General features: G+C 30.0%; 52 protein-coding genes and 2 tRNA genes (1 of these 54 running past the window's edge). 27 read left to right on the top strand and 27 right to left on the bottom strand.

Features of this window, described 5'->3' with window-relative positions; translation table 11 throughout:
- Window positions 1-33 precede the first annotated feature (33 nt).
- Complete coding sequence (locus DS884_RS01560) at window positions 34-1,044, bottom strand: glutamine synthetase beta-grasp domain-containing protein (protein WP_093870408.1); 1,011 nt, start codon at window positions 1,042-1,044, stop codon at window positions 34-36.
- A gap of 189 nt (window positions 1,045-1,233) precedes the next feature.
- Between DS884_RS01560 and DS884_RS01565 the strand changes: the two genes are divergently transcribed.
- The 5 genes from DS884_RS01565 to DS884_RS18375 all read left to right on the top strand — a co-directional run bounded on the left by DS884_RS01565 (window position 1,234) and on the right by DS884_RS18375 (window position 6,430).
- Window positions 1,234-3,417, top strand: a complete 2,184-nt coding sequence (locus DS884_RS01565) for a glutamine synthetase III (protein ID WP_113785521.1) — start codon at window positions 1,234-1,236, stop codon at window positions 3,415-3,417.
- Window positions 3,417-3,878, top strand: coding sequence for a GNAT family N-acetyltransferase (locus DS884_RS01570; protein WP_113785522.1), 462 nt, complete (start codon window positions 3,417-3,419; stop codon window positions 3,876-3,878). The genes DS884_RS01565 and DS884_RS01570 overlap by 1 nt, the downstream gene beginning before the upstream one ends.
- Before the next feature lie 13 nt (window positions 3,879-3,891).
- Window positions 3,892-4,392, top strand: a complete 501-nt coding sequence (locus tag DS884_RS01575) for a GNAT family N-acetyltransferase (protein WP_113785523.1) — start codon at window positions 3,892-3,894, stop codon at window positions 4,390-4,392.
- A gap of 529 nt (window positions 4,393-4,921) precedes the next feature.
- Entirely contained in the window at window positions 4,922-6,100 is a 1,179-nt protein-coding gene (locus DS884_RS18785; protein WP_093870412.1) for an AIR synthase related protein, read from the top strand.
- 171 nt (window positions 6,101-6,271) lie between these two features.
- Window positions 6,272-6,430: a hypothetical protein gene (locus DS884_RS18375; protein ID WP_158530810.1), complete on the top strand. Its 159-nt coding sequence runs from the start codon at window positions 6,272-6,274 to the stop codon at window positions 6,428-6,430.
- Between the two features lie 91 nt (window positions 6,431-6,521).
- On the opposite strand, the gene DS884_RS01585 is transcribed toward DS884_RS18375, so the two are convergent.
- The 12 genes from DS884_RS01585 to DS884_RS01640 all read right to left on the bottom strand — a co-directional run bounded on the left by DS884_RS01585 (window position 6,522) and on the right by DS884_RS01640 (window position 17,926).
- Window positions 6,522-6,848, bottom strand: coding sequence for a hypothetical protein (locus DS884_RS01585; RefSeq protein WP_113785524.1), 327 nt, complete (start codon window positions 6,846-6,848; stop codon window positions 6,522-6,524).
- Window positions 6,849-6,861: 13 nt separating this feature from the next.
- Window positions 6,862-7,104, bottom strand: a complete 243-nt coding sequence (locus tag DS884_RS01590) for a hypothetical protein (protein WP_093870417.1) — start codon at window positions 7,102-7,104, stop codon at window positions 6,862-6,864.
- Between the two features lie 100 nt (window positions 7,105-7,204).
- Window positions 7,205-7,708 (bottom strand): signal peptidase II, encoded by a 504-nt coding sequence (gene lspA, locus DS884_RS01595; RefSeq protein WP_113785525.1) that lies wholly within the window; start codon window positions 7,706-7,708, stop codon window positions 7,205-7,207.
- Between the two features lie 134 nt (window positions 7,709-7,842).
- Window positions 7,843-8,589 carry an SDR family NAD(P)-dependent oxidoreductase gene (locus DS884_RS01600; protein WP_113785526.1) on the bottom strand — a complete coding sequence of 249 codons (747 nt, stop codon included), beginning with the start codon at window positions 8,587-8,589 and terminating at the stop codon, window positions 7,843-7,845.
- A gap of 65 nt (window positions 8,590-8,654) precedes the next feature.
- The gene (locus DS884_RS01605) at window positions 8,655-9,218 is read right to left on the bottom strand and encodes a TetR/AcrR family transcriptional regulator (RefSeq protein ID WP_113785527.1); all 564 of its coding nucleotides are present in this window, start codon (window positions 9,216-9,218) and stop codon (window positions 8,655-8,657) included.
- A gap of 49 nt (window positions 9,219-9,267) precedes the next feature.
- Window positions 9,268-9,705 carry a GNAT family N-acetyltransferase gene (locus DS884_RS01610; protein WP_113785528.1) on the bottom strand — a complete coding sequence of 146 codons (438 nt, stop codon included), beginning with the start codon at window positions 9,703-9,705 and terminating at the stop codon, window positions 9,268-9,270.
- Entirely contained in the window at window positions 9,706-10,254 is a 549-nt protein-coding gene (locus DS884_RS01615; RefSeq protein WP_113785529.1) for a TetR/AcrR family transcriptional regulator, read from the bottom strand. It lies immediately after the preceding gene.
- Between the two features lie 139 nt (window positions 10,255-10,393).
- Window positions 10,394-11,065 (bottom strand): AIM24 family protein, encoded by a 672-nt coding sequence (locus tag DS884_RS01620; protein ID WP_113785530.1) that lies wholly within the window; start codon window positions 11,063-11,065, stop codon window positions 10,394-10,396.
- Between the two features lie 145 nt (window positions 11,066-11,210).
- A complete protein-coding gene (gene thrC, locus DS884_RS01625) occupies window positions 11,211-12,497 on the bottom strand; it encodes a threonine synthase (protein WP_113785671.1) in 1,287 nt (428 codons plus the stop codon).
- A gap of 106 nt (window positions 12,498-12,603) precedes the next feature.
- Window positions 12,604-13,536 (bottom strand): homoserine kinase, encoded by a 933-nt coding sequence (locus tag DS884_RS01630; protein ID WP_093870424.1) that lies wholly within the window; start codon window positions 13,534-13,536, stop codon window positions 12,604-12,606.
- A gap of 136 nt (window positions 13,537-13,672) precedes the next feature.
- The gene (gene thrA, locus DS884_RS01635; RefSeq protein WP_113785531.1) at window positions 13,673-16,114 is read right to left on the bottom strand and encodes a bifunctional aspartate kinase/homoserine dehydrogenase I; all 2,442 of its coding nucleotides are present in this window, start codon (window positions 16,112-16,114) and stop codon (window positions 13,673-13,675) included.
- Between the two features lie 249 nt (window positions 16,115-16,363).
- A complete protein-coding gene (locus DS884_RS01640; RefSeq protein WP_113785532.1) occupies window positions 16,364-17,926 on the bottom strand; it encodes a hypothetical protein in 1,563 nt (520 codons plus the stop codon).
- Window positions 17,927-18,058: 132 nt separating this feature from the next.
- Between DS884_RS01640 and DS884_RS01645 the strand changes: the two genes are divergently transcribed.
- The 7 genes from DS884_RS01645 to DS884_RS01675 all read left to right on the top strand — a co-directional run bounded on the left by DS884_RS01645 (window position 18,059) and on the right by DS884_RS01675 (window position 25,188).
- On the top strand, window positions 18,059-19,234 hold the full coding sequence (locus tag DS884_RS01645) for a 2-isopropylmalate synthase (RefSeq protein ID WP_093870427.1): 1,176 nt from the start codon (window positions 18,059-18,061) through the stop codon (window positions 19,232-19,234).
- Window positions 19,234-20,616 carry a 3-isopropylmalate dehydratase large subunit gene (leuC, locus tag DS884_RS01650; RefSeq protein ID WP_113785533.1) on the top strand — a complete coding sequence of 461 codons (1,383 nt, stop codon included), beginning with the start codon at window positions 19,234-19,236 and terminating at the stop codon, window positions 20,614-20,616. Before DS884_RS01645 ends, leuC begins: the two co-directional genes overlap by 1 nt.
- A complete protein-coding gene (leuD, locus tag DS884_RS01655) occupies window positions 20,616-21,197 on the top strand; it encodes a 3-isopropylmalate dehydratase small subunit (protein WP_113785534.1) in 582 nt (193 codons plus the stop codon). Before leuC ends, leuD begins: the two co-directional genes overlap by 1 nt.
- 64 nt (window positions 21,198-21,261) lie before the next feature.
- Entirely contained in the window at window positions 21,262-22,377 is a 1,116-nt protein-coding gene (leuB, locus tag DS884_RS01660; RefSeq protein WP_113785535.1) for a 3-isopropylmalate dehydrogenase, read from the top strand.
- Window positions 22,378-22,544: 167 nt separating this feature from the next.
- Window positions 22,545-23,285, top strand: a complete 741-nt coding sequence (locus DS884_RS01665) for a hypothetical protein (RefSeq protein ID WP_113785536.1) — start codon at window positions 22,545-22,547, stop codon at window positions 23,283-23,285.
- Between the two features lie 72 nt (window positions 23,286-23,357).
- Window positions 23,358-24,413 (top strand): sensor histidine kinase, encoded by a 1,056-nt coding sequence (locus tag DS884_RS01670; RefSeq protein ID WP_113785537.1) that lies wholly within the window; start codon window positions 23,358-23,360, stop codon window positions 24,411-24,413.
- Complete coding sequence (locus DS884_RS01675) at window positions 24,406-25,188, top strand: LytR/AlgR family response regulator transcription factor (protein WP_113785538.1); 783 nt, start codon at window positions 24,406-24,408, stop codon at window positions 25,186-25,188. The genes DS884_RS01670 and DS884_RS01675 overlap by 8 nt, the downstream gene beginning before the upstream one ends.
- Before the next feature lie 144 nt (window positions 25,189-25,332).
- Here the strand turns inward: DS884_RS01675 and DS884_RS01680 are convergent, their stop codons facing one another.
- Window positions 25,333-26,658, bottom strand: a complete 1,326-nt coding sequence (locus tag DS884_RS01680; RefSeq protein WP_113785539.1) for a hypothetical protein — start codon at window positions 26,656-26,658, stop codon at window positions 25,333-25,335.
- A gap of 542 nt (window positions 26,659-27,200) precedes the next feature.
- Here DS884_RS01680 and DS884_RS01685 point away from each other — a divergent pair.
- Window positions 27,201-28,136 (top strand): peroxiredoxin family protein, encoded by a 936-nt coding sequence (locus DS884_RS01685; RefSeq protein WP_113785540.1) that lies wholly within the window; start codon window positions 27,201-27,203, stop codon window positions 28,134-28,136.
- A gap of 97 nt (window positions 28,137-28,233) precedes the next feature.
- Here the strand turns inward: DS884_RS01685 and argH are convergent, their stop codons facing one another.
- The 9 genes from argH to DS884_RS01730 are packed head-to-tail and all read right to left on the bottom strand — an operon-like array spanning window position 28,234 to window position 36,996.
- A complete protein-coding gene (gene argH, locus DS884_RS01690) occupies window positions 28,234-29,511 on the bottom strand; it encodes an argininosuccinate lyase (protein WP_113785541.1) in 1,278 nt (425 codons plus the stop codon).
- Window positions 29,512-29,514: 3 nt separating this feature from the next.
- Window positions 29,515-30,576 (bottom strand): M20 family metallo-hydrolase, encoded by a 1,062-nt coding sequence (locus DS884_RS01695; RefSeq protein WP_113785542.1) that lies wholly within the window; start codon window positions 30,574-30,576, stop codon window positions 29,515-29,517.
- Complete coding sequence (gene argB, locus DS884_RS01700; protein ID WP_113785543.1) at window positions 30,576-31,352, bottom strand: acetylglutamate kinase; 777 nt, start codon at window positions 31,350-31,352, stop codon at window positions 30,576-30,578. The genes DS884_RS01695 and argB overlap by 1 nt, the downstream gene beginning before the upstream one ends.
- Entirely contained in the window at window positions 31,349-32,284 is a 936-nt protein-coding gene (locus DS884_RS01705) for an acetylornithine carbamoyltransferase (protein ID WP_093870438.1), read from the bottom strand. Before DS884_RS01705 ends, argB begins: the two co-directional genes overlap by 4 nt.
- Window positions 32,281-33,420 carry an aspartate aminotransferase family protein gene (locus DS884_RS01710; protein ID WP_093870439.1) on the bottom strand — a complete coding sequence of 380 codons (1,140 nt, stop codon included), beginning with the start codon at window positions 33,418-33,420 and terminating at the stop codon, window positions 32,281-32,283. Before DS884_RS01710 ends, DS884_RS01705 begins: the two co-directional genes overlap by 4 nt.
- The gene (gene proC / locus DS884_RS01715; RefSeq protein WP_093870440.1) at window positions 33,417-34,217 is read right to left on the bottom strand and encodes a pyrroline-5-carboxylate reductase; all 801 of its coding nucleotides are present in this window, start codon (window positions 34,215-34,217) and stop codon (window positions 33,417-33,419) included. The genes DS884_RS01710 and proC overlap by 4 nt, the downstream gene beginning before the upstream one ends.
- 11 nt (window positions 34,218-34,228) lie before the next feature.
- A complete protein-coding gene (argC, locus tag DS884_RS01720; protein ID WP_113785544.1) occupies window positions 34,229-35,206 on the bottom strand; it encodes an N-acetyl-gamma-glutamyl-phosphate reductase in 978 nt (325 codons plus the stop codon).
- Between the two features lie 3 nt (window positions 35,207-35,209).
- Entirely contained in the window at window positions 35,210-36,388 is a 1,179-nt protein-coding gene (locus DS884_RS01725; protein ID WP_113785545.1) for an argininosuccinate synthase, read from the bottom strand.
- Window positions 36,385-36,996, bottom strand: a complete 612-nt coding sequence (locus DS884_RS01730; RefSeq protein WP_093870443.1) for a GNAT family N-acetyltransferase — start codon at window positions 36,994-36,996, stop codon at window positions 36,385-36,387. The genes DS884_RS01725 and DS884_RS01730 overlap by 4 nt, the downstream gene beginning before the upstream one ends.
- Window positions 36,997-37,893: 897 nt before the next feature.
- Between DS884_RS01730 and DS884_RS01735 the strand changes: the two genes are divergently transcribed.
- The 6 genes from DS884_RS01735 (at window position 37,894) to ilvA (ending at window position 45,560) form a co-directional block, all read left to right on the top strand.
- A complete protein-coding gene (locus DS884_RS01735) occupies window positions 37,894-38,781 on the top strand; it encodes a branched-chain amino acid transaminase (protein WP_113785546.1) in 888 nt (295 codons plus the stop codon).
- 3 nt (window positions 38,782-38,784) lie between these two features.
- Window positions 38,785-40,461 carry a dihydroxy-acid dehydratase gene (gene ilvD / locus DS884_RS01740; protein ID WP_093870445.1) on the top strand — a complete coding sequence of 559 codons (1,677 nt, stop codon included), beginning with the start codon at window positions 38,785-38,787 and terminating at the stop codon, window positions 40,459-40,461.
- 69 nt (window positions 40,462-40,530) lie between these two features.
- Window positions 40,531-42,264, top strand: coding sequence for a biosynthetic-type acetolactate synthase large subunit (gene ilvB / locus DS884_RS01745; protein ID WP_113785547.1), 1,734 nt, complete (start codon window positions 40,531-40,533; stop codon window positions 42,262-42,264).
- Between the two features lie 2 nt (window positions 42,265-42,266).
- The gene (gene ilvN / locus DS884_RS01750; protein WP_093870447.1) at window positions 42,267-42,794 is read left to right on the top strand and encodes an acetolactate synthase small subunit; all 528 of its coding nucleotides are present in this window, start codon (window positions 42,267-42,269) and stop codon (window positions 42,792-42,794) included.
- Between the two features lie 35 nt (window positions 42,795-42,829).
- Entirely contained in the window at window positions 42,830-44,296 is a 1,467-nt protein-coding gene (gene ilvC, locus DS884_RS01755; RefSeq protein ID WP_113785548.1) for a ketol-acid reductoisomerase, read from the top strand.
- Window position 44,297: 1 nt separating this feature from the next.
- Window positions 44,298-45,560: a threonine ammonia-lyase IlvA gene (ilvA, locus tag DS884_RS01760; RefSeq protein WP_113785549.1), complete on the top strand. Its 1,263-nt coding sequence runs from the start codon at window positions 44,298-44,300 to the stop codon at window positions 45,558-45,560.
- 70 nt (window positions 45,561-45,630) lie between these two features.
- Here ilvA and DS884_RS01765 read toward each other — a convergent pair.
- Window positions 45,631-45,706: transfer RNA gene (locus DS884_RS01765), tRNA-Phe, on the bottom strand.
- A gap of 62 nt (window positions 45,707-45,768) precedes the next feature.
- A tRNA-Phe gene (locus tag DS884_RS01770) sits at window positions 45,769-45,841 on the bottom strand.
- A 108-nt stretch (window positions 45,842-45,949) separates the two neighbouring features.
- Here DS884_RS01770 and DS884_RS01775 point away from each other — a divergent pair.
- From DS884_RS01775 to DS884_RS01810, 8 genes are all read left to right on the top strand, one after another.
- On the top strand, window positions 45,950-46,681 hold the full coding sequence (locus tag DS884_RS01775) for a type III pantothenate kinase (protein ID WP_113785550.1): 732 nt from the start codon (window positions 45,950-45,952) through the stop codon (window positions 46,679-46,681).
- Window positions 46,674-47,969, top strand: a complete 1,296-nt coding sequence (locus DS884_RS01780; protein ID WP_113785551.1) for a hypothetical protein — start codon at window positions 46,674-46,676, stop codon at window positions 47,967-47,969. The genes DS884_RS01775 and DS884_RS01780 overlap by 8 nt, the downstream gene beginning before the upstream one ends.
- 15 nt (window positions 47,970-47,984) lie before the next feature.
- Window positions 47,985-49,298: a tetratricopeptide repeat protein gene (locus DS884_RS01785; protein WP_233487091.1), complete on the top strand. Its 1,314-nt coding sequence runs from the start codon at window positions 47,985-47,987 to the stop codon at window positions 49,296-49,298.
- Between the two features lie 8 nt (window positions 49,299-49,306).
- The gene (gene lptC / locus DS884_RS01790) at window positions 49,307-49,876 is read left to right on the top strand and encodes an LPS export ABC transporter periplasmic protein LptC (protein ID WP_093870453.1); all 570 of its coding nucleotides are present in this window, start codon (window positions 49,307-49,309) and stop codon (window positions 49,874-49,876) included.
- Window positions 49,876-50,073, top strand: a complete 198-nt coding sequence (locus DS884_RS01795) for a hypothetical protein (protein ID WP_093870454.1) — start codon at window positions 49,876-49,878, stop codon at window positions 50,071-50,073. The genes lptC and DS884_RS01795 overlap by 1 nt, the downstream gene beginning before the upstream one ends.
- Window positions 50,074-50,104: 31 nt before the next feature.
- Window positions 50,105-51,397: a hemolysin family protein gene (locus DS884_RS01800; RefSeq protein ID WP_113785553.1), complete on the top strand. Its 1,293-nt coding sequence runs from the start codon at window positions 50,105-50,107 to the stop codon at window positions 51,395-51,397.
- Between the two features lie 102 nt (window positions 51,398-51,499).
- Window positions 51,500-53,626: a peptidylprolyl isomerase gene (locus DS884_RS01805; protein ID WP_113785554.1), complete on the top strand. Its 2,127-nt coding sequence runs from the start codon at window positions 51,500-51,502 to the stop codon at window positions 53,624-53,626.
- 158 nt (window positions 53,627-53,784) lie between these two features.
- On the top strand, window positions 53,785-55,254 hold the full coding sequence (locus DS884_RS01810; protein WP_113785555.1) for a catalase: 1,470 nt from the start codon (window positions 53,785-53,787) through the stop codon (window positions 55,252-55,254).
- A 56-nt stretch (window positions 55,255-55,310) separates the two neighbouring features.
- Here DS884_RS01810 and DS884_RS01815 read toward each other — a convergent pair whose 3' ends face one another.
- Both DS884_RS01815 and lpdA read right to left on the bottom strand, forming a co-directional pair.
- Window positions 55,311-57,107, bottom strand: coding sequence for a T9SS type A sorting domain-containing protein (locus DS884_RS01815; protein ID WP_113785556.1), 1,797 nt, complete (start codon window positions 57,105-57,107; stop codon window positions 55,311-55,313).
- A gap of 105 nt (window positions 57,108-57,212) precedes the next feature.
- Window positions 57,213-57,671, bottom strand: the end of a protein-coding gene (gene lpdA / locus DS884_RS01820) for a dihydrolipoyl dehydrogenase (protein ID WP_113785557.1). 942 nt of this gene lie beyond the right edge of the window; the window shows 459 of its 1,401 coding nt (coding positions 943-1,401); the start codon falls outside the window, past its right edge; it ends in the stop codon at window positions 57,213-57,215.

A 57,671-nucleotide genomic window follows, 5' to 3' on the forward strand; every position in this document is an offset into this window, starting at 1 on the left:
CGAGGTGTTTTATTTTTATAGATAAAATCTAAATTAGATTTTTGCACTTTTAACAGTTTTAATAATTCTTCCAGCAATTTTATAAGGATCACCATTAGAAGCAGGTCTTCTGTCTTCTAACCATCCTTTCCATCCTTTTTCAACAGTAATAATAGGAATACGGATAGAAGCTCCACGATCAGATACACCGTAGCTAAAGTCAGATACGTGAGCAGTTTCATGTAAACCAGTTAAACGCTCATCATTATTAGCACCATATACATCAATGTGCTCTTCAGTAACAGGCCTGAATGCTTCACAAATAGCTTCGTAAGTTTCTTTAGAACCACAAGTTCTTAATGTAGTGTTTGAAAAGTTAGCATGCATACCAGAACCATTCCAATCACCTTTTACTGGTTTAGGGTGGTATTCAATGTAATAACCATATTTTTCAGTTAATCTATCTAATAAATATCTAGCTACCCAAATTTCATCACCAGCTTTTTTTGCACCTTTAGCAAATAATTGAAATTCCCATTGTCCAGGAGCTACCTCTTGATTAATTCCTTCAAAGTTTAATCCAGCGTCAATACATAAATCAGCATGTTCTTCAACAACATCTCTACCCCAAGTGTATCTTCCTCCTACAGAACAATAGTATTTTCCTTGAGGACCAGGGAAACCACCACGTGGGAAACCTAAAGGTAAATCTGTTTTAGAATCCATTAAAAAATACTCTTGTTCAAATCCAAACCAAAAATCAGAATCGTCATCATCAATAGTAGCACGTGCATTAGATTCGTGTGGAGTACCATCAGCATTTAAAACTTCAGCCATAACTAAGAAACCGTTTCTTCTAACAGGATCTGGGTAAATTGCTACAGGTTTTAATAAGCAGTCAGAAGCTCCACCAGACGCTTGTTCTGTTGAACTTCCATCAAAAGACCATACTGGACAGTCTTCTAATTTACCACTAAAATTATCTTCAACCTTAGTTTTGCTTCGCATATTTTGGGTTGGCTTATGACCATCTAACCATATATACTCTAATTTAGATTTACTCATGATTTTTAATTTTGATATTACTGTTGTATTGTTTTACGATGCAAAAATGAATATTTTTTTAATTACCCCCAAATTTTATAGGGGTAAATTTTAAAAATTAGCTATAATTTAATTTTACCCCTATTTTTTTAGGGGTTTATTTATTTTTAAATTAGTATTTTTGAAAAGTATTAAAAAAGGATAATATATATGTCGGCTATTCGGTTTAATGCGTTAAAGGAAACGCTTAATAGAGGTTCAGTTATTGTTGAGGAAAAAAGTAAACGTTCAGAACTATTTGGTAAGAATGTGTTTAATGAGCAAGCAATGCGTCAATATATGACGAAAGAAGCTTATCAAAGTGTAATGGATGCAATTGAGTACGGAACTAAAATAGATAGAAAAAAGGCAGATCAAATTGCAGTTAGCATGAAAGATTGGGCGCTTTCTAAAGGTGCTACTCATTATACACATTGGTTTCAACCTTTAACAGGAGCAACAGCTGAAAAACATGATGCTTTTTTTGAAACAATAGAAGGAGGAGGAGCTATGGAACGTTTTGATGGAGGTCAACTAGTACAACAAGAGCCAGATGCATCATCGTTTCCTAATGGAGGAATTAGAAATACTTTTGAAGCTAGAGGGTATACAGCTTGGGATCCAACATCTCCAGCTTTTATTTACGGAACAACATTATGTATTCCAACAGTATTTGTAGCTTATACAGGTGAGGCTTTAGATAATAAAGCTCCTTTATTAAGAGCGTTACAAGCTGTTGACGAATCTGCAACTGCAGTTTGTAAATTTTTTGATAAAAATGTAACTAAGGTAAACGCAACATTAGGTTGGGAACAAGAATATTTTTTAATAGATAAAGCTTTAGCAGCGTCTAGGCCTGATATAATGATGACTGGGAGAACTTTGTTAGGGCACTCTTCAGCAAAAGGGCAACAATTAGATGATCATTATTTTGGATCGATCCCTAGTAGAGTAATGAATTTTATGCGTGACTTGGAACAAGAATCTATGTTACTTGGTGTTCCTGTTAAAACAAGACATAATGAAGTGGCTCCTAATCAGTTTGAGTTAGCACCTATTTTTGAAGAAGCAAATTTAGCGGTAGATCATAATTCATTATTAATGGATGTGATGGAAAAAGTATCTCACCGACATCATTTTAAAGTGTTGTTTCATGAAAAGCCATTTGCAGGTATTAATGGATCTGGAAAACATAATAACTGGAGCTTGTCTACCAATACAGGCGTAAATCTTTTAAGTCCTGGGAAAACCCCCATGAAAAATCTACAATTCTTAACTTTCTTTGTAAATACGATAAAAGCAGTTCATGATTATGAAGATTTAATAAGAGCTTCTATTGCAAGTGCAAGTAACGATCACCGTTTAGGTGCAAATGAAGCACCGCCAGCTATTATCTCTGTATTTATTGGTTCTCAGTTGTCAGAAGTCTTAGATGAGTTAGAGAATGTAACGAAAGGGAAATTATCGCCTCAAGAAAAAACAGATTTAAAATTGAATATAGTAGGTAAAATACCTGAAATATTATTAGATAATACTGATAGAAATAGAACATCACCATTTGCTTTTACTGGAAATAAATTTGAGTTAAGAGCTGTAGGGTCGTGGTCAAATTGTGCAGGACCAATGACAGTTTTGAATACGATTATAGCAAAGCAGCTTAAAGATTTTAAAACTGAAGTAGATAGTTTGGTAGATGCTAAAAAATTAAAGAAAGATGAAGCTGTGTTTAATGTGTTACGAGAATATATAAAGGCATCAAAAAAAATACGTTTTGAAGGTGATGGGTATGGTGACGCTTGGGAAAAAGAAGCAAAGAAACGAGGATTGAGTAACAACAAAACAACACCAGAAGCTTTAAAAGCAAAGATTTCAAAAAAAGCAATTGCTCTTTTTGAAGAAATGAGAGTGATGAATAAAGTAGAGGTTGAAGCACGACATGAAATTGAACTTGAAGAATATGTAAAGCGAATACAAATAGAAAGTAGAGTTTTAGCTGACGTAGCAAGAAACCATGTAATACCTACGGCAATTCAATATCAAAATACATTGATAGAGAATGTAAAAGGGTTGAAAGAAATATTTGGAGAAAGTTTCGAGAAATATGCAAAAGAACAAATAGAATTAATAAAAAAAATATCAAACCATATTGCTGAAATTAATTCTAAAATAGAAAAAATGACAGATGAAAGAAAAGAAGTAAATAAATTAAAGGGACAAAAGAATGCTGATGCTTACTGTAATAAAATTAAACCATATTTCGAAGAAATCAGGTATCATGCAGATAAATTAGAATTATTAGTAGATGATAATTTATGGCCACTAACTAAATACAGAGAATTATTGTTTACAAGATAATGAACAGCCTAATAGTATATAAAAGAACCAATTCTGATAACAACCATTTTCTTTATTTAGTAAAGGAATTGGATGATTATTTAACTGGAATTAATGGAGAAGATGATTCTTTTTTTAGGCAATTTAATAGTATGAATAAATTACAAAATGTAATTGTTGCTTATTTTAATGAAATTCCTATTGCTTGTGGAGCATTTAAAATGCATAATAAAACTACAATTGAGGTTAAACGAATGTATGTTAAAAATGAATATAGAGGTAAGGGGATTGCAACTGGCATTTTAAATGAATTAGAAACTTGGGGAAAAGAGTGGGGATATAAAGCTGCAATTCTAGAAACTAGTAACGTTATGAATGATGCATTAACTCTATATAAAAAAAATGGATATATAGTAGTGCCTAATTATGGTCAATATAAAGATGTTGAAAGTAGTGTATGTTTTGAAAAAGAGCTGAGCTAAAAACTATAGACTAATGAGTAATTCTGTTTATGTTACAATTTTTTTTAAAGAGCATTGGAAGAAAGTATCAGATATTTATAAAGAAGGAATTGAAACTAAAAATGCTACTTTTAGAACTAAAGTTCCTGATTGGGAAGAGTGGAATGATCTGCATTATGAGCATTCCCGATTTGTAGCTGTAGAAAATAAAAGAATTATTGGTTGGTGTGCTATAGCTCCAGTTTCTAATAGGTATGAATATAGAGGTGTTGCTGAGGTTAGTGTTTATGTTAAATTAGATGCAGTTGGTAAAAAAGTTGGAAGTTTATTAATGAATACTTTGATAAAATCAGCAAATAAAGAAGGTATTTGGACTTTGTATTCTAGTTTATTTCCTGAAAATATAGCTAGTATAAAACTACATGAGAAAAATGATTTTAGATTAATTGGTTTTCGTGAGAAAATTGCTCAATTAGATGGTGTCTGGAGAGATACTGTTTTGTATGAACGAAGAAAAAAAAGTAAGGAAAACTAAAAAAGGTCCCCTACTACAAGAACCTTTTAGTAATTTATATCATAATAAAACCTACTACACTTTTTATTATAACAATAATTAAAGCTAAGTTAGTAAATATCAGTGTTATAAAAAATAGGGAAAAGCCCTGAATATAATTTAGGGATAACCATTAGGTGAATACTCAATTACCCTGAGTTGATATATCTAAAATGTTTTTTTAGTCCTTTAAGTATGGGCTGGGTAAAAAAAGAAAAGAAGTAGTCCCCCAGGAATTCTTCTTTTCTTAAATGCTAAATATCTATTTATAATTTAAATTACATTATAAATATAGTTTAATAAGCAAGTTTAATTTTAAGAATTAGTTGAAATGTAAGTTTTTGTAGGTGAGTGGCGATTTTAACTTTTATAATTTGTTATTAAATGAAAAACTTATTTCTTTTTTAAACTATGCATGTTGTTTTTTACGATAAATATTAAAATAGTATTTACTTTGATATTTACCTGTTTTTAAAGTAATTTCGCACCCACAACACAACAATATATTACCATGAGTCAAGAAGTTTCTAAAAGATACGCACAGCGAGGAGTTTCAGCGTCTAAAGAAGATGTTCATAATGCTATTAAAAATATAGACAAAGGATTATTTCCAAAGGCGTTTTGTAAAATAGTGCCAGATTATTTAACGAATGATGATGACTATTGTTTAATAATGCATGCTGATGGCGCAGGAACTAAAAGTTCATTAGCCTATATGTATTGGAAAGAAACTGGTGATATTTCCGTATGGAAAGGAATTGCTCAAGATGCACTTATTATGAATATTGATGATTTGTTATGCATTGGTGCTACTGATAATATAATGTTGTCTTCAACCATCGGACGTAATAAAAACTTAATTCCAGGCGAGGTAATTTCTGCAATTATAAATGGTACAGAAGAATTAATTTCTGAATTAAAAAAGTTTGGTGTAACAATACATTCTACTGGAGGGGAAACTGCTGATGTAGGTGATTTAGTACGTACTATTATTGTTGATTCTACTGTAACAGCTCGTATGAAAAGAGAAGATGTTATTGATAATGCTAATATTAAAGCTGGAGATGTAATAGTTGGTTTAGAGTCTTTTGGACAAGCAACTTATGAAAAAGAGTATAATGGAGGAATGGGAAGTAATGGTTTAACTTCTGCTCGTCATGATGTTTTTCATAAATATTTAGCAGAAAAATTCCCTGAAAGTTTTGATGCTTCAGTTCCTGCTGATTTAGTGTATTCTGGAAATACTAAACTAACTGATAAAGTTGAGAATTCTCCAATTGATGCAGGTAAATTAGTACTATCTCCAACTAGAACTTATGCTCCAATCATTAAAGAAATAGTTTCAAAATACAAATCAGATACTGTTCATGGAATGGTTCATTGTTCAGGAGGAGCACAGACAAAAATTTTACATTTTGTAGATAAAAATCATATTGTAAAAGACAATATGTTTCCAATACCACCATTATTTAAACTAATACAAGAACAATCTAAAACTGATTGGAAAGAAATGTATCAAGTATTTAATTGTGGACACAGAATGGAGTTATATGTATCTCCTGAAATAGCAGAAGATATTATAGCTATTTCTAAATCGTTTAATGTAAATGCGCAAATTATAGGTAGAGTAGAGGCCTCTGAAACCAAAAAATTAACTATTAAAAGTGAGTATGGTACTTTTGAGTACTAGAAAGATTATATAAGTGATTAAAAAAACAGCCTCAAAAAGTTAACTTTTTGAGGCTGTTTTTTATTATTCAGTCCTTTTGTATAAGAAAAACTGCTTAATTTTATTTTAACAAGTAATATTATGTTGATTTTTCTCAATTTGTAATAATAATATAAATTTTTAAGTTAAAAAATGCCATACGGTTCATTATCTATATTGTTGGGAATAGTAATTATTCTTTTAGCTTATAAATTATCTAAAAGAGACAAAAAATTGTGGGATAAGTCTACTACTTTTAAAGGAGTTGTAGCTGGTTTTTTGTTAATAATTTTTGGTCTTAGAGATATTTAGAGTTTAAAAGTATTCTGATTCTCCGTTCTTGCATTCTATAGTTAAATGAAAATACTTAGAGTTATTCCAACTAAAAAATAAGTAATACTACCTATAAAAGAGCAAAGGTAATATTGCTTAATTTTTTTATAAATCTAAATTCTTCAAATCGTTTAATATCTTCATCATGGTCAGAAAGAAAAGCGTTTACTATTCCAAAAGGAAAAAAAAGGTAGAATATTTTTAACTCCAATTCTAATGGTTTGTTAAGTCTTTCATAGCTTATATTTACATTATAAATTAGTTTTTTTAAATCTATATCAGTCAAATAATTTTCTTTTATTAATTCTGTAATTGTTTGCTTATCAATTTTGTTATAATCGATATAGTCTATAAACTCTTCAACTGAAAACTCTTTAATTTTACTGATATCAAACATAGCTTTAAAGCATTTATGAGTATACCTTTTTAGTTTTGGTATCCCTGATAAGTGTATGAATTAGTATAAATAATATAATTTGTTTCTCGCTATCTAGGTTTTTAGTATTTTGTAATCTTTGTAAAGTTTTCTTGTTGAAAGAAGTATTAATATCTTCCTCTGTTAAGTAATAAAGTGAAAGACCAAAATAGCCTACTATTTTTTTAGTAGTTTCCATAGATAGTAAAGTATCTTCTATTTCATATTTACCAATCATAGCTTAAGTGATATTAGTTGTTATTAATAACACCAGATTGAGACTTTTTTTTTATTTTCTCAATCAGTAATTAATTTATGTTCATAGCTAACATACATTTTTAATAACTAAACCTCTTTTTATCCATTTCTAATTTAGCATAATTTAGGAATAGTAAAAGAGCTCCTACAACTACAGACACATCTGCCATATTGAAAATACCAGTATGAAATGTACCTAATTTTATATACATAAAATCTGTTACTGAGTTGTATAAAATCCGGTCATATATATTTCCAATACCTCCTCCAATAATAAAAGAAAAAGCAATTAGATTTAGTTTTGTACTCTCTTTTTTCCTTATTGTATGAAAAAACATCAAAATCAATGTTAGAAGGGGGAGGATTTGTAAGATGATGATTTTTAATTTTGGAGGCAAGTTTTGACCTAAACTCATTGCTGCTCCGGTATTCTCAACTTTTGTAAGAATAAAATTATCATTTATAACTTCAATGATTTCATTTTTTTCAATTTCAACCCTGGCTTTTTCTTTGGTAATTTGGTCGCAACTAATATTACTAATAATGACTATTAGAGAAATAAATATTTTAAGTAGTCTGTTCATTTTTTTATTATTAGTAAAGTATTAGTAGAAATTAACGAATTTGCTCTTTTATATTAAGTAGCAATATACTTAATAAAATATAATAGCGGTTTGAGTATAGACCTAAATCGCTATTATATTATTTTTATGCTTTGTTAGTTTCTACCAGCAATAACACCTCCATCAATATCCCAGATAGCTCCTGTAACCCAAGATGCCTTATCAGAAAGTAAGAATAAAATACTATTTGCAACGTCGTTAGGAGTTCCATTTCTTCCAATAGGATGAAAGTTATTAAAGCCTTCCAAAGCTTTTTCAGCCTCTTCTTTTCCTCCAAAAACACCATGATAAACTGGAGTGTTAACAACGGCTGGTGATACTGCATTTACTCGGATATTATCATCAGCTAATTCCATAGCTAAATGTTGAGTTAAAGAATGTAAACCGGCTTTTTGCATTGAATAAGCAGATGAAGGAGTAGCTTTTACAGCTTGCTTAGCCCACATTGATCCTACATTTACAATAGAGCCTCCGTTAGTATCTTTCATCTTTTTAGCAGCGCTTTGAGTAATGAAGAAGAAACCTCTATTTAAATCTAAATAAGAGTCATAATCCTCTATGGTATGTTCAAGAAATGGCTTTGGTCCAAAAATTCCTGAAGCATTCACAAGATAATCTAAAGTATTTAGAGATGTGATTTTTGATATCAACGTTTCTACTTCATCAATTTTTGAAATATTTACTGAGTGTTTAATAAGGTTCGGAGCATCAGCTACTTTATCTACATTTCTTCCTACAATGTGTACTGTTGCACCAGCATTTAAAAGTACATTTGTAGCTGCATTACCTATTCCACTTGTTCCTCCGATTACTAAGGCTACTTTGTTATTGAATTCTTTCATTTTATATGTGTTTTTAAATAATTAAAATAAGACAGACAGGTCTGTCTTGTGTTGTGTAAATTTTTTTACGATATGATTTTTGAACAAATATTTTTAGCCTCAATTATAGGCCAATTAGATTGATGCAAATGACTTTCACCTACAGCACTTTCGTAAAGTAGATATGTTTGTTTAGCAATAGAGTTCATATCTTTCTCTACGATACTTTCCATATTGTTTGCTAATAAGTCAAAAATTAATTGAATAAAAGCGTTTTTTTGATTTTGTATTTCGTTTCGAATTACTGTATTATCTATAGGGATTTCTGAAACAGTTTTAATACACCAACAACCGTTAAAATCTTTGTCATTAAAAAATAACTCAAGAAAATCAAAAATAGCAAGTACTTGATTTTTTCCTTTAGGTTTAGATGAAGTGTAAGCTTTAATATCTGTAATAAAAGTAGTGTTTTTATACCTTAGGTATGCTAAACATATTTCCTCTTTAGATTTAAAATGATTATAAAGAGTTGCTTTAGCTATTCCTGTTTCTGAAATAATTTCGTTTATTCCCGTTGAATTATAACCATTCTTATAAAATAATAAGGAGGCGGTTTCAATAATTCTATCTTTTATTTGAGAGCGTTTCACAATGCAAATATATAATAAAACAACAACAAACAGACAGGTCTGTCTTTTTTTATTGTTTTATGTTAAAATTTTTTTTCATTCTTATTACTTTTTGATTAGACTCTTTATGAAAATATTCTTTAGTTTTCTTAAATCCATATTTTTCATAAAAAGGTCTACCAATTTTATTTTGTTCAAAAACTTCAACTTCTAGTTCTTCATGAATTTGTTCAATATGTTTTATTAATAACGTACCAATACCTTTTGAATGAAATTCAGGATTTACAAATAATCCACCAATTTCATTTTCTACCATTGATATGAATCCAACAATACTATTAGCTTCAGTGTAAACCCAGGTGTCAGAGCCAGGAAGATACATTTCTGTCATTGCCTTTTTTACTATTTTTGTAAATTCTTGAGTTAAAAAAGGATGCGCAATAGAAGAAGCTTGTTCCCAAATATTTACTAGAATAGGGATTTCATTTTCATTATATTTTCGTATCATTTATTTGATGTTTTTGTATTTATTTAATAATTCTTGCTTAATCATTTCTATAGGGTATTTATTAAACACTGATAAATAGTTTAATGCTATTCCATCAATTTCTGCAATAAAAATATAAGTTAGCATAGTACTTCTTTCTTGTGATATTAGGTCAAATATGTTTTTAACCGAGTTGAATAAAATATTAGCTCTTCTTTCTATCTGCTCACTTAATATTTTTTTCGTAGATGGTTGAAACATAATATTCAAGTTAAATTGATATAAGTGTTTGTTTTGATGTAATTGTGTAAATATTGTTTCTATTAATTGTTGTAATTGAATATTTGGAGCTATTAATTTTTTAGTTTCCATGTTCATTTCTATCATTTGATCAGTAGTTTGAGTGAAAATCTCTATTAATATCGATTCTTTTGATTCAAAATGATGATACACTAAACCTTTTGATACATTAGCTACAGAACAAATATTTGCAATTGATGTGTTTTCGAATCCTTTTTCAGCAAACAATTTTGTAGCTACTTTAATTACATTATCTTTTTTAATACTCATAATATTCAAACCGACCGTTCGGTTTGTAAAAGTACTGAAATTATTATAAAAGAAAATATGTTATAGTATGTATTAAGATGAATTCTAGGAATTAAGAATTACTTTTTTGTAGAATAGAATTGTTTAAATACTATGTAATTTACTTTATAAAACTAAATATACCATCTAAAACCCCACCACTGCTTGAATATTCTCCCTTTTCTCTTGTTTGAATCCAAATGTTTCCTTTTCCCTTTATAGAAAAAATAAAACCTTCACCACTTGTAATAAGTTCTTTAACTCCTCTTGAAATTGTTTTTACTTCAAGTTTATCTTCAAAAGCAATAAGAGCATTTTCATCTATAAAAATAGGTTTTTCTGAGTCTATTTCTTGTTTGATAATTTTACCATAGCCTTTTAAAAATAATTGTCCACTTCCAATAGTCTTTAATTTAAGCCCGTCATTTAGTGTGCTTTTCCAATCTTTTTGCTCTAATTTAATTTCTAAATTAATTGTTCTTGCAAAGTGTAAATCTGGTTCAAATAAAATTGGATTATCTTCAGTAATGTCAACTTTAAATATCTCAGAATTATCTTTAGTAGACAATGCCATTTTTAAATTTTCTTTTGCAGTATATATATTATAAGTTAAACTTTTACCACCAAATATTTTAGCAATCCAATTTTTGTAGTTTTTGGCTTCAATTTTATTCTCAAAAGTATATTCTCCATTACAATATATCAAACTTCCTTTTTCAGTTATAAGTTTTTCATTTTCATTAAATTCAATTGCTAAATATGAGCTTGGGTATTCAGATATTTCAAATTTCATATTTATTTGACGCAAGTTTTATACAGGTGTTACGTTAATTTTTAATAAGTTCTTCGTTTTATCAATAGGAAAAAAATCATAAAAAAACACTTCTTATTTTAAGTAAGAAGTGTTTTTAATATTGTATTAAAATTATTATAGGGTATTAACTATTTAAAAATGTTTTTAAACCGTCATAATTACTAATTTGAAAGGCACTTTTTTCTTTATCAATTACAGATTTAATTTGCTCAGGAATTGCTACTTGAGTATTAAGTGTGTTTTCAACGACATCTAAAAATTTAACAGGATGAGCAGTTTCTAAAAAAATACACAAATCATTTGGATGCATTTTTTGATGCTCTTTTGAACCTAAATATCCAACTGCACCATGAGGATCCGCGACATATTCACTTTTCTGATAGATTAACTTCATTGCTTTACGAGTTTGCTCATCAGTAAAAGAGAATGAAGAGAATGCATTTTTTAAAGCTTCAATATTGTTTTCAAATAACTCTTGGATACGTATGAAATTACTTGGGTTACCAACATCCATAGCATTAGAAATGGTTGCTTTTGAAGGTTTAGGTTCATAAACACCATTTGTTAAATAATTTGGAACAGTATCATTTATATTAGTTGAGGCTACAAAATGTTTAATAGGTAAGCCTAACTTTTGAGCCATAATACCTGCACAAATATTACCAAAATTTCCACTAGGCACTGAAAAAACAACTTCTTTTTTTTGTTTGTATACTTGTTTATAGGCAAAGAAAAAATAAAACATTTGCGGTAACCAGCGAGCAACATTTATAGAGTTGGCAGAGGTTAAAATTGGGGTGATGTCTGTATCTAAAAAAGCTGTTTTAACCATGTCTTGACAATCATCAAAAACACCATCAACTTCTAAAGCAGTAATATTTTGCCCAAGCGTAGTTAATTGTTTTTCTTGTATATCACTAACTTTTCCACTTGGATATAAAATAACTACGTCTACTCCTTTTACACCTAAAAAACCATCGGCAACTGCTCCTCCAGTATCTCCTGAAGTAGCTACTAATACTGTTAATTTATTATTGTTGTCTCTATTAAAATAGCCTAAACAACGAGCCATAAAACGAGCACCAACATCTTTAAAAGCCATTGTTGGACCATGAAAAAGTTCTAAAGTGCTAACATTTTCTTCTATTGGCACAACAGGAAAATCAAATGATAAAGTTTCTGAAATAATTTGTTTTAATACATCTGAAGGAATTTCATCACCAACAAATTGTTTAATAGCTTCGTAAGCAATTTCTTGATTAGTATAGTTATCAATATTATCAATAAAATCTTTTGATAAAGGGGTAATGTTTTCAGGGAAATACAAACCTCTATCTGGAGCTAATCCGTTAACAACAGCTTCTTGAAAGCTTACGTTAGGTGATTTTTTATTAAGACTATAATAGTTCATTTTTGTGTTGTTTGTGTGTTGCATTGCATGTAGCAATGTAGTTTTTTTACAATATTATTTTGTTTTTTACCGTCGAAATAAATTCGATGATAAATAGTAAATCATTTTATTTTGATTCTAAAATTCGAACACCTTGCGTATTTATTTTTGATGAAAATAAAGTAAAGTCTATTTTTTTATCCGCATATGAATTTTGTATTGCACTCTGCACATTTTTTGAAGTTTCTTCTCCTTTACATAAGGCAAAAATAGTTGGTCCAGATCCTGAAATACCAGCACCTAAAGCACCAGCTTTAATAGCTTCGCTTTTAACTAAATCAAAATGAGGAATTAAATGCTTACGCGCAGGTTCAACAATAACGTCAGTTAATGAATTACTTATTAATTGGTAATTATTGGTATATAAACCACTAACTAATCCACCTACATTTGCCCATTGAGTTACAGCACTTTTTAATGGAACTTTTTCAGGTAAAACTTCACGAGCATCTTTTGTTTTTACTTCAATTTGTGGATGAATTGCTACTAATTGTAATTCATCAGGCACTGGTAATTTTATAATATCTAAAGGTTCGTAACTTCTAATCAGCACAAAACCTCCATAAACAGCTGCTGCAACGTTATCGGCTATAGGAGTTCCACAAGCAGCTTTTTCTCCCAGCATAGAGAATTTAGTTAACTCTAAATTAGTAAAAGGTTTGTTTAATAATTCATTTATACCAAAAGCAGCTCCTGCTGAGCTAGCAGCACTACTACCTAAACCACTACCAGGAGAAAACCCTTTATGCATAGTAATTTCAATACCAAAATCAATATTATGCTTAGTTAACATAGCCAAAGCAACTACACCAGCAGCATTTTTTGTTGGATCTAGACTTAAACCCTTAGCACCAGTAATCTGTGTTATTTTTACTCCCTTTGTTGACGTTTTTGTAAATGTCATTTCATCACCCATGGTGTCTACAGCAAATCCCATAGAGTCAAATCCGCAGGAAACATTAGCAACGGTAGCTGGAGCAAATATTTTTATATATTTCATTTTTTTGCAATTAAAAACAAGTTGGTATCAGTATTTGTAATTCCTTCTTGGTATAATTTTCTTCTATTTTGAAAATTATTATTTATTAATGATTCTACTAAATAAGTTATATTATGGTAGGTGTCCATTTTATCATTTAATTATTACCTATTCTAATAACATCAGCAAAAATCCCTGAGGCAGTAACATCAGCACCAGCTCCAGCACCTTTTATAAGTAAAGGATTTATTGGATATCTGTCTGTAAAAAATAATACGATATTATCACTTCCTTCTAGGTTATAAAAAGGATGATCTGAAGGGATGTGCTGTAATCCAACTTTTGCTTTTCCTTCTGAAAACTCTGCTACATATTTTAAGCGGCAACCTTTATCATTTGCTTCTTTGAAAATTTCCTGAAAATGAGATTCAAATTCAGTTAAACTAGTATAAAAATCTTCATTATTAGTAGTGTTTAAACTTTTTTCAGGTAAGAAAGAGTTATTTTCTATATCAGATAATTCCAGTTCATAACCACTTTCACGAGCAAGGATTAATATTTTTCTAGCTACATCAACTCCACTTAAATCAATTTTAGGATCTGGTTCGGTGTATCCTTGTTTTTGTGCATCTCCTACAACATCATGAAATGTAGATGTAGCGTTAAAGTTATTAAAAACAAAATTTAAACTACCAGATAAAACTGCTTGTATTTTATGAACTCTATCACCAGAAGCAATTAAGTTTTTCAATGTGTCTATAATAGGTAACCCAGCTCCTACATTGGTTTCAAATAAAAATGGAGCGTTGAATTTTCTAGATACTTCTTTTAGTTTTTTATAGTTTTCTAAATCAGAAGCACAGGCTATTTTATTACAAGTTACTACTGCAATATTAGTGCGCAAATAATTTTCATAAACTTCTGACACTTCTTTATTAGCTGTATTATCTACAAAAACAGAGTTACGAAGGTTATAAGTTTTAGCTCTATCAAAAAAATCATTTAATGTAGCAGGCTCTCCTTTTGCTAATACTTCTTTCCAGTTATTCAAATCAACACCATCAGTGTCAAAAGCCATTTTTCTTGAATTAGCAATACCAACAACACGAATATTCATTTTTAAATGTTCTCTTAAATATTGTTGTTGTTGGTGTATTTGAGCTAAAAATCGCTCACCTACATTACCAACACCAGTCACAAATAAATTAAGTTGTTTTATTTTTTCTTCAAAAAATTGCTCATGCAATGTATTTAATCCTTTTTTAGCATCATTACTATCAATTACGGCAGAAATATTTTTTTGAGATGCTCCTTGAGCAATAGCTCTAATATTTACATTGTTTTTACCTAATGCACTAAACATTTGTCCGCTTAATCCTTGATGGTTTTTCATGTTGTCACCTACCAAAGCTAAAATAGCTAGTCCTTGCTCAATAATTACAGGTTTTACCTTACGACGTTCTATTTCAATTTCAAAAGCGTTATTAATTGCTTGACTAGCTCTTTCTGCATCTTCATCATATATACCAACACAAATTGAGTGTTCAGAAGACGCTTGTGTAATTAATACAATATTAATATCTTGGTTAGAAAGTGTTTCAAATAAACGTTTTGAAACTCCTGAAACTCCAACCATTCCACTGCCTTCTAGTGTTAAAAGAGTAATATTTTCTATATGACTAATTCCTTTTACTAGATTACTACTTTTTGCTTCTTTGGTAATTAAAGTTCCAACATTATTAGGATCAAAAGTGTTTTTAATAACAATAGGAATTTCTTTTTCTAATACAGGTTGAATCGTAGGAGGGTAAATTACTTTTGCACCAAAATGAGAAAGCTCCATAGCTTCCTGATACGATATTTGTGGTATAGGGAATGCTTGTTTTACAACACTTGGGTTTGCCGTAAACATACCACTAACATCTGTCCATATTTGTAGTTCGTTTGCATTCAAAGCTGCAGCATAAATAGCTGCTGTATAATCAGAACCACCCCTACCTAAGGTAGTCGAAAGTCCACTTTCTGTTTTGGCAATAAAACCAGGTAGAATAGTTATTTGATGAGGGTTTTGATTAAAAAACTCTTGAGTGTTTTTATTAGTTACCACAAAATTTACTTGTGCTTTATCAAAAACGTTAGAGGTTCTAATGAGTTCTCTACTGTCTTTATAAGTTGCATCTAAATTGTTTTTTGCTACTTCAGAAATAATGTAAGAAGATAATAGTTCTCCAAAACCGCTTATAGTTGCCATTGTTTTTGGAGTAACTTCTTTTAGTAAAAAACAACCTTCTAATAAAGTTTGTAATTGGTTAAATAAGGTATTCACTTTTTGTGAAACTTTATCTTGTTCACTTTTGTTTACTAGTTCAGAAATAACCAGTAAATGGTGTTGTTTAACCTCCTTAAAAAGATCAATGTAATTAACTTCATTACTTGCAGCTTTATTAGCGGAAGCTATTAACTTATTTGTTGTTTTTCCAAAAGCAGATACTACTACTGCTACTTTTTCTTTAGCAGCTGTATTTGATACTATTTGAACTACTTTGGCAATGTTTTGACTGTTGGCTACTGATGAACCTCCAAATTTTAAAATTTTCATTTTAAAAGGTATAAAAATATTTGATTATAGAATTTTAGTTGTTATTTATCTTTTTTCAATTCTTTTGAAAATATAAATAGGACCTAATAGATTATATGTATAAAGAAACCCCCTAAAGGGTAATAGTAATTGTAGTAGAAATTGTTGTTGTGCCAACGAAAGATACCGTAGTAGTAAACTCGGTATTTAGAATAGTAATATTTCTTTCGTTAATTAACATCGGGTCAAATATATATAAATGTTTTTTAATTATTTACTTAGTTGTTTAAATTTTTCTTGAATAATTTGTGAAACAGATTTGTTTTCTATTTTACTTTCAAGCCAAGAAAGAATATCTAGATATAAAAATGCTCTTTTTTCATAAGGGTGGTGTTCAAAAACTTTTAGACGAGTATGGATTTTTTTAAACTCATTTTTTATTTGATGAGGAAAAACATCTCCTAAAGCTCTAATTGAAGAAATAAATTCTTTTTGTACTTCTTGTAAGTTTTCCATTTTTAGTAAAAAACGATAGGTATCTTTAAATTGTATTTCTAGGTAATAATCTAAACCAGATTCATAATGAGCAATTAAACTTAAAATTCGTGCAAAACATTGCAGGTCTTCAGCAACATGTAAATTTTTTGACTTAATAATTTTATTTAAATACAGGATACAATTTTTGTTATCACCCATACCAAAATATAAACAGGCTATTTTATAATACAGTACAACAATGTGATGATTATCTAATAATCCTTTGTATTCTTCTATTTTATTGGTAATAATATCTACTAAATATTCACCTTCTTTAAAAGTCCCTTCTAAAAAATGTAAGTGTAATAAATTAGCATAGTAGTATTGGAAAATAAGAATTTCTGTATTACTGTTTTTTGGAATGGTTTGGTTTTTAATTCCCTCTTCAAACAAAGCAAATTCTTCTTTAAATTTATTGAAATGTTTAATGAAAAATAAACTTTCAAGTAAATAATTAATTCCCTTTAAATAAAAAACAGGGTGTAATAAAATGTTTTTAGAATCCGATTTAAATAAAGACACCCACTTATTTGCATGTTTGTAACTTAATAAAAAGTCTTGAGTTAAAAAACTATGCCACAAATTAGCTTTATATAGCCATAGTTTCTCTCTAAAACCAAGAGTTTTAAAATCATATTTTGGTAACCTTGAATCAAAATAGTCATTAACTTTTTTTAATTCTTCATCATTTCTAACGTATCCAGTTTTAAGTAAAATTCCATACAGTTGTAATGATAAATTTGAAAGTTTACTAGTTATTACATTTTGTTGACTTAATTTTTTGGCTTGAACAGTAAGCTCATCAGCTCTAGTATTAATACTTCGCGTAATGTATTGACTTTCTATAATTTTTTCAAATTCAACTATTTCATAAGCTATATTTTTCTCTTCACTATCAATAGCCATGTTTTTGGCTTTCTCTAAAAGCTTTAAACTTTGTTTATATAGCCCTTTTAAATATAATACTGTAGCAAAATCTAGTTGTTCTCTAATTTGTATTCGAATATTTTTATGAGCAGGATTTAAGCGTAAACTTGTTAATATTTGTTTGTATAAATGTGCTTTTAAGTTAGATAGTTGTTGTTTACTAACTACACCACTTTTTATAATAGCTTTTTCATCATAAGTTTTTTGCTTTTCTAAAATTTTAAAAAGAGCAAAAAATTTTGCATCAACATTACCTCCTAAACGCCCAATATATAGGTTGAATTGACGTTTTTCAGATTTAGATAATGACTTTATTAAAATAAAAAGTGAGTCACTTTGTTGATTGATTGATGTAATTGTTTTACTCATAAATTGCTGATATAGAGTATTTTGTATTATTTTCTGTTTAGTTAAGTTTCGTAAACGACCTTTTTAAAAAGGGTTGTTTAGAAAAACCAATATATACATTTGATTTTATAATAAGATAAAAGATTTTATATTATGCGAAATGATAAAGTCCAAATTTTCGATACTACATTAAGAGACGGAGAACAAGTTCCAGGATGTAAATTAGATACTAAACAAAAGCTTATAATTGCTGAAAGATTAGATATCTTGGGTGTTGATGTAATTGAGGCTGGTTTTCCTGTTTCAAGCCCTGGTGATTTTACATCAGTAAACGAAATAGCTAAATTAGTTAAAAATGCTTCTGTATGTGGATTGACCAGAGCTGTTAAAAAAGATATAGAAGTAGCAGGAGAGGCTTTAAAAGTGGCTATTAAACCAAGAATTCATACGGGTATTGGTACTAGTGAATCACATATTAAGCATAAATTTAATATTTCTAAAGATGAAGTGATTTTTAGAGCAAAAAATGCTGTTGCTTATGCTAGAAATTTTGTAGGTGATGTTGAGTTTTTTGCTGAAGATGCAGGAAGAACTGATAATGAATTTTTAGCTAAAGTTTGTGAAGAAGTAATTAAATCAGGAGCAACGGTTTTAAATATTCCAGATACTACAGGGTATTGTTTGCCAGAAGAATATGGTGAAAAAATTAAATACTTAAAGGATAATGTAAAAGGAATTGAGAATGTAATAATTTCATGTCATTGTCATAATGATTTAGGACTTGCAACTGCAAATTCTATTGCCGGAGCAATCAATGGAGCACGTCAAATTGAATGTACTATTAATGGTATTGGTGAGCGTGCAGGGAATACAGCCTTAGAAGAAGTTGTAATGATTTTAAAGCAACATCCATATTTAAATTTAACTACAGATATTGATACAAAATTATTATACGATACAAGTATAATGGTTCGTGAAAAAATGGGAATGTTTGTACAGCCTAATAAAGCTATTGTAGGAGCAAATGCTTTTGCTCATAGTTCAGGAATTCATCAAGATGGAGTAATAAAGAATAGAGAAACGTATGAAATTATTGATCCAGCAGAGGTAGGAGTTACTGAAAGTGCTATAGTTTTAACTGCAAGAAGTGGTAGAGCTGCTTTAGCATATAGAGCTAAAAAAGTAGGGTATGAGTTAACAAAAATTCAGCTTGATACTGCATATAAAACATTCTTACAATTTGCAGACAGACAAAAAGAAGTAATAGATGAAGATATTCATCAAATAATGAAACAAGTAAATAAATTATCAAAAGTAGCATTAGCCTAATGGGAAAAACATTATTTGATAAAGTATGGGATGCGCATGTAGTTGATACTGTACAAAATGGACCTCAAGTTTTATATATAGATAAACACTTAATTCATGAGGTAACAAGTCCGCAGGCTTTTAATGAGTTAAAAGAGCGTAATATTCCAATTGCAAGACCAGATAAAACGGTTGCAACTGCTGATCATAATACACCAACGGTAAATCAACATTTACCTATAAAAGATGAATTGTCTAGAAATCAGTTAGAGCAACTAACTAAAAACTGTGAAGAAAACAACATTACGTTATATGGTTTAGGGCATAAGTATAATGGAATAGTACATGTTATGGCGCCTGAATTGGGAATTACCCAACCAGGAATGACAATGGTTTGTGGTGATAGTCATACATCAACACATGGAGCTTTTGGAACAATTGCATTTGGTATTGGAACAAGTCAAGTGGCTCAGGTATTTGCAAGCCAATGTTTGTTACTAGAGAAGCCTAAAAGTTTACGTGTAAACGTAAACGGAAAACTTAAAAAAGGAGTGTTACCTAAAGATGTGATTTTATATGTTATAGCTAAATTAGGAACAAACTCGGGAACAGGATATTTTTGTGAATATGCTGGAAATGTATTTGAAGAAATGTCAATGGAAGGCCGTATGACAGTTTGTAATATGAGTATTGAAATGGGAGCCAGAGGAGGTATGATTGCACCAGATGAAACTACTTTTGAGTATGTTAAAGGTAGAGAGTTTGCTCCTACAGCTGAAGGGTTTGATAAAAAAGTAGCGTACTGGAAAACATTGAAGACTGATGAGAATGCTGTTTTTGATCAAGAATATACCTTTGAAGCAGAAGATATTGAACCAATGTTAACTTACGGTACTAATCCTGGAATGGGAATAAAAATATCAGAAAATATTCCTACCAATAATGATGATTCATTTGAGAAATCATTAGATTACATGGATTTCAAAAAAGGTAAAAGTTTATTGAATACGCCTGTTAATTACGTATTTATAGGAAGTTGTACAAATTCTAGAATTGAAGATTTTAGGGTAGCTGCAAACTATGTGAAAGGTAAACAAAAAGCATCTAATGTTAATGCGTGGTTGGTTCCAGGTTCACAACAAGTAGCTAAGCAAATTCAAGAAGAAGGGCTACAAAATATTTTTGAAGAAGCAGGTTTTCAAATGCGTCAGCCAGGGTGCTCAGCATGTTTAGCTATGAATGATGATAAAATTCCAGCTGGTGAGTATTGTGTGTCAACTTCTAATAGAAATTTTGAAGGTAGACAAGGTCAGGGAGCAAGAACAATTTTAGCAAGCCCTTTAACTGCAGCCGCTACAGCCGTAGAAGGAAAAATTATAAACTTTACAAAATATTTAAATTAATGGAAAAGTTTGTTAAACTAATAGATACCGGACTACCATTACCTACTGAGAATATAGATACAGATCAAATTATTCCTGCTCGTTTTTTAAAGGCGACAGATAAGAAAGGGTTTGGAGATAACGTATTTAGAGATTGGCGTTACAACAAAGATGGTAGTAAGAATACAGATTTTGTTTTAAATAAGTCAAAGTATAGTGGAAGTATCTTAATAGCTGGAAATAATTTTGGTTGTGGGTCAAGTAGAGAACACGCTGCATGGGCATTATCAGGTTACGGTTTTAAAGTAGTTATAAGTAGTTTTTTTGCTGATATTTTTAAAGGAAATGCTTTAAATAACGGTATTCTACCAATTCAAGTTTCAAAAGAGTTTTTAAAAGAGTTATTAGAAAAAGTAACTAGAAATCCTGAAGCTAAGATTATAATTGATTTAGAAAATCAATTATTGAAAACATCAATAGATACTATTAAATTTGAAATAGATCCTTATAAAAAGGTATGTTTATTAAATGGATATGATGATATTGATTTTTTGGTAAGTAAGAAGAAAGAAATAGAAGTTTTTGAAAATAATTTAGTTTAGAAATAACCATTTTAGTACCTTTTTAATGTAAAAGAGATTAAAATTTTTTATAAAAAAAATAATAATGAAAGTAAATATAGCAGTAATACCAGGAGATGGAATAGGACCTGAGGTAACAGCTCAAGCAAAAAAAGCATTGAATGCAGTAGCAGATGTTTTTGACCATACATTTTTGTATAAAGAAGCACTTATGGGGTCTTGTGCTATTGATGAAACAGGGAATCCTTTACCTAATGAAACAGTAGCTTTATGTAGGAAATCAGATGCTGTTTTATTTGGAGCAATCGGTGATCCTAAATATGATAATGATCCAACAGCTAAAGTACGTCCTGAGCAAGGTTTGTTACGTTTACGTAAAGAGTTAGGGTTGTTTTGTAATGTACGTCCAGTAAAGGCATATGATAAATTAATTCAAAACTCTCCGTTAAAAAGAGAGAGAATTGAAGGAACTGATATTAGTATTTTTAGAGAATTAACTGGAGGTATTTATTTCGGTATAAAAGAGATTAGTGAAGATGGTAAAATTGCTTTTGATGGTTGTTCGTATTCAGTAGAAGAAATAGAAAGAATTGCACATTTAGCTTTTCAAGCTGCACAAACTAGGCGTAAAAAATTAACATTGGTTGATAAAGCAAATGTATTAGAAACATCAAGACTGTGGAGAAAAACAGTAACTGCTTTAGCTGATCAATATCCTGATGTAGCTTTAGATTTCTTGTTTGTAGATAATGCAGCAATGCAGTTAATACTAAATCCAAAACAGTTCGATGTAATTTTAACCGAAAACTTATTTGGTGATATCATTTCTGATGAAGCTAGTGTAATTGGTGGTTCTATAGGTTTATTAGCTTCTGCTTCAGTTGGAAAAGAAAATGCTTTGTTTGAGCCAATTCATGGTTCTTTTCCACAAGCAAAAGGAAAAGATATAGCAAATCCTTTAGCTTCTATTTTATCAGCTGCAATGCTATTAGAGCATTTAGGATTGTATGAGGAAGCAAAAACTATTGATAAAGCGGTTCAAAAATCGTTAGAATTAGGGGTTACTACTGAAGATATTAATCCAGAAAATCCATTTTCTACGAGTAAAGTTGGTGATTTTATTTCAGATTATATCCAAAATCAAGATGATACAGATTTTAACTTCCAAAATGTTCATATGGGACAGAGTACTATAATATAATCTATTGTTATTTTAATCAAATGGCCGTTTATAGAAATATAAGCGGCTTTTTTTATTATAAAAATTCCTGTGTTCATGATAATTTTTCCTTAGCTCATAAGAATGATGTTTTTTCAAAACTACTAATCAAATACTTTTGAAGTGTAAAACCGATAAAAATATTTAAAATGAATACTAAGAAAGAACTACTATTTTTAAGAACATTTGCAGTTAGCATTTCACTTGCTATTGGTGTGGTAACAACACTAGCTTTTAAAAGTAAAAAAAACACTCAATTTGATACTATTGATGTGAAAAAAATCAATATTGTAGAAGATGATGGTACTGTAAAAATGTTAATTACGAATGCCTCAAATTTTCCTAGCGAAGGAGATAGAGTTAATGGACGAGTTTACCATAAAAGAACAAAACGAGCAGGCATGTTGTTTTACACTGAAGATGGAAAAGAGTGTGGTGGATTTGTTTATGATGGGAAAAAAACTAAGAAAGGGCATAGTTCTGGACTATCACTAACATTTGATCAGTACGGAGGTGATCAAGTAATGCAATTAATAACAACAGATACAAAAGTTGGGGATAAAAGATATAAAGCAGGACGACTAGTGTTTAATGACCGAGGTGATTATGAAACACAAGAAAATGTGATGCATATAAATAAAGAACTTAAGGAAATAAAAGATAGAAAGAAACGTAAAGAAAAATACGAAGAGTATAGAAAGAAAGGCTTATTGGGAGGTGTTCCAAGAGTAGCTCTAGGGCAAACACCAGGAAAGCAAAACGGATTGTTTTTATACGATGATAATGGAAAAACTAGAGCGAAGTTTATAATAGATAGTAATAATAAAATTAAGCTTGAAGCTTATGATGAGGTAGGAAACGTAGTAAGTACTTGGCCAGAAGAAAAATAAAATAAATCATATTTGTAATGAAGCTAACAGTAAAGTTTTTATTACAAATATGATATCTTTGTTGTTATAGATATGAAAATAAAAACAAATTTTTTAAGAGAGAATAAAGAATTTCTAATTTTTCTGTTCTTCTTTAGTTGGTTGTTTATTTTAAAAAATCAATTTGGAATTTCAAATTCTTGGGAAAATTTCACTTTTCATACTGATGCCCCATTTTGGTTCTTTTTACAAGCTATTTTTATTTTTTTATGGGTGTCTTTTATAAAAAAACGTATAGCTAATAATTCAACATTACAAGTCTCATTACTTAAGAAGTATTTGCTGTTTTTTAGTATTGGCTTATTCTCATATATAGTGTTGAGGAATATTTTTGGTTTATTAATTTCTTTACTTTTTGATACTTATTCTAGAAACTTTGGGTCTTTATATTTATTGATTTATAAAAATATAGGTTCAGCAATAGATTTTATGATTTTTGGAAGTTTTTCTTTAGTATACTTATATTTTAAAGAAAACAGAAAATTTCAAAAACAAGTAAATGACTACGAAATTAGTAGAGTGAAAAGTGAAGTTATTCAATTAAGAACACAATTGAACCCTCATTTTTTATTCAATAATTTAAATGTTTTAGATTATTTAATAGAAGAAGATAAAAATAAGGCTAGTGTTTTTTTAAATCATTTTTCTGAACTATACCGTTATAGTTTAGTAAATTCTGATAAAGAAATAGTTTTATTACAAGATGAACTTGCTTTTTCAGAAGGCTATTTTGAATTGATGAAAGTAAAATATGATGGATATTATTTTTTAAAAATAGATGAAGAAGTAAAAGCTTTAAAGGCTGAATTACCACCGTTTTGTATACAGGTTTTAGTTGAAAATGCTATAACGCATAATAGAGGGACCTCTAAAAAACCAATTTATATAAACATTAAAGCTATAGAAAATGGAATTAAAATAATTAATAATAAAATAGCTTTTAAAAATAAACCAAAGGGCAATGGAGTAGCTTTGAAAAATATGATTAAACAATTTAAATTACTTACTAAAGAGCCTATTCTTATTCAGGATAATACTGAGTGTTTTGAAATAAAAATCCCGTTAATTAATTTAAATAACTATGATTAAAGTGGTATTGGTTGAGGATGAAATGCCAGCCAGAAGAAAGTTAAAAAAGTATATTGAAAAATTAAAACATCCAGTAGAAGTTATAAAAGAGTTAGAAACTGTAGAGGATGTTTTAACATTTTTTATAAATGAACCAGAAGTAGATTTAATTTTTTCAGATATAGAACTTCTTGATGGAAATGTTTTTGATGCATATAAAAAATTAGAACTAAAATCACCTATAATTTTCTGTACTGCTTATAATCAATTTTGGATGGATGCTTTTGAAACTACTGGTATTGCATATTTATTAAAGCCATATTCATTTGATCGTTTTGAAAAAGCATTGGAAAAATATTTTATACTTAATACAGGTACAGCTTCTGAACTAAAGAATAATGATTTATTGCTGAAGCTAGATTCTTATTTTAATAGAAATATTGAGGAAACTAAAGTTTTTCAAGATCATTTTCCTGTAAAAACATCGAAGTATACTTACTTTTTAAAAATAGAAGATATTCTATACTTTCAAGCAGATTATGGTGTTGTATTTGCTTTTGATAAAGAAAATAAAAAACATATTTTAAATCAAACATCTTTAAAATCGTTAGAAGAGATGGTGGATTCTAAAAATTTTTTTAAGATAAATAGAAGTGAACTTGTTAGTAGGATTTATATTGAAAAAATAAGCAGATATGATAAAAATAGTATTGCCATAAATATATTAAATAGTAAAACAATTTTAAAAACAAGTCAAAATAAAACTGCTGAATTTAATAGTTGGTTAGGGGTTTAATTTTAAATAATTTTGTTAAAATAAAAGTCATTATCGTTGTATGATCTATAATAGATAGATGTTTATTTATAGTAGTGCCGTAAAACCGCAAACGTTGTATTCAAAACAGTTTGCGGTTAATTTTTTTGATTTTATGTTTGGCTATTACGCGTTTACTTTTGAGTAATCGACTAAAAAGTTAATAGTTTTATTATAATCAAGTGGTTGAACATGTTTAGTAAAGCTAGCCCAGTTTCCTGTAACCCAACAACGGTAATATTCAACGTTCCATCTTAAATTATATGAAACGGAATCATTAAACACACCTGATGTTTCATCTACCATCCAAACAGAAGTACATACAGGTTGAAGGTTTTTCTTGGCTAGATTAGGAACTGATTTTACTTGTCCTTTTTTCATAAATGGGCTTTTGAACATGTCCCACATAGAATTTTTTGTCTGTGATAGTTGAAAAGTCCAGTCTGCTTTTTTCCCACTAGAATTATTAGTAATTTCAAAATCTTTAATTGTTGTTGATTCTGAGCTACCTATAGTATAACTTGGTTTAAATGCAGGGTTTTCTGAAATATCAACTCCTACAGTAAAACTACTACTAGCGGTATATGTTGTTTCACCATTTACATTTTTTGGAGATGTTTGATAAGTTGTTATTTTACTGTTATTTAATGGTTCAAAATGTAGATCGATTTTGTTTTGAAAATAGCCTCTATTATAAGTCCCATCCCATTGCATTTTTGTTCCACTAGTAGGATTGAACCCCGCTCCAATAGTATTCATTTGAACATATTTTCGCTTCGGGTTATAAGATGCAACTAGAATAAATTCAACTAACATCTCGTTTTCTGCTTTTTGAGAAGAATCATATAAGTTAATTACGCTATTAAGAGGCACGTGATATACTTTGTATTGTCCTACGGGTAAGTCTATTGGTGGAGTAGATAGTCGATTGATAGTTGATGAGGTAAATGTCCAATTTTCTTCTTGAATGTTTTCTTCTATCAAAAGTGCCATTTCTTCAAGATTTAGTATAACTTGTTTTGAATTAACATTCTTTTTGCTTGAAGATTCTACTTTACCTAATGTTTCTTGTGAAGTACCGTTGTTATTTTCAATATTAATAGTTTCTAAAGCAGAAACAGATTGTTGTATTTCACTTTCACTAATTATAGGATTAATATATGTATTGTTTTCATATAAGTGGACAATACTTAATTCAGCACTAAAACCAATTCCTAAAAAAGTACTCATTAACTCTTTATCTGTTGATTTGTTAATTAGAATAATTGGCTTACAGTTTTTTTTGATTTCATTTTTTTCTTTGTCATCTAATTCAGTAACGTGTGCAAGATCAATAAGTATTGCGTCTGCATTTTTAACAAGTTTATTGCTAAACTCTTTAATTTCAAATAATTTACCTAATGATTCTTTTATAGGGTGGTTTGTTTTACCAAGTAATAATAAATAGTTCATTTTTTTTTGTTTAATAGTTAGTCCTTACTATTATGGTTTTTCAGGATGTACCTCGTTTTTAATGTAGTCTCGGAGCTCTACTTTTAGTTTGCATTAAAAAAATAATAGCGCTATTAGTTTTTTTCTACGGTAAAACTACTTTTTAAAGTATCAAGAAGTAAATCAAATGTTGTGAAACAGTTTTTATATGTTGTAAAAAGGAATAAAGAAGGAATGGGAATTATTAGATTTAATGATGAATTCTCTAATTCCGTTTGGGGTTTAAAGTTTTCTAATATTATTATTTAACTCAATACCTTCCTATATTAAAAAGGATAGAATATAAATTTACTCTAATCAAGAGGATGTAACAAAATAAATAATTAATCGTCTCAATTTATAACAACAAGTTAATTCTCCATCACTGAAGAAGAAATAGGGAGTTTTAATTTTGCATTTGTGTTATATATAGAGCACATACTTCAGCTTTTATGGCTGAAGTATGTGCTCTTTTTTTTGAGAGTAAGTAAATTAATTAATAATAAAACCAAAAACCTAAAAACATGAAACAAGTATTCACATTTTTAATTGTAATTTTTATAACTATTACAATAAAAGCACAAGAGTATTCTTTTATTCCTAAAGATTTGAAAGAATTACCACTTGAAGAATTAATGAAAAAAGGACCACCTGAAAATTTAGATTTAGTATTTTATGAAGACGGAACAAAAACAACTTTAAAAGAAGTGATGCCGTTAATTATGAATGGAATAGTGCTTCCTAAAATGTTTGTAGATAATAACAATAATTACAAAGCTCTAGTAATTGTAGGAGGAAGGTATTCTTTTTTACCTAAAGGTTTAAGGCCCATTTCTTCTGAAGAGTTAATGCGAAGAGGGTTGCCTAAAAAAATAGCACTAATTTTTTTAGATGATGGAACAGAAATTACAAAAAGTACTGCAAAAGAGCTAATAAATAACGGTAAGGCTATGCCTCAGATGTTTGTAGATAAGAATGGAGCCTTCAAAGCCTTAGTGTTAATAAAATATAAAGACACATCAGATCCCTACAAGGATATTAAAAATCCAACTGGAGAATTAGCGAAAAACTTTTCAATAGAAACAATAGATGGGAAAAAATATACTCTGAATGATTTAAAAGGTAAAAAAGTAGTTTTGAACTTTTGGTTTATAAGTTGTAAACCATGTGTTGATGAAATGCCTTCTTTAAATAAATTGATAGAAAAGTATAAAAATAATAAGGATGTGATTTTTTTAGCAATAGGTTTGGATAAAAAATCATCAATTAAAGAATTTTTAAAAATAACCAAATTCAATTATCAAATAGTAGCAAGTGGAGATGAAATTAGTAATCTTTATGGTGTTGAGGTTTATCCAACTCATTTTGTTATTGGGAAAGATTCAAAAATAGAGTATTTTGCTATTGGTAGCGGAGACCGTATTATAAGAAAAATTGAAAAAGCAATTAATAATAAATAATCTTTAAGTTTTATCTAAACAAAAAAACATTGTTAAAAACAATGGTTTTTTGTTTAGATGTCTTTTTAATATTTATTTAATTTTAGATTAACTTCATTTATAAAGTTCTCATTTTTGTACGGATTTCATCTAAACATAAATTATTAATACTACCATGATGACTATGTTTTTTAGAGGTGTCAGGAATATAAGTGCCATTAGTTACTTCTTTACCTATTTTCTGATAGGCTTCTCTAAAACTTTGTCCATTTTCAATTAAGGTATTTATATTGTCAACAGTATATAAGTATTTGTATTTATCATCATTTAAATCTACGTCTTTCACTATAATTTGTTGAATAGAGTAATCGAAAATGTCTAAAATGTCTTTAGTTTCTTCGAAACCAAGTATCATGTTTTCCTTAAGGAGTTGATAATCTCTATGGTAGCCGCTGGGTAGATTATTTGTTATTAGTACCATTTCTGTATGGAGAGACTGAATTTTATTGCATTTTCCTCTAATTAGTTCAAAAACATCTGGGTTTTTTTTATGTGGCATAATACTACTACCTGTAGTTAATTCATCGGGAAAGGAGATGAAATCAAAATTTTGACTCATGTACAAGCAAATGTCCATAGCAAAACGAGCAAGCGTATTACTTAAGCTTCCTAATGCCATAGCTATTGTTCTTTCACTTTTACCTCTGCTCATTTGAGCGGCAACTACATTGTATTTTAAGGTAGCGAATTCTAGTTCTTCAGTAGTAAAATTTCTATCAATCGGAAAAGAACTTCCATATCCAGCTGCCGAGCCTAATGGATTTTGATCTACTGTTTTTAGTGCCGCATTTATAATATATAAATCATCAATTAATAATTCAGCATAAGCTGAAAACCACAATCCGAATGAGGAAGGCATGGCTACTTGTAAATGAGTATATCCAGGAAGAGTTTTAGTTTTATATGTGTCAGCTAACTGAAGTAAGGTGTTAAAAAGAGTTTTAACTTTACTAGAAATAAACTGTAAATTGTTTTTATAGTATAAATGTAATGCCACTAAAACTTGATCATTTCTAGATCTAGCTGTATGTATTTTTTTTCCAACTTCTCCACAGATTTGCGTGAGGTCAAATTCAATTTTAGAATGAACATCTTCAAAGTTAGAATCAATTTTAAATGTTTTTTCTTCAATTTGCTGTTGTAAAATATTCAGTCCATCTACTAATAAGTTTAATTCTTTTTTTGTAATAAAATTAGTTTTTGCAAGCATTTTAGCGTGTGCTAAAGAAGCTTTAATATCGTATTTTGCTATATGTATATCTATTTCTCTATCATTTCCTACTGTGAAATTTTCTGTTTTTTTATCTATAGATAGTCCTTTGTCCCAAAGTTTCATTTTTTATATAATTACGTTATTTAATAATTCAATATATAGCTGTATACCTTCTTCAATTTCATGTAAATAAATATATTCATCAGCTGTATGCGATCGTTTACTATCTCCTGGGCCTAATTTTAAAGAAGGACAATTTAATACTGCTTGATCAGATAGTGTTGGAGAGCCATAAGTGTTTCTTCCCAATGAAATACCTGCTTTTACTAAGTCATGATCAATCGGAATAGAAGAAGAATTCAGGTTTAGGCTTCTAGGCTTTATAAAGCAAGGCGCATTTTGCACTAAGTATTCGCTAATTTGTTTGTTCGTGTATTTATCATTAACTCTTACATCAATCACTAGTTTTACATTAGCAGGTACTGCATTATGTTGTTTACCAGCATTTATTTGAGTAACGGTTAGTTTGACTTCTCCTAATGTATCAGATTTCTTTTCAAAAGATAACTTTTTAAACCATTGTAAAACTTCTATGGTATTATAAATTGCATTATTGTTATTAGGATGTGCAGCATGATTAGGAGTTCCCTTAATTTCAGCATCAAAAACAACTAACCCTTTTTCGGCAATAGCTAATTGCATTAAAGTAGGCTCACCAACAATTGCTACATCAATTTTTGGTAAAATTGACAGTAAACTATTTAATCCGTTTGAACCACTACTTTCTTCTTCGGCAGTGCCAGCAAAAATGATATTATATTTTAAATTTTCTTTTAAATAAAAGTAAGTAAAGGTTGCTAGTAAAGAAACTAAGCATCCACCAGCATCATTACTTCCTAAACCATATAGCTTCTCATTTTCAATGATGGCCTTAAAAGGATTTTTTGTGTATCCGTTGTTGGGTTTTACAGTATCATGATGTGAGTTTAATAATAAGGTAGGTTTTGATTCATCAAAATGTTTGTTTAATGACCAAATATTGTTAACAGTTTTGGTATATGGAATATTAAACTCTTTGAACCATTTTTCTATTAACAAAGCTGTTTGGTCTTCTTCGGAAGAAAAAGAAGGTGTTTCTATTAAATTTTTAAGCAATTCAATTGCTTTTTTTATGAGTTCTAGTTTCATTATATCTTTATAGATGTATGTGATGTGTTTTTTTTGAATAGCATATCAGTATTACCTACACAAACTTTATTAACCTTGTTATTAATGGCATGAAAGCAATTATTTAACTTAGGAAGCATGCCTTTAAATATTAATCCTTGTTCTTTAAGTTTTGTGTATTTAATAGAATCAATGTTTTCTATAATTGAATTCTTGTTATTAATATCTGTTAAAACACCAGGTTCTTCAAAACAATAGTAAAGTTCTGTGGTGTAGTTGGTTGATAGAGCAATTGCTATTTCAGCAGCAATGGTATCGGCATTTGTATTTAATAGTTGTCCGTTTTTATCGTGAGTAATTGCACAGAAAACAGGAGTTACCTGATTATTAATTAATAAAATTGGAATTTGCGTATTTACTTTAATGATATCGCCAGCAAAACCATAATCTATAGGTGAAGAAGAGCGTTTTGTAGCTTTAATTGTATTTCCATCAGCACCAGTAAAACCTATACTATTTGTATTGTTAGCCTGTAGTTTTGCAATAATTTTCTTATTGATTTTACCAGCATAAACCATTGTAATAATATCTAATGTTTGAGCATCAGTAATTCGTCTTCCGTCAATCATGTTAACAGGAGTGTTCATTTTTTTAGCTAAATCTGAAGCAGATTTACCACCACCATGAATTAAAACTTTAGGACCTTCTAGTTGTGAGAAATTATAAAGAAAGCTATGCAAAACCTTTTCATTATTGATGATATTTCCTCCAATTTTAATAATTTTTACAGTTTTCATAAGTTCTCTAAAATTTGTTTTAAAACTATTTGAGTAGCATAGGTTCTATTATTAGCTTGTTTAATTACGAGTGAATTGTCACTGTCTAAAACTTCATCTTCAGCAACTACATTTCTTCTAATTGGTAAGCAATGCATAAATTTTGCATTTCCTAAGTTCTTCTTAGTAATCATCCAATTAGAAAACTTATTGGTTGTTTTCCCATAATCTAAATAAGAACTCCAATTTTTAGTGTAAATAAAATCTGCGTTTTCAAAAGCTTTATGTTGATCATGTTCAATTAAAGTATCCTTTGTAATTGAAGTGTCTAATTCGTACCCTTTTGGATGGGTAATTGTAAAGTCTACTTCCATTTTATGCATTAAATGCACAAAAGCATTAGCCACTGAATGTGGTAAGGCTTTAGGATGTGGTGCCCATGATAGTACTACTTTAGGTTTTTTAACAGTTTTGAATTCTGTAATTGTTATAGCGTCAGCCAATGCCTGAAGAGGATGGTCTGTAGCACTTTCCATATTAACAATTGGTACTTCAGCGTATTTTATAAAATTATTAATTACAAACTCAGAAGCGTCTTTTTCTTTGTTTTTTAAAGAAGGAAAAGCTCTAATAGCGATTATTTCGGCGTATTGAGAAATAACTTTAGCAGCTTCTTTTATATGCTCAGATGAAGTTAAATTCATTACTGTACCATCTTCAAATTCTAAATTCCATGCATTTGAAATATTTAAAACACTAACATGCATCCCCAGGTTTTTTGCAGCTTTTTCCGTACTCAGTCTTGTTCGAAGGCTAGCATTAAAAAATAACATTACCAATGTTTTATTTTTACCAATAGAAGAAAATTTAAAAGGATCTTTTTTTAATAGAATAGCCTTGTTAATTGTTTCTTGTAAGTTGTTTATGTCATTTAAACTTGTATATTTTTTCATGATGAAAAAGTTTTAAGTTCTTCTTTTAACGTTTTTATAAAAACATCTATGTGCTTTTTTTGTATTGTTAAAGGAGGTAGTATTCTTAATAAATTTGGATTTTTAGAACTTCCTGTAAATATGAAATGTTTATAAATAAGTGTTTTTCTCATTTCTGAGACAGGAAAATTAAACTCTAAACCTAACATTAAGCCTCTCCCTTTAATTGAAGTTAAGTGTGGTAATGATTTTGCTTCTTTAATAAAATAATTAGATACTTCTTTAACATTTGATAATAGATTTTCATTTTCTATTACCGATAAAACAGCTAAAGAAGCACTACAAGCTAAATGATTACCGCCAAAAGTTGTTCCTAGCATTCCATATTTTGGTTGTATGCTGGGGTGTATTAAAATTCCACCAATGGGAAAACCATTTCCCATGCCTTTAGCCATAGAGATAATATCAGGAGTAACGTTGTGTTTTTGAAAAGCAAAGAAATCACCAGTTCTACAAAATCCTGATTGAATTTCATCAGCAATAAGAAGTGTATCATATTGATTACACAGTTTTTGTAAGCCTTTGTAAAATTTAGTAGTAACTTCATTTAAGCCTCCAATCCCTTGGATAGTTTCAATGATAACTGCACACACGTCATTATTTTTGAGTGTTTTTTCAACACCTTTTAAATCTTCAAAATCATGGAAAATAACTTCTTGTTGAGAATTAATTGGGGCAACTATTTTAGTGTTATCTGTGGTGGCAACTGCAGCAGAAGTTCTACCATGAAAAGAGTTTTTAAAAGAAATTACTTTTTTCTTATTGGTATGGAAAGAAGCTAGTTTTAAAGCATTTTCATTTGCTTCAGCACCTGAATTACATAAGAATAACTGATAGTTTTTACAATTAGATTTGTTTCCTAATTGTTTTGCTAATTCAACCTGTAAAGGGTTTTTTATAGCATTGCTATAAAAACCTAGCTTAGAAACTTGTTGATTTATATTTTTAATATAAGTAGGATGTGAGTGTCCAATTGATATTACAGCATGTCCGCCATATAAATCTAAATATTTGTTGTCATTATTATCATAAACGTAAACGCCTTCTGCTTTTACAGGAGTGACATTAAACAATGGGTATACATCAAATAAACTCATATTTGTTCTTGTTTAATAGTGTTAATTTTATTGTAAGAGGCTACCATGCCTTGTATTAAAGCAGCACTTAGCCCTTTGTGTTCCATTTCGTTTAAACCTTCAATAGTACATCCTTTTGGAGTGGTAACTTTATCTATTTCTTCTTCTGGGTGATTTCCAGTGGTTATTAATAAATTAGCGGCTCCTTCGCTAGTAAACATGGCTAATTTTTGAGCATCTTTTGCATCAAATCCTAATTGAATAGCTGCTTGAGTTGATGCACGTATTAAGCGCATCCAAAATGCAATTCCACTAGCACAAATTACTGTTGCAGCCTGCATTTGATTTTCAGGGATAACAATAGAGCTTCCTAATTGATTAAAAATGGTTTCAGCTAATTCTATTTTATTTTTTCCGTTTGAGTTAGAACTGATGCAAGTCATTGATTTTCCAACTGCAATAGCTGTATTTGGCATTGCTCTTATAATAGGCTTATTATTGCCTATTATAGATGCTATTTTATGAATGCTAAAACCAGTTATGGTTGATAACAGTGTATGTTTATCGGTTAAAAGTGGTGTGATGTTTTTTAAAATATTTTCAAAGTGTCTTGGCTGAACAGCAAAAATTAAAATATCAGAATTTGTTACAGCTTCTTTATTATCAGAAGTTATATTAATATTGGTGTTTTTTTCAAACTCCTTTAATTCTTTGATGTTTCTTTTGGTAATATATAAGCTCGTAGTAAGATTATTACTAATTAATCCTTTAGCAATAGATTTTCCAAGATTTCCTGTTCCTATGATTGCGATTTTCATGATTCTTAGATTTAAAAATAGTTAGCTTTTAATTGAAGACCTTCATTTTCTTGAAGCCCAAGCATTAAATTCATGTTTTGAATAGCCTGTCCTGAAGCTCCTTTTAGTAAATTGTCTATTGTGCTTGTTATTAGTAGTTTATTTTGATGCTTATGTAAGTGAATTAAGCATTTGTTAGTGTTTACAACCTGCTTTAAGTGTATGTTTTCTTCTGAAATAAAAGTAAAAGCAGCCTTTTTATAGAATGTTGTAAAAAGGGCATTGGCTTCTTCTATTGTTCCTTCAAACTTGGTATAGGCAGTAGCAAAAATCCCTCTTGAAAAGTCACCTCTATTTGGCATAAAAATCACTTCAGAATTAAATTGTTCTTGGCAAGAGTTTAATGTTTGATTTATTTCCCCTAAATGCTGATGAGTAAAAGGTTTGTAGTAAGAAAAATTATTGTCTCTCCATGTAAAATGAGTTGTTTTTGATAAAGAAGTTCCGGCACCAGTAGCTCCAGTTACAGCGTTAACGTGTATATCTTCTTTAAGTAAATTAGATTTAGCTAAAGGTAATATTGCTAGTTGAATAGCTGTAGCAAAACATCCTGGATTAGCAATGTGTGTTGCTTTTTGAATAGCTTCTTTATGCAGTTCTGGTAACCCATAGATAAATTGTTTTTCATGAAAATGATTATCTTTTGTTAACCTAAAATCATTTCCCAAATCAATTATTTTTGTGTCTTCAGAAAAAGTATAAGTTTCTAAAAATTTTCTAGAATTTCCATGCCCTAAACATAAAAAAAGGACATCTACGTTTGGGTTAATAGTGTTGATGAATTTTAAGTTGGTACTACCTATTAAATCTTGGTGAATGTGTGATATCTTATTGCCTGCGTTTGACGTACTATATACAAAGTTAATAGACGCTTTAGAGTGTTGTAGTAATAGCCTAATTAACTCACCTGCGGTATATCCAGCTCCACCAATTATTCCTATTTGTATCATGATTTATTGATTAACTTGTTGGTATATTTTATTTTGATTACCAAATATTTTTATAAAACCTTTAGCTTCTTCTGCTGTCCAACCATTATTTATTTCTCCATAACTACCAAACTTGGCATTCATTAAATCATGAGGGGAAGAGATTCCGTCAAGAGTAAAGTGGTAAGGTTTCAGTGTAATATGAACAACACCCGATACTTTGTCTTGACTACTCTGTAAAAAAGCTTCCATATTTCTCATCACAGGGTCTAAATATTGTCCTTCGTGTAAGTGCATTCCATAAAAATTGGCTAAATATTCTTTATGTTGCAATTGCCATTTTGTTAGCGTATGTTTTTCAAGTAAATGATGAGCCTTGATAATTAATAAAGCTGCAGCAGCTTCAAAACCAACTCTTCCTTTAATTCCTACAATTGTATCACCAACATGTACGCCTCTACCAATTCCAAATTTTGATGCAATGGTATTTAAATATTCTATGTTCTTTACAGAGTTATTTTCAATGTTATTAACAGCAATAAGTTCACCTTTTTCAAAAGAGAGGGTTACTTTTTCAGAACTAGTGTTTTTTAATTGTGAAGGATAGGCGGTTTCAGGTAATGGGTTAATTGAAGTTAGTGTTTCTTCTCCTCCAACACTAGTTCCCCATAATCCTTTATTTATAGAATATTTTGCTTTTTCCCAAGAAGTGTTAATTCCATTATCTTTTAAGTATTTAATTTCTTCTTGTCTAGATAAATTTTGATCTCTAATAGGAGTTATAATTTTAATTTCGGGTGCTATAATTTGAAAAATCATATCAAATCTTACCTGATCATTTCCTGCACCAGTACTACCATGCGCAATAAATTTAGCATCAATGCTTTTAGCATAGTTCACAATTTCTATGGCTTGTATAATTCTTTCAGCACTAACAGAAAGAGGGTAGGTGTTGTTTTTTAGTACATTACCAAAAATTAAATATTTAATTACTTTATTATAAAAAGTATGAATAGCATTAATGTTTTGATAATTACTTACCCCCATCTTATAAGCATTCTCTTCAATTTTTTTTATTTCCTCCGAAGAAAAACCACCTGTGTTTACACTAACAGCATGTACATCGTACCCTTGTTTAGATAAGCTAACTGCGCAATACGAAGTGTCTAATCCACCGCTATAAGCGATTACTAATTTTTTCATTTGTTGTTCTTTTTTAAATAAATATTTTCCTTGATTTTTTTTAACCTTTGAAATACTTTCTTCTTTACTTTATTTTTTGAAGTTTTAGTACTAGGATCGTATAGCATTCCAGTGCATAAACACATTTTTTGCTGTGTTCTTTGAAGAATGTCGTAGTTTATACAAGTTTTACAGCCTTTCCAAAAAGATTGATCATCAGTTAATTCAGAAAAGGTAACAGGCTTATATCCTAAATTACTGTTCATGTTTATAACTGCTAAACCTGTGGTTATACTGAAAACTTTAGCATTAGGGAATTTGGATCTAGATAAATTAAAAATGGTTTCTTTAATTTTTTTTGCAAGCCCAATCCCCCTGTAGTTTGGATGAACAATTAAACCAGAATTAGCAACAAATTCGCCATGTTCCCAAAGCTCTATGTAGCAAAAACCAGCAAATTTATGCCCATCTAAAGCTATAACTGCATTTCCGTTTTCTAGTTTTGTAACTATGTATTCAGGTTTACGTTTAGCGATACCTGTACCTCTTATTTTTGCTGCATTATCAATTGTTTCACAAATGATTTCAGCGTATTTACTATGAGTTTGATCAGCAATAACAACTTTCATTGAAATTGATTTTTAATGAATACTTTTATTGAATAACGTTTTTAGAATAGAACCGGACTCACCTAAGTTCTGTAAATAAGTAATCACCCTTACGGGCGAGGTCGAGTATAAAAAAAGCGCACTGAAAAATTACTGTTATATACAGTAATAATGCTTAGTAATAAGATGTAAGTGTAGATTATGGAAATCAAAATATAAAAATAAAATTATACAATACTCAGTTTTAAAAATGAAGATTTAGTGCTAGTAAGAATTACCGCACTAATAAACTGGGTGTATTATTGTATGTTTTATTTATTTGCATAACGTTGCAAATCTATCAAAATTTAATTTTAATATCCTAATAAAAAGAGAAAAAATAATAAAAATGTTTAAATATCAGTCATTTAAACAAATGGTTGATATTTGTTTAAAAATAATATTTTTTAAAATAAATTTGGAAAAGCAATAAATAATTTACAATATTTGTAACCAACATGAGTAAACAAGTATTAAATATTATTTCTATTATTATTGTCGTTGTGATTATTTCACAAGGATAGAGGAAGAATATTTAAAAAAATAAATAAATTTTAAAAGGCTTCCTAAATATTTAGGAAGCCTTTTTTGTTAGAATAAAATGAATCAATTTTTAAACATAGTAGTAATTATCATTATTGTCATTATTAGCTCACCACTGAGTTGATGCAGATAGCTATTGTGTAAAAAGAAGCCTGTATCAATTTAATTGATGCAGGCTTTTTTTTGTTTAATGACTGTCATTTTAATATTTAGTTAATTTATTAGTTATTAAGTGTTTATGTTAATTTTATAAGAAATGAGAATCATTATGTTATTAAAAATAGAGGAAAAACAATAAACTGATAAAATAATTTTGAAAAACAAAACAACTAGAAGATGTATTACAATGATGAAACTGTAATTTTTTACAACGGAAAATTTGTTAAAGCTAAAGAGGCTTCAGGTAATTTGTATGGGCAAACTTTACATTATGGAAATGGAGTTTTTGAAGGGATAAGAGCCTATGAAACTTCTGAAGGAACTAAGATATTTAAAGCTTTTGAGCATTATAAGCGTTTGCTATATGGTGTAGAAGTTATGGATATAGATTTTAATTATACTGAAGAAGAATTAACAAAAATAACGTATGAGTTGTTAGAAAGGAATAATTTAAAAGATGCTTACATCCGTCCACTTGTTGTGACTGGAGAGAATATGGGTGTCTTTTCAGCTAAAGGTTCTGATTTAATAATACAGTGTTGGAAGTGGGATAAGTTAATGGGAGATGAACTATTGCGTGTGAAAACTTCTAGATTTCAGAGACCTAATCCTAAATCATGTTTTGTTGAAGCCAAAATAACGGGGCACTATATTAATTCAATATTAGCAAGTAATGAGGTTAAAAAGGAAGGGTATGATGAATCATTATTATTAGATATGAATAATAATGTGGCAGAATGTTCAGGGGCTAATATTTTTATGGAAAAAGAAGGGGTTTTATATACGCCACCAAGAGGGCATATTATGGCTGGAATAACTAGATCTACTGTTATAGATTTATGTAAAGAAGTAGGAATTTCAGTTGTAGAGAAACATTTTACACTAAAAGAATTAAAAGAATCTGATAGTGCTTTTTTTACAGGAACCGCAGCTGAGGTTGTAGGATTGAAATCACTAGATGAGTATCAATTTCCTTTAGAATGGAAAAACTCTCAAGGAAATAAATTAATGAAATTATATAAAAATGAAGTTTTAGGACTTCGTAAAAAATGTTTAACAAATTAAGAAATGGAGTTAAATAAATTTAGTAAGCAAGTAACTCAAGATGATACACAGCCAGCGGCACAAGCAATGCTTCATGCTATTGGTTTGTCAAATGAAGATTTACAAAAGCCTCTAGTAGGTATTGCAAGTACAGGATACGAAGGAAATCCGTGTAATATGCATTTAAATGATTTAGCTAAATTAGTTAAAAAAGGAACTGAAAATAAAGATTTAATTGGTTTGATATTTAACACTATAGGTGTTTCTGATGGGATATCAATGGGAACGCCAGGAATGCGTTTCTCTTTACCATCACGTGATGTTATTGCCGATTCTATGGAAACAGTGGTACAAGCCATGTCTTATGATGGGTTAGTAACAGTTGTTGGGTGTGATAAAAATATGCCAGGTGCGTTAATGGCTATGTTGCGCTTAAACCGACCTTCTGTTTTAGTATATGGAGGTACAATTGCATCTGGGTGTCATGAAGGTAAGAAGTTAGATGTAGTTTCTGCTTTTGAAGCTTGGGGAGAAAAAGTAGCTGGTACCATTGATAATGAAGAGTATCAAAGTGTTATTGAGAAAGCATGTCCTGGAGCAGGTGCTTGCGGTGGAATGTATACAGCAAATACTATGGCGTCAGCTATTGAAGCTTTAGGAATGAGTTTACCATACAATTCATCAAATCCAGCAATTAGCCAAAATAAAGAAGATGAATGTGTGAAAGCAGGAGAAGCTTTGCGTGTGTTGTTAGAGAAAGATATAAAGCCTTCAGATATTGTTACTAAAAAATCACTTGAAAATGCCATTCGATTGGTTACAATAATGGGAGGGTCAACTAATGCAGTATTGCATTTCTTAGCGATAGCAAAAGCTGCTGATGTGAAATTTACTTTAAAGGATTTTCAACGTATTTCTGATGAGACTCCGTTTTTAGCAGATTTAAAACCAAGTGGTAAGTATTTAATGGAAGATGTTCATGCTGTGGGTGGTGTGCCAGCGGTTTTAAAATACTTATTAGAAGAAGGACTTTTACATGGAGAATGCTTAACGGTTACTGGTAAAACATTAGCAGAAAATTTAGCAGATGTTCCTGGTTTAGTAGAAAATCAAGATGTAATTAAGCCAATAGAAAATCCAATAAAAACTACTGGTCATTTAAGAATGCTATATGGAAATTTAGCAGAAGAAGGTTCAGTAGCAAAAATTACCGGTAAAGAAGGATTATCATTTAGAGGTAGAGCTAAAGTTTTTGAAGGTGAATATGCTACTAATGATGGAATAAGAGAAGGAAAAGTAGAAAAAGGAGATGTAGTTGTTATACGTTATGAAGGACCAAAAGGTGGTCCAGGTATGCCTGAAATGTTAAAACCTACAGCTGCAATAATGGGAGCTGGCTTAGGTAAGGATGTAGCCTTAATAACCGATGGGCGTTTTTCAGGAGGAACTCATGGTTTTGTAGTTGGTCATATTACCCCAGAAGCACAGGATGGAGGAGCTATTGCTTTGGTTGAAGATGGAGATATGATTTCTTTGAATGCTGAAACAAACACAATTACATTAGAAGTTTCTGATGAAGAACTTAAAGAACGTAAAAATAAATGGGTAGCTCCACCTTTAAAAGTAAATAGAGGGGTATTGTATAAATATGCAAAAACAGTTGCGTCTGCATCTAATGGATGTGTAACTGATGAGTTTTAAATATTAGTATAAAAAAATATAATAACAAGAAGCTTATAGCCAAAAGCTAGTAGCATAAAGCAAAATAAAATGGCAACAAAAACTAAAGAACAAACAGAACAAAAAACAAATCAAACAGAAAAAATATCAGGTGCTGAAGCTGTTATTAAATGTTTACTTGCTGAGGGAGTAGATACATTGTATGGCTACCCTGGTGGAGCAATTATGCCAGTGTATGATGAGTTGTATAAGTATCAAGATCAACTTCATCATGTGTTAACGCGCCATGAACAAGGAGCTACACATTCAGCACAAGGATATGCTAGAGTATCTGGGAAAGTAGGAGTTGCTATTGCAACATCTGGCCCTGGAGCTACTAATTTGATAACAGGAATAGCCGATGCACAAATAGATTCTACACCCATGGTTTGTATTACAGGTCAAGTTGGTGCACATCTTTTAGGTACAGATGCGTTTCAAGAAACTGATATTGTTGGGATCTCAACTCCAGTTACTAAATGGAATTATCAAATAACAAAAGCAAGTGACATTCCAGAAATAATGGCAAAAGCATTTTACTTAGCTCGATCTGGACGTCCCGGGCCTGTTTTAGTAGATATAACAAAGAATGCTCAATTTGAAGAGTTTGACTTTTCATATAAAAAATGTACTTCTGTAAGAAGTTACAGAGCTAAACCTGATGTGAATGAAGTTAAACTTCAAGAAGCTGCGACTTTAATAAATGAGGCAAAAAAACCAATGGTTGTTTTTGGGCAAGGGATTATTTTAGGTCAAGCAGAAGAAGAGTTTAAAGCATTTATAGAAAAAGCGAATTTACCGTCAGCATGGACAATTTTAGGGTTGTCTGCTTTACCTACATCACATCCGTTAAACGTTGGAATGGTTGGGATGCATGGTAATTATGGACCTAACAAGCTAACAAATGAATGTGATTTGTTAATCGCTATAGGTATGCGTTTTGATGATCGTGTTACTGGTGATTTAAGTAGGTATGCTACGCAGGCTAAAGTTATACATTTTGAAATAGATCCAGCTGAGGTGGATAAAAACGTAAAAACTGAAGTTGCTGTTTTGGGTGATGCAAAAGAAAGTTTGCAAAAAATATTGCCTTTAATTAATGAGAATTCTCACGAAGAATGGTTGGGAGAGTTTAAAAAGCATGATGCTGTTGAGTTTGATAAAGTAAAGAAAGATGTTTTATATCCTGAAAAAGAAGGATTAACAATGGGAGAAGTGATGAAAGAAATTAATAATGCTTCTGGAGGAGACGCTGTTATTGTTTCTGATGTAGGTCAACATCAAATGTTTGCCTGTCGTTATGCTGAGTTTAATCAAACTAAAAGTAATATAACATCAGGAGGCCTTGGAACTATGGGATTTGCTTTACCTGCAGCTATTGGAGCTAAAATGGGGGCGCCTGAACGAGAGGTTGTTGCGGTTATTGGAGATGGTGGATATCAAATGACTATTCAAGAACTAGGTACTATTTTACAAACAAAAGCAGCTGTTAAAATAGTAGTACTTAATAATGAGTTTTTAGGTATGGTACGTCAGTGGCAACAATTGTTTTTTGACAAAAGGTATGCCTCTACTGAAATGGTTAACCCTGATTTTATTGCCATAGCAAAAGGATATCATTTAAAAGCAAATAGAGTAACTAAAAGAGAAGATTTAGCAAGTTCAGTTCAAGAAATGATGCAGTCAGAAGAAGCATTTTTCTTGGAGGTTTGTGTAGAAAAGGAAGATAATGTATTTCCAATGATACCAACAGGGGCTTCAGTTTCTGATATAAGATTAGAGTAATTATGGATACTAAACAAACATATACCATATCAATATATACCGAAAATAATATTGGTTTATTGAATAGAATTTCAGCAATATTTCAAAGAAGACATTTAAATGTTGAGAGTGTAAACGTTTCAAAATCAGAAATAAAAAGCGTTTCTAGATTTACACTTTTAGTAAAATTGACTGAAGATGAAGTTAAAAAGATAATAGGGCAAATAGAAAAGCAGGTAGAAGTTATTAAAGCATTTTATCACACTGATGATGAAACTATTTATCAAGAATCTTGTTTATTTAAGTTGAGTACTGATTTGTTAACTGATAATGATGAAATTCAAAAAATAATAAATGGAAGTAAATCAAGAGTTATAAATATTAATAAAGACTTTTTTGTACTTGAGAAATCTGGTTCTAAAGAAGAGGTTGAAGAGCTTTATCATATTTTAGATAAGCATGGAATCATGCAATTTGTTCGTTCGGGTAGAATTGCAATTACAAAAAAGGAAATGCCAGTTTCTGAGATGTTAAAAGCATTAGAAAAATAAATACAATAAATAAAATTTTATATAATAAACAAACAATGGAAAATTATTTTAACCAACTACCTTTAAGGGAACAACTAGCTCAATTAGGTAAATGTAGATTTATGGAATCTTCAGAATTTGAAGATGGAATTGAAGCTTTAAAAGGAAAAAAAGTTGTAATAGTTGGATGTGGAGCACAAGGTTTAAATCAAGGTTTAAATATGCGTGATTCTGGTTTAGATATTTCTTATGCATTACGTGATGCAGCAATTAAAGAACAACGTCAGTCGTATAAAAATGCTACTGAAAATGGATTTTCTGTAGGATCATATAGTGAGTTAATACCAATTGCTGATTTAGTGTGTAATTTAACACCAGATAAACAACATACTAATGTTGTAAAAACTGTAATGCCATTAATGAAATCTGGTGCTACATTAACTTATTCGCATGGGTTTAATATTGTTGAAGAAGGAATGCAGGTACGTAAGGATTTAACCGTAATTATGGTGGCTCCAAAGTGTCCAGGAACGGAAGTTCGTGAAGAGTATAAAAGAGGTTTTGGGGTACCAACTTTAATAGCAGTTCATCCTGAGAATGATCCTGAAAGTAAAGGGTTGTCTCAAGCTAAAGCATATGCATTTGCTACAGGGGGTCATAGAGCTGGTGTATTAGAGTCATCTTTTGTCGCTGAGGTGAAATCAGATTTAATGGGAGAACAAACAATTCTATGTGGAGTGTTGCAAACTGGAGCAATTTTATCGTTTGATAAAATGGTTGAAGAAGGTATTGAACCTGGGTATGCTGCTAAGTTGATTCAATTTGGATGGGAAACTATTACTGAGGCTTTAAAGCATGGAGGTATCACTAATATGATGGATAGGTTGTCAAACTCAGCAAAGATAAAAGCTTTTCAAGTGTCAGAAGAGTTAAAAACAATAATGCGTCCGTTGTTTTATAAGCACATGGATGATATAATGTCTGGGCATTTCTCAAAAACGATGATGGAAGATTGGAGTAATGATGATAAAAACCTATTAAGTTGGAGGTCAGCCACTGGTGAAACTGCTTTTGAAAAAACAAAAATTACCGAAGAGGAAATTTCTGAGCAAGAGTACTTTGATCACGGTACATTATTAGTTGCTTTTGTAAGAGCAGGTGTTGAGTTGGCTTTTGAATCTATGACAGAGGCGGGAATTATTGAAGAGTCTGCTTATTATGAGTCATTACATGAAACTCCATTAATAGCAAATACTATAGCACGTAAGAAACTTTATGAAATGAATAGAGTAATTTCTGATACTGCTGAATATGGTTGTTACTTATTTGATCATGCATGTAAGCCTTTATTAACTGAATTCATGAAAACTGTTACAACTGATATTATAGGTAAGCCATATAAAGGAACAGGTAAAGTTGATAACCAAGAATTAATAGCTGTAAATAAAGCTTTAAGAAATCACCCAGTTGAAAAAATAGGTGAAACTTTAAGGGCTTCAATGACAGCTATGAAACAATTATAATATGGAGACAAAAAACATCTATTTTCCTAAATTAAAAGATGTGAATAAAGCTGCAGCTACTTTGAAAGAGGTAGTTGCAGTAACTCCTTTGATGTTGAATTATACTTTTTCAAAAAAACTGGATTCAAATATTTTTTTAAAAAGAGAAGATTTACAGCAAGTACGATCGTACAAAATAAGAGGAGCGTATAACAAAATAAGTTCATTAACTAATGAAGAGTTGATTAATGGAATAGTTTGTGCTAGTGCAGGAAATCATGCTCAAGGTGTTGCTTTGGCTTGTAAAAAGAAAGAAATTCAAGGAACAATATTCATGCCTGCTCCAACTCCTAAACAAAAGTTAGAGCAAGTAAAAATGTTTGGAGGCGAGTTTGTAGATATTCAGCTTACAGGAGATACTTTTGATGATGCTTATAAAGCAGCAAAGTATATATCAGATAGTTTGGGTAAAACGTTTGTACATCCTTTTGATGATGAAAAAATTATAGAAGGACAAGCGACAGTTGGTTTAGAGATTTTAGAACAAGCAAATGAATCAGTAGATTATGTATTTGTTCCTGTAGGTGGTGGTGGTTTAGCCTCAGGGCTTTCAAGTATTTTTAAACTGTTGTCCCCGAAAACAAAAATAATAGGAGTTGAGCCAGCAGGAGCAGCATCAATGCAACAGGCTATTGCAAACAATGAGAATGTTAAGTTGTCTGAAATAGATAAGTTTGTTGATGGGGCTGCGGTACAACAAGTAGGTGGATTAACTTATAAAATATGTAAAGAGAATTTAGATGATATGATTACGGTTCCAGAAGGAAAAGTGTGTCAAACTATTCTAGATATGTATAATAAAGACGCTATTGTAGTTGAGCCCGCTGGAGCTTTAACTTTAGCAGCTTTAGATACTTTTAAAGAAGAAATTAAGGGTAAAAACGTAGTATGTGTTATTAGTGGAAGTAATAATGATATAACAAGAACGGCAGAGATTAAGGAGCGAGCTCTGTTATATGGCGGTTTAAAACATTATTTTATTATTCGGTTTCCTCAACGTGCAGGAGCTTTAAAAGAGTTTGTAATAGATGTTTTAGGTAAGAATGATGATATCACTTTTTTTGAGTATTCTAAAAAAACTAGTAGAGAAAATGGACCAGCAGTTGTTGGAGTGGAATTGGAAAAAAAGGAAGATTTATCTCCGTTAATAGCTCGAATGAAAGAGCGTAATTTTTATGGAGAGTACTTGAATAATAAACCAAATTTGTTTGAATTTTTAGTGTAAAAGTCGTTTTTAACGGCTTTTTTTTGGTTATATAAAACCAAAAAGCCCAAACTAAAAGTCTGGGCTTTGGTGGTGGTGCCTCCAGGAATCGAACCAGGGACACAAGGATTTTCAGTCCTTTGCTCTACCAACTGAGCTAAGGCACCATTGGTACTTAATTTTTGTAGCATTTAGTAAAATAAAAGTCATAAAATATGATTTTTATTTGTGGTGCCTCCAGGAATCGAACCAGGGACACAAGGATTTTCAGTCCTTTGCTCTACCAACTGAGCTAAGGCACCAGTTGCTACTTTCGTTAAGCGGATGCAAATATACAATCGTTTTTCAATTTAACAAAATAAAAAAACTAAAAAAATGTATTGTAACTTTGTTTTTTTTAAAAAATAAGTATGTTTTTAATAATTGATGTAGGTAATACAAGAGTCAAAGTAGCTGTTTATGAGAATGATGTAGTCATTGATAGGATGGTGTTTCTTAAAGTGAAAATAATTGAAGAATTGGAAAAAATTATTTTAAAATATCCAATATTAAATAGTATTGTATCTTCTGTAGCGTCATTTTCCGAAAAAGAAGAAGAAAAAATAATAGAATTAATCAACCCTATTATTCTAAATCATGAAACTAAGGTACCTTTTGAGAATATGTATGATACTCCAAAGACGCTAGGAGTTGATAGAATAGCATTAGCAGCCGCAGCTGTAAAGAAATATCCAGATACAAACACCTTAGTTATTGATGCAGGAACCTGTATTACGTTTGATTTTATAACGAAAGATAAAAAATATTTAGGAGGTGCTATTTCCCCAGGTATAGCAATGAGATATAGAGCCTTAAATACATTTACATCAAAATTACCATTATTAAAACAAACACATATCTCTGACTTTATAGGAAGAAATACAGATACTTCTATACATTCTGGAGTTATAAATGGAGTATATAATGAAATTATAGGTCTTATTAATCAGTATAAAGCAGGGTATCAAGATTTAACAATTGTTTTAACAGGAGGAGATACAAAATTCTTGGCAGAACAATTAAAAAGTGTCATATTTGCCCATCCAAATTTTGTTTTGGAGGGATTACATACTATTTTGATATATAATTTAGAGGATGATTAAGAGGTTTATAATAGGACTATTAGTATTAAGTACAACAGCAATAGTAGCGCAAAGTAACAGTGCGTCACCATATTCTTATTTTGGTATAGGGGAAAATTTTGATCCATTAACTGTTGAACAGTCTTCAATGGGAGGTATTGGAGTTGCCTTAAAAGATACATACCATTTAAATTTTACAAATCCAGCTGCGAATGCAGATTTAAGATATGCTACTTATGCTATTGGAGGAAGTTTAACTTTTTTAAACTTAAAAGAGTCTAATTCATCTCAATCTGGTAATTCAACTAGTTTAAGATATGTTTCGTTAGGATTTCCAATAGGTAAGAAAGCAGGTTTTTCTGTAGGATTACAACCGTTTTCATCTGTAGGGTACTCATTGTTAAATAGAGTATATGATGGTGATAACATTAAAGAGCTTACAAGGTTCACAGGAATAGGAGGTACAAATAGACTATATGCTAGTTTTGGTACCTATTTATTCGATGGGTTTTCTGTAGGTGCTGAAGTTGGTTTTATTTTTGGAAGTTTGCAAAATGATATTTTAAATCAAGTTCAAGGAACTATGTTAGGGACTAAGCACCAAGAAAAATTAAACCTTAGGGGAGGGCAATTTAAATTTGGTGCACAGTATAAAAAAGAATTAAAGAATAAATTACAATTATACACAGGAGCTGCTGTTACTTTTGATAGTGATTTATCAGCAAATGGAGCCGAAAGAATGTATTCTTTATCTATTGCTACTTCAGGAGCTGAACAGGTAAGAAAAATACTTTATGATAAATCAATATCAGGAAATTTAACAATGCCTTTCAAAACTGTATTTGGTGTAGGTTTAGGAAAAGTAAATAAGTGGTATATAGGAATAAATCAAGAGTATAAAGATGCGGTAGTTAGTTCACAAGGAATTAATGTTATAGGAAATAGCCAAGCATTTAGATATGAAAGAGGAAGTAAATTTTCAATAGGGGGATATTATCTTCCTAAATTAAATTCAATATCAAGTTACTGGGATAGAGTTACTTATAGAGGTGGTGTTAGGTTTGAGAAAATGGGTGTTTTAGCAGATGGAACTGGAACAGGAAATAATTTAACATCAATAAATGACTTTGGCATAAATATTGGATTTGGTTTACCACTTCCAAAGCAATTATCTAGTGTTAATATAGGATTTGAGTATGGACAAAGGGGGACAATGATTAATAATCTAATTAAAGAAAACTATTTTAATGTAAAATTAAGTTTATCTTTAAATAGTATTAATTGGTTCAATAAAAGAAAAATAGATTAATTAAAAACTGATTAAATGATGAAAAAAATTACGTATTTACTAACAGGGATGTTTTTGTTTGTAGCCGTAAATGTTGTTAAAGCGCAGGCTAGTCAAGAATGTAACATAAAGTATAACTTATTTAAAGGTAATTATGTTACTAAAAAATATGCTGAGGCTAAGGTAGATTTAGAATATTTACTTACTAACTGCTCTAAATTATCAGTTAATATCTACAAATTAGGAGCGAAAATAGCTAACAGGACTAATGATCATACTTTAGCTAAGAAAATTTATGAAGGTAGACTTGTTAATTTCCCTAATAAAGGAGCTGCAAAAGCGCATAGTGAGTATGCAAAGTATTTGATTAAGCATAAGTTAGCGTCTAGTGATGAGGTGTTTTTAATTTTAGAAAAGGCCTATAAAATTTCACCTAAAGAGATGAGTGTTAAAAATATCTTTAGATATTTTACAGGTATCACTGAAAAATATAAAGATACTGATCCTCAAAAAGTATTTGATACTTATGATGATGTAATTGAATCTGTTCAAGAAAAATTAGATGATTATAATGTTAAAATAGCTAAATTACAAGCAAAAGAAGAAGCAGGTACAATAGATAGCAAAGAAAAAAAGAGATTAAAAGCTTATATAACTAATTCTACTTCTTTAGGTTTAGTAGAAAGTGGTCTTGATGCAAAAATATCTGGAATAGCTACTTGTGAAAGACTAATACCTATTTATAAAAGAGATTTTGATGCAAATAAAACAAACGGAGTTTGGTTAAAAAGAGCAGTGTCTAGAATGTATAATAAAGGATGTCAGACTGATCCATTATTTGAAACATTAGCAAAAGCTTATGCTGATGCAACACAATCTGCAGATGCATTTAACTTTATTGCTGGAGTATTAGATAGCAACGGAGATAAAAAAGGAGCAGCTCAAATGAGAAAGAAAGCTTTTGATTTAGAAACTGATCCATTGAAAAAAGCTAGATTAAAATTAAGAGAAGCACAAGGAGCTAGAGGCTCAAGAGCAAGAGCTTTGGCTTACGAAGCGTTAAAGTATAATCCAAATATGGGTAAAGCATATTTATATATTGCTAGTTTATATCAAAAAAGTGCTAATTCTTGTGGAAGTGACGAGTTTGAAAAAAGAATGGTATATGTTGCAGCATTAAATAAGGCATTAAAAGCAAAAAGAGTTGATCCAGGATGTGGAGCTGGTAGATATATTTCTAGTTATAAAAAACTAGTACCATCTAAGAAGTTAATTTTTCAAAAAGGTGTATCTTCAGGGATGTCTCATAAAATAGGATGTTGGATAGGTGAAACTGTTCGTATACCATAATTAAATACATGAAAGTTATTAAATATAACATATATAAAAGCATTGCTATCATTGGGTTGATAGCAATGTTTTTTTCTTGTACTAATAGTAAAAAAGAAGTGCAAGATTTTTTAGCAGATAAAAATTTACCTATTGCCATTGGTAAGGATATTTACCATGTATATAAAGATTCTGGTAGAATTACTTCAAAATTAATTACACCATTATTACAAGATTTCACAAATAGGAAAGAACACCCCTACAATAAATTCCCTAAGGGAATCAAAATTATAACTATTGAAAAAAATGGTGACTCAACAACTATCATAGGTGATTTTGCGTTAACTTATAATAAAACAAGAATTTCTGAAATAAGAGATAATGTTGTAATTATAAATCATGCAGATAACTCTAAATTAGAAACCAATCAGCTTTTTTGGGATCAAAATGAAAAGTATTTGTTTACAGAAGATGGTTTTCGTTTAACTACAGAAACCAGTATTATTAATGGTTTTGGGTTTGAATCTAGACAAGATTTATCAAAATGGGTAGCAAAAGATATTACAGGAGAAGTAGAAACTAAAGACGACGATTTATAATGAACACACTTTGGAAATATATACAATACGGATACTTAGTTGTAGGAATCATTTTTTTTATAGAGGGTTTTATTAAATGGAGCACAGATAAAGAACAAGCACTTATTATGTTTGGTTTTGGTGTTTTTATAACACTTATTTTCTTTTTTAAACGTTATTTTAGAAGAAAAGTTGAAAGTAGAAACAAACAAAATTAGGTGTAATTAGTAATAGAAAAAAACGAATTAAATGCAATTTGATATTATAATAATTTTAGTGTCAATTTTATTATCTGCTTTTTTTTCAGGTATGGAAATTGCATTTGTTTCCGCAAATAAATTACATATTGAATTAGAAAAAAAGAGAGAAGGAGTTTTACCTAAAATTCTGGCAAAAATAACTGAGAAATCTTCAAAGTTTATAACAACTATGTTGGTTGGTAATAATGTTGCTTTAGTTATTTATAGCTATTTTATGGGTAAGCTTTTAATGAATTGGTTTCAAACACTTTTACCTTCAGATAGTATTATACTAAGTTATATTTTAATAGACATTAGTTTGTTAACTCAAACAGTTATATCAACGATTATTATACTTGTTACCGCTGAGTTTTTACCAAAAGCTATTTTTAGAATCTATGCTAATGAAATGCTCAAAGTATTTGCTATACCGGCTTATTTTTTCTATTTATTTTTTTATATAATTACATGGGTAATTACTAAAATTTCTGATTTTTGTTTACAAGTTTTTTTTAAAACGACAGAAAATGAAAAGCAAACAGAATTTAGTAAAGAAGAGTTAGGTAATTATATATCTGAACAGCTAGATGGTGGAAGTAACCAAGAAAAAATTGATTCTGAAATCCAAATTTTTCAAAACGCTTTAGAGTTTCACAAAGTTAAAGCAAGAGAAATAATGGTGCCTCGAACTGAGATAATTGCTATAGATATACATGATTCGGTAGTGAATTTAAGAGAGTTGTTTATTGAAACAGGGTTATCTAAGGTACTAGTATATAAAAATTCTTTAGATGATATTTTAGGGTATGTAAATGCTTTTGAATTGTTTAAAAAGCCTAGAACAATTAAATCAATACTATTACCTGTTGAGTTTGTACCTGAATCTATGATTATTAATGATGTTTTAAATTCATTAATAAAAAAAAGAAAAAGTATAGCTATTGTTGTTGATGAATATGGAGGTACCTCTGGAATAATAACAGTAGAAGATGTAGTCGAAGAATTATTTGGAGAGATTGAAGATGAACATGATAATCAAGAGCTTCTTGAAGAAAGAATAAGTGATAATGAATATAATTTTTCTGCAAGACTTGAAGTTGATTATTTAAATGAAGAGTATAATTTAGATATACCAAAAGAAGAGGCCTATGAAACTTTAGGTGGCTTTATAATTAATCATACCGAAAATATTCCTGAACAGGACGAGGTTTTACACATCGGTAAATTTCAAATTAAAATTTTAAAAGTTAGTACGTCAAAAATAGATGTGATTCATTTTAAAGTATTAGAGAAAGAAGAATAATTATTACATATAAGTAAACTTACTCTAAAACAGCTAAAAAAACATTGCATTATTAAATGTGAAATTGTATTTTCGCACACTGTTAATAAAATAAAATGACGTATGGCAATTTTATCGAAAATTAGAGAACGTTCAATGTTCTTAATTCTTGTTATTGGTTTAGCACTTTTTGCATTTGTATTAGACCCATCTACAATATCAGATTTTTTTAATGCAAGTAAAGTAAACGAAGTAGGAGATGTAAATGGAGAAAGTATTTCTCGTCAAGAATTTGCAGAAGCCTTAGATGCATATAAAAAGCAAACTGGTAATAGAGTTTCTGAAATGCAAGCAGCTAAAACTGTTTGGAATAATTTATTACGTCAAAAAATATACAAATCTCAATTAGAGGAAGCGGGTATAACAGTTGGAGAAGCTGATATTATGCAAGCTTTATTTGATTCACCTACAGTTCAAGGTGATCAAAGGTTTCAAACTTCTGGAATTTTCGATAAAAGTAAATTGAAAGAACATTTAGCAACTATAAAAGATGCTAATAATGATGAATGGAGAGCTTGGCAAAACTACATGGTTTCTTTAAGAGATAATTTAGAGAAAACTACTTATGATAATTTAGTATCTTCAGGTTTAGGTGCTTCTCTAAAAGAAGGAGAAGGACAATATTTAACTGAAAACACTAAAGTTTCTGGAAAGTATGTATATGTTCCTTATACTTCAATTGCTGATAGTACAGTAACTGTAAAAAAGAGTGATGTTAAAGCATATATTGAGAGTCATAAAAATCAATATCAAGTTGAAGCATCAAGAGATGTTAAATTTGTGAAGTTTGACATTGTTCCAACCCTAGAAGATGAAGAAGCAATAAGAGCTGAAGTAGCTAAATTAATTGAAGATTCAGAAGACCCTAATAATAGAAACATATTAAAAGGACTAAAGAACACTACAGATTATGTTGCTTTTTTAGAAGATGCTAAATCTGATATTTCACTTGATGATAATTTTAAATTTAAAGCTCAAGTTCCTCAAGGAATAGCTGATAAGCTTTTTGAAGGTAAAGAAGGTGAAGTTTTTGGACCTTATAAAGATAATGATTACTTCAAATTATCTAAAATTACTAAAATTACACAATTGCCTGATTCAGTTCAATCAAGACATATTTTAATCCCTTTTATAGGTGCAAACCCAAGTGGATATGAGCCAACTAAAAATGAAGCGGATGCTAAGATAATGGCTGATAGTTTATTAACTGTTTTAAAGGCAGACTCTTCTAAATTTGAAGATTTAGCTAAAGAACTTTCTTCTGATAAAGGATCTGCTGATAAAGGAGGTTTTTATGATTGGTTTGGATATAACAGAATGGTTCCTGAATTTAGAGATTTTGCTTTTGAAGGGAAAAAAGGAGATATGGGAGTAGTAAAAACTGTTTTTGGTTTCCATATTATTAAAATTGAAAATCAGAAAAATTTTCAACCAGCAATGAAATTAGCAACTTTCGGAAAAAAGATTGAAGCTTCTGAAGCAACTGAAAATACCATTTTTCAAAATGCTGAGACATTTGCATTAAATTTAACTAATGGTAAAAAATATATCGATTTAGTTAAAGAAAAGAGTTTAACTTCTTTACCAGCTGTTGGATTAAAAGTTTTAGATGAAAATGTACCTGGAATAGGTAATGAAAGAGCAATTATAACTTGGGCATTTGGAAAAGATGTTGAAGTAGGTAACTTTAAGAGATTTGATGTAGATGGAGGATATGTTGTAGTTATGTTAACTGATAAAACATCTAAAGGATTAATGTCAGTTGATAAAGCTGTACAAAGTGTACGCCCTATAATTCTAAATGAAAAGAAAGCAGAAATGATTTCGAGCAAAATGAGTGGTGCTACTTTAGAAGATATTGCAAAATCATCAGGTCAAACAATTAGAGGCGCAGTAGATGTAAATTTACAATCTCCTAGTCTTTCAGGTGTAGGTTATGAACCTAAAATTATAGGTGCAATGATCAATGCAAAAGAAAATAAAGTATATACTAAAGTAGTTGGAGATAGAGGTGTTTATGCTTTCGTTACTGAAAAGAAAGAATTACCTACTGCATTACCTAACTATGACACTTATAGAAAGAGAATAGCAAATAATAGAAAAAATAAAACATTTCAAATGTATGAAGCTGTTAAAAAAGCTGCAGATATAAATGATAGTGTTGGAAGCTTCTATGGTATTCAACAATAATATATAATCCTATTTATAGTAAGAAACCGAGTTATAAAACTCGGTTTTTTTTATTGTCCAAACTATTTAATAGTTTTTAATTATTTTAACATAAAAGCTATCAATTTTTATTATAGTGTGTTTTTTTATATGTTTACAAAAACAAAACACAGATAATAATGAGTAAAAAAAGAAAATTAACAACAGAGTCAGGAGCACCTTTATATCATTATGAGGATACTCAAAGTATTGGAAAAAGAGGTCCGTTATTATTACAAGATTATTTTTTACATGAGAAATTAGCTCATTTTAATAGAGAGAGAATTCCTGAGAGAATAGTTCATGCTAAAGGCTCAGGAGCGTATGGTACTTTTACGGTAACAAATGACATTACCAAATATACAAGAGCGAAGTTATTTAATGAAGTAGGTAAGCAAACGAAGCTATTTGTACGTTTTTCTACTGTTGGAGGAGAAAAAGGATCAGCAGATACAGAAAGAGATCCTAGGGGATTTGCTATAAAGTTTTATACTGAAGATGGTAATTGGGACTTAGTAGGAAATAATACTCCGGTTTTCTTTATTAAGGATCCTAAAAAGTTTCCAGACTTTATACACACTCAAAAACGTGATCCATACACTAATTGTAAATCAGCGACTATGATGTGGGATTATTGGTCTTTAAATCCAGAAAGTCTACACCAAGTACTTATTTTAATGAGTAACAGAGGAACTCCAGATGGTTATCGATTTATGAATGGGTATGGTAGTCATACCTTCTCTTTAGTAAATGATAATAATGAAAGATTTTATGTGAAATTTCATTATAAAACAATGCAGGGTATCAAAAACTTAAGCGATGACAAAGCAACTGAATTAAAAGGAAAAGATCCAGATTATGCGCAAAGAGATTTAGTAGAAGCTATTGACAATGGAAACTATCCAAAGTATGCTTTGAAAATTCAAATTATGACAAATGAAGAAGCGGAGAAATTTAAATGGAACCCTTTTGATGTTACTAAGATTTGGCCTCATGCTTCTTTTCCATTAATAGATGTAGGTGTAATTGAGTTAAATGAAAACCCAAATAATTATTTTGCTCATGTAGAGCAATCTGCTTTTGCTCCTTCAAACTTAGTTGATGGTATTGGTTTTTCACCAGATAAAATGCTTCAAGGACGAATTTTGGCCTATCCTGATGCTCATCGTTATCGTATAGGTGTTAACTATGACGCTTTACCAGTAAATAAGTGTCCATATATGGTGAATAATTACCATAGAGATGGTTCAATGCGTTTTGATGATAATGGGGGAAAATCGCCAAATTATTTCCCAAATAGCTTTGATGATATTGAATTAGAAACAACAAGAAAAGGAATAAATTATGAATTGGATTCTAAGCAAGTAGGTTATTATAACCGTAATGAAAATGATGAAGATCATTATACTCAACCTGGTAATTTATTCAGATTGATGTCTAAAAAAGAACAAAAAGATACAGTTACAAATATTGTAAATGCAATGAGTGGAATTTCAGGAGAGAAAAAGCTTAAAATAATAAATAAACAGCTGTGCCATTGGTTTAGAGCAGATAGAAATTTAGGGATGGAAATAGCTAATGGATTAGGGATAAAAGTAGAAGGAAATTAATTAAAAAGATGTAAATTAAAAACCGAGTATAGTTACCCGGTTTTTAATTTTAATAATTATTGCTTTATGATTTTAAAACTTTTAGAATGGCTTTTGTATTTTATTGTAGTTATATATAACCCTGAAGGAAGATTGCTAGTATCAGTATTATATGCTCCATTACTTCCCATCATAGTACTATCTGTCATTAATTTACCATTTATTGTGTAAATTTTAATTGATAGCCCATGAGTAGGTGTAATCCCTTTAGTTTTGATATTTATAGAATTAGTAATTATACTATTGTTTAAATTTATGTCAAAAAGAAATTCTTTAGGAGTGTTTAATTCTTTAATTTTATTATTTGTAATGGTACCAATTGTAAATCCAGAAACTATATTTCTAGTAAAATCTGGATGCTCGCTATTAATATATATACTATAAACACCTTCTTTAAAAATTGATGTATCAAGTATAAATTGTTTTGTCTTTTGATGGTAGCTAAACGATTGTAAATAAATTTCTTCTTCAGTATTATTTCCTAATAAATCAGAAGTTTTAGAAATAGTAGCAGTTACTTCAATTTCATCAAAGTTGGTATTTGAATTTAGAAAAGATACTTTTAATATGTTTTTGTTTTTTTCAACTTCAAAAACCATTTTTGGACCATTGATTTGATGTGCATAAGCGACAAATTTTGAATTACCCTTTATAATAGTTGAGCTTGATGTATTAAGCTTATAACTACTCATGTAATTAACTATAGAATTCGTTTTGCTTTGTTCTCTTAATTTTGGAAATAATCTACCTTTCGTTGACTTTAAATTGAAGTTTGAATATGAGTTTTTATGAAATACTTGTAAATTAATATTTGTATTGCCTCTATCTGCTATAATTTTGTCATAATCATTTTCGGAATTAATAATTTGATAATCACTTGATGTTTTTGTGTAATTGACTAATTCAGAAGTGTTTTTGGGTGTTGTGTTTTTTAAAACGTTTTCGTTTAAGTATGGTTTTATATGTTTCCATACATATTGCCCTAAAGCAATATCGACATGATCTAAATAAGCTTCGTTCTTTTTAAATGTATAAATTCCATTGGGCCTAAGTGTACTTTTGTATGGTGATACACCATCATTTACACCCTGATGTAAATATAAAACGCTACCGCTAGCAAACATTAAAGGAGCTAAAAGTGTATGTCCTCTAGCAAATCCAGACCCACCAAGAATAATAAATTTTGAAGGCTCATTATTTATATGATTGTCAAAATATGGACGAACAACATCTCTGCAGTAGTATGTAGTTGAAGTAGCACCTCCTTCGTTTAATCCCGTTTTTTTCCATAACCAATTTAGCCACCATTGTTGTGATATATCTGCTAAATATGTACCCCAATATGGTGTTCCTAAAGCAAAAACCTTTTTTACTTTATTATATTTTTTATGAGTATACATTGCAACTTCAGAGGCTTTTCCTCCATTACTATGTGCAATAATGTATACATCATTTACATGATATTTATTAGTTATAATATCAATAGATTCAGCTAATAACTTTCCGTTAGCCCACATACCTTCACCTCTTGTGGTAGCAACAAATACAACTTGATAACCTTCGTTATATGCTTCTTTATAAAAAGTGTTATTTGTGAAAAAAAGCTGGTTAAGATCAATATATCCATGGTTAAACAAAATAACTTTGCCATTAAAGTTATTAGGCTTGGCTCCATAATGAATAGTTGATTTTAGTAGTGGTCCAATAAATAAGGAGCTAAGATTGTCTGGAGTAGGAAGTTGTTTTTGAACAAAGCTTTGCGAAAAAAGTGCAAAAGAGGTAAAAAGAATACATAAAGTTTTGAATAATTTCATTTTTAGAAGGGGTTTGGTTAATGAAATTAAATATATGTAAAAAATTAACAAAAAAAAGGTATTCTGTTTAAATAATACCTTTTTTGTTTATGTTTTTTTTTGATTTTAAGCGTTTAGAGGCTTACCATCCCAAGCAGCTTTAGCTGCTTCTTTTACTGCTTCAGAGTATGTAGGGTGACCATGACAAATACGAGCTAAATCTTCAGCAGACGCTCTATATTCCATAGCAACAGCAGCTTCCATAATTAAGTCAGCAACACGAGCACCAACCATATGTACTCCTAAAATTTCATCTGTATTTTTATCAGCTAAAACTTTTACAAAACCATCAGTATCTCCACTAGCACGAGATCTACCTAATGCACGCATAGAAAATTTACCAGCTTTGTATTCAACTCCGCTATCTTTTAATTCTTGTTCAGTTTTACCTACAGCAGCAACTTCAGGCCACGTATAAACAATACCAGGAATTAAATTATAATCAATATGAGGTTTTTGACCTGCTAAGTATTCAGCAACTACTACACCTTCTTCTTCTGCTTTATGAGCTAACATCGCTCCACG

Source organism: Tenacibaculum sp. E3R01 (assembly GCF_003318185.1).
Lineage (GTDB): Bacteria > Bacteroidota > Bacteroidia > Flavobacteriales > Flavobacteriaceae > Polaribacter > Polaribacter halocynthiae.

What these genes read in the sequence shown, in the direction of transcription:
- DS884_RS01680 (WP_113785539.1), bottom strand. Translation starts at nt 26,658, where the DNA reads ATGAACTATTTATTATTACTTGGTAAAACAAACCACCCTATAAAAGAA.
- DS884_RS01645 (WP_093870427.1), top strand. Translation starts at nt 18,059, where the DNA reads ATGCGAAATGATAAAGTCCAAATTTTCGATACTACATTAAGAGACGGA.
- DS884_RS01800 (WP_113785553.1), top strand. Translation starts at nt 50,105, where the DNA reads ATGCAATTTGATATTATAATAATTTTAGTGTCAATTTTATTATCTGCT.
- DS884_RS01675 (WP_113785538.1), top strand. Translation starts at nt 24,406, where the DNA reads ATGATTAAAGTGGTATTGGTTGAGGATGAAATGCCAGCCAGAAGAAAG.
- thrA (WP_113785531.1), bottom strand. Translation starts at nt 16,114, where the DNA reads ATGAAAATTTTAAAATTTGGAGGTTCATCAGTAGCCAACAGTCAAAAC.
- ilvC (WP_113785548.1), top strand. Translation starts at nt 42,830, where the DNA reads ATGGAAAATTATTTTAACCAACTACCTTTAAGGGAACAACTAGCTCAA.
- DS884_RS01685 (WP_113785540.1), top strand. Translation starts at nt 27,201, where the DNA reads ATGAAACAAGTATTCACATTTTTAATTGTAATTTTTATAACTATTACA.
- DS884_RS01640 (WP_113785532.1), bottom strand. Translation starts at nt 17,926, where the DNA reads ATGAGTAAAACAATTACATCAATCAATCAACAAAGTGACTCACTTTTT.
- DS884_RS01785 (WP_233487091.1), top strand. Translation starts at nt 47,985, where the DNA reads ATGATGAAAAAAATTACGTATTTACTAACAGGGATGTTTTTGTTTGTA.
- DS884_RS01775 (WP_113785550.1), top strand. Translation starts at nt 45,950, where the DNA reads ATGTTTTTAATAATTGATGTAGGTAATACAAGAGTCAAAGTAGCTGTT.
- leuC (WP_113785533.1), top strand. Translation starts at nt 19,234, where the DNA reads ATGGGAAAAACATTATTTGATAAAGTATGGGATGCGCATGTAGTTGAT.
- DS884_RS01735 (WP_113785546.1), top strand. Translation starts at nt 37,894, where the DNA reads ATGTATTACAATGATGAAACTGTAATTTTTTACAACGGAAAATTTGTT.
- thrC (WP_113785671.1), bottom strand. Translation starts at nt 12,497, where the DNA reads ATGAACTATTATAGTCTTAATAAAAAATCACCTAACGTAAGCTTTCAA.
- ilvA (WP_113785549.1), top strand. Translation starts at nt 44,298, where the DNA reads ATGGAGACAAAAAACATCTATTTTCCTAAATTAAAAGATGTGAATAAA.
- DS884_RS01575 (WP_113785523.1), top strand. Translation starts at nt 3,892, where the DNA reads ATGAGTAATTCTGTTTATGTTACAATTTTTTTTAAAGAGCATTGGAAG.
- DS884_RS01805 (WP_113785554.1), top strand. Translation starts at nt 51,500, where the DNA reads ATGGCAATTTTATCGAAAATTAGAGAACGTTCAATGTTCTTAATTCTT.
- DS884_RS01780 (WP_113785551.1), top strand. Translation starts at nt 46,674, where the DNA reads ATGATTAAGAGGTTTATAATAGGACTATTAGTATTAAGTACAACAGCA.
- ilvD (WP_093870445.1), top strand. Translation starts at nt 38,785, where the DNA reads ATGGAGTTAAATAAATTTAGTAAGCAAGTAACTCAAGATGATACACAG.
- leuD (WP_113785534.1), top strand. Translation starts at nt 20,616, where the DNA reads ATGGAAAAGTTTGTTAAACTAATAGATACCGGACTACCATTACCTACT.
- DS884_RS01590 (WP_093870417.1), bottom strand. Translation starts at nt 7,104, where the DNA reads ATGATTGGTAAATATGAAATAGAAGATACTTTACTATCTATGGAAACT.
- DS884_RS01610 (WP_113785528.1), bottom strand. Translation starts at nt 9,705, where the DNA reads ATGATACGAAAATATAATGAAAATGAAATCCCTATTCTAGTAAATATT.
- lspA (WP_113785525.1), bottom strand. Translation starts at nt 7,708, where the DNA reads ATGAACAGACTACTTAAAATATTTATTTCTCTAATAGTCATTATTAGT.
- DS884_RS01600 (WP_113785526.1), bottom strand. Translation starts at nt 8,589, where the DNA reads ATGAAAGAATTCAATAACAAAGTAGCCTTAGTAATCGGAGGAACAAGT.
- ilvN (WP_093870447.1), top strand. Translation starts at nt 42,267, where the DNA reads ATGGATACTAAACAAACATATACCATATCAATATATACCGAAAATAAT.
- DS884_RS01705 (WP_093870438.1), bottom strand. Translation starts at nt 32,284, where the DNA reads ATGAAAAAATATACAAGTTTAAATGACATAAACAACTTACAAGAAACA.
- DS884_RS01615 (WP_113785529.1), bottom strand. Translation starts at nt 10,254, where the DNA reads ATGAGTATTAAAAAAGATAATGTAATTAAAGTAGCTACAAAATTGTTT.
- DS884_RS01560 (WP_093870408.1), bottom strand. Translation starts at nt 1,044, where the DNA reads ATGAGTAAATCTAAATTAGAGTATATATGGTTAGATGGTCATAAGCCA.
- DS884_RS01570 (WP_113785522.1), top strand. Translation starts at nt 3,417, where the DNA reads ATGAACAGCCTAATAGTATATAAAAGAACCAATTCTGATAACAACCAT.
- DS884_RS01810 (WP_113785555.1), top strand. Translation starts at nt 53,785, where the DNA reads ATGAGTAAAAAAAGAAAATTAACAACAGAGTCAGGAGCACCTTTATAT.
- DS884_RS01585 (WP_113785524.1), bottom strand. Translation starts at nt 6,848, where the DNA reads ATGTTTGATATCAGTAAAATTAAAGAGTTTTCAGTTGAAGAGTTTATA.
- ilvB (WP_113785547.1), top strand. Translation starts at nt 40,531, where the DNA reads ATGGCAACAAAAACTAAAGAACAAACAGAACAAAAAACAAATCAAACA.
- DS884_RS01630 (WP_093870424.1), bottom strand. Translation starts at nt 13,536, where the DNA reads ATGAAATATATAAAAATATTTGCTCCAGCTACCGTTGCTAATGTTTCC.
- DS884_RS18375 (WP_158530810.1), top strand. Translation starts at nt 6,272, where the DNA reads ATGCCATACGGTTCATTATCTATATTGTTGGGAATAGTAATTATTCTT.
- DS884_RS01795 (WP_093870454.1), top strand. Translation starts at nt 49,876, where the DNA reads ATGAACACACTTTGGAAATATATACAATACGGATACTTAGTTGTAGGA.
- DS884_RS01565 (WP_113785521.1), top strand. Translation starts at nt 1,234, where the DNA reads ATGTCGGCTATTCGGTTTAATGCGTTAAAGGAAACGCTTAATAGAGGT.
- argB (WP_113785543.1), bottom strand. Translation starts at nt 31,352, where the DNA reads ATGAAAACTGTAAAAATTATTAAAATTGGAGGAAATATCATCAATAAT.
- DS884_RS01670 (WP_113785537.1), top strand. Translation starts at nt 23,358, where the DNA reads ATGAAAATAAAAACAAATTTTTTAAGAGAGAATAAAGAATTTCTAATT.
- DS884_RS18785 (WP_093870412.1), top strand. Translation starts at nt 4,922, where the DNA reads ATGAGTCAAGAAGTTTCTAAAAGATACGCACAGCGAGGAGTTTCAGCG.
- DS884_RS01815 (WP_113785556.1), bottom strand. Translation starts at nt 57,107, where the DNA reads ATGAAATTATTCAAAACTTTATGTATTCTTTTTACCTCTTTTGCACTT.
- DS884_RS01725 (WP_113785545.1), bottom strand. Translation starts at nt 36,388, where the DNA reads ATGAAAAAATTAGTAATCGCTTATAGCGGTGGATTAGACACTTCGTAT.
- proC (WP_093870440.1), bottom strand. Translation starts at nt 34,217, where the DNA reads ATGAAAATCGCAATCATAGGAACAGGAAATCTTGGAAAATCTATTGCT.
- DS884_RS01730 (WP_093870443.1), bottom strand. Translation starts at nt 36,996, where the DNA reads ATGAAAGTTGTTATTGCTGATCAAACTCATAGTAAATACGCTGAAATC.
- argC (WP_113785544.1), bottom strand. Translation starts at nt 35,206, where the DNA reads ATGATACAAATAGGAATAATTGGTGGAGCTGGATATACCGCAGGTGAG.
- DS884_RS01620 (WP_113785530.1), bottom strand. Translation starts at nt 11,065, where the DNA reads ATGAAATTTGAAATATCTGAATACCCAAGCTCATATTTAGCAATTGAA.
- DS884_RS01710 (WP_093870439.1), bottom strand. Translation starts at nt 33,420, where the DNA reads ATGAGTTTATTTGATGTATACCCATTGTTTAATGTCACTCCTGTAAAA.
- DS884_RS01695 (WP_113785542.1), bottom strand. Translation starts at nt 30,576, where the DNA reads ATGAAACTAGAACTCATAAAAAAAGCAATTGAATTGCTTAAAAATTTA.
- DS884_RS01665 (WP_113785536.1), top strand. Translation starts at nt 22,545, where the DNA reads ATGAATACTAAGAAAGAACTACTATTTTTAAGAACATTTGCAGTTAGC.
- argH (WP_113785541.1), bottom strand. Translation starts at nt 29,511, where the DNA reads ATGAAACTTTGGGACAAAGGACTATCTATAGATAAAAAAACAGAAAAT.
- lptC (WP_093870453.1), top strand. Translation starts at nt 49,307, where the DNA reads ATGAAAGTTATTAAATATAACATATATAAAAGCATTGCTATCATTGGG.
- leuB (WP_113785535.1), top strand. Translation starts at nt 21,262, where the DNA reads ATGAAAGTAAATATAGCAGTAATACCAGGAGATGGAATAGGACCTGAG.